This is a genomic window from Mesobacillus maritimus, assembly GCF_044803185.1.
Taxonomy (GTDB): domain Bacteria; phylum Bacillota; class Bacilli; order Bacillales; family Cytobacillaceae; genus Mesobacillus_B; species Mesobacillus_B maritimus_B.
Map to the genome: position 1 here is coordinate 1,499,459 of NZ_CP085225.1, position 57,671 is coordinate 1,557,129.

At 40.1% G+C, this 57,671-nt stretch carries 52 protein-coding genes and 1 other annotated feature (2 of these 53 running past the window's edge); of the genes, 30 read left to right on the forward strand and 22 right to left on the reverse strand.

Features of this window, described 5'->3' with window-relative positions; genetic code table 11:
* Positions 1 to 212 carry the 5' end (the start) of a spore germination protein gene (locus tag LG336_RS07220; protein WP_404331893.1) on the reverse strand. Its footprint begins 1,312 nt before the window's first position, so 212 of the gene's 1,524 nt are visible here — the first part of the coding sequence; the start codon lies at positions 210 to 212; its stop codon lies off the left edge, out of view.
* Positions 213 to 715: 503 nt separating this feature from the next.
* On the opposite strand from LG336_RS07220, the gene norA reads away from it, so the two are divergent.
* Together norA and LG336_RS07230 are read left to right on the forward strand one after the other, a co-directional pair.
* Positions 716 to 1,906, forward strand: coding sequence for a multidrug efflux MFS transporter NorA (gene norA, locus LG336_RS07225; protein ID WP_404331894.1), 1,191 nt, complete (start codon positions 716 to 718; stop codon positions 1,904 to 1,906).
* 521 nt (positions 1,907 to 2,427) lie between these two features.
* Positions 2,428 to 3,678, forward strand: a complete 1,251-nt coding sequence (locus LG336_RS07230; protein ID WP_404331895.1) for an MFS transporter — start codon at positions 2,428 to 2,430, stop codon at positions 3,676 to 3,678.
* Positions 3,679 to 4,074: 396 nt separating this feature from the next.
* Here LG336_RS07230 and LG336_RS07235 read toward each other — a convergent pair whose 3' ends face one another.
* On the reverse strand, positions 4,075 to 4,422 hold the full coding sequence (locus LG336_RS07235) for a winged helix-turn-helix transcriptional regulator (protein WP_404331897.1): 348 nt from the start codon (positions 4,420 to 4,422) through the stop codon (positions 4,075 to 4,077).
* Positions 4,423 to 4,593: 171 nt separating this feature from the next.
* On the opposite strand from LG336_RS07235, the gene LG336_RS07240 reads away from it, so the two are divergent.
* From LG336_RS07240 to LG336_RS07275, 8 genes are all read left to right on the forward strand, one after another.
* Positions 4,594 to 5,436 (forward strand): Sir2 silent information regulator family NAD-dependent deacetylase, encoded by an 843-nt coding sequence (locus tag LG336_RS07240; protein ID WP_404331898.1) that lies wholly within the window; start codon positions 4,594 to 4,596, stop codon positions 5,434 to 5,436.
* Between the two features lie 12 nt (positions 5,437 to 5,448).
* On the forward strand, positions 5,449 to 6,348 hold the full coding sequence (locus LG336_RS07245; protein ID WP_404331899.1) for a protein-ADP-ribose hydrolase: 900 nt from the start codon (positions 5,449 to 5,451) through the stop codon (positions 6,346 to 6,348).
* 28 nt (positions 6,349 to 6,376) lie between these two features.
* The gene (locus LG336_RS07250; RefSeq protein WP_404331900.1) at positions 6,377 to 7,345 is read left to right on the forward strand and encodes a zinc-binding alcohol dehydrogenase family protein; all 969 of its coding nucleotides are present in this window, start codon (positions 6,377 to 6,379) and stop codon (positions 7,343 to 7,345) included.
* A gap of 21 nt (positions 7,346 to 7,366) precedes the next feature.
* Positions 7,367 to 8,320 (forward strand): ABC transporter ATP-binding protein, encoded by a 954-nt coding sequence (locus LG336_RS07255; RefSeq protein WP_404331901.1) that lies wholly within the window; start codon positions 7,367 to 7,369, stop codon positions 8,318 to 8,320.
* On the forward strand, positions 8,313 to 9,839 hold the full coding sequence (locus LG336_RS07260) for an ABC transporter permease/substrate-binding protein (protein WP_404331902.1): 1,527 nt from the start codon (positions 8,313 to 8,315) through the stop codon (positions 9,837 to 9,839). The genes LG336_RS07255 and LG336_RS07260 overlap by 8 nt, the downstream gene beginning before the upstream one ends.
* Positions 9,840 to 9,912: 73 nt before the next feature.
* Complete coding sequence (locus LG336_RS07265) at positions 9,913 to 10,746, forward strand: SPL family radical SAM protein (protein ID WP_404331903.1); 834 nt, start codon at positions 9,913 to 9,915, stop codon at positions 10,744 to 10,746.
* Between the two features lie 126 nt (positions 10,747 to 10,872).
* Complete coding sequence (locus LG336_RS07270; protein ID WP_404331905.1) at positions 10,873 to 11,472, forward strand: cysteine hydrolase; 600 nt, start codon at positions 10,873 to 10,875, stop codon at positions 11,470 to 11,472.
* A gap of 403 nt (positions 11,473 to 11,875) precedes the next feature.
* The gene (locus tag LG336_RS07275) at positions 11,876 to 12,028 is read left to right on the forward strand and encodes a hypothetical protein (RefSeq protein ID WP_404331906.1); all 153 of its coding nucleotides are present in this window, start codon (positions 11,876 to 11,878) and stop codon (positions 12,026 to 12,028) included.
* 148 nt (positions 12,029 to 12,176) lie between these two features.
* On the opposite strand, the gene LG336_RS07280 is transcribed toward LG336_RS07275, so the two are convergent.
* Positions 12,177 to 13,190, reverse strand: a complete 1,014-nt coding sequence (locus tag LG336_RS07280; protein ID WP_404331907.1) for an acyltransferase family protein — start codon at positions 13,188 to 13,190, stop codon at positions 12,177 to 12,179.
* Between the two features lie 390 nt (positions 13,191 to 13,580).
* Between LG336_RS07280 and LG336_RS07285 the strand changes: the two genes are divergently transcribed.
* The 4 genes from LG336_RS07285 to LG336_RS07300 all read left to right on the forward strand — a co-directional run bounded on the left by LG336_RS07285 (position 13,581) and on the right by LG336_RS07300 (position 17,484).
* Entirely contained in the window at positions 13,581 to 13,781 is a 201-nt protein-coding gene (locus tag LG336_RS07285; protein WP_404331908.1) for a hypothetical protein, read from the forward strand.
* Positions 13,782 to 13,789: 8 nt separating this feature from the next.
* Positions 13,790 to 14,077, forward strand: coding sequence for a hypothetical protein (locus LG336_RS07290; protein WP_404331909.1), 288 nt, complete (start codon positions 13,790 to 13,792; stop codon positions 14,075 to 14,077).
* A gap of 278 nt (positions 14,078 to 14,355) precedes the next feature.
* Positions 14,356 to 14,556, forward strand: coding sequence for a cold-shock protein (locus LG336_RS07295; protein WP_404331910.1), 201 nt, complete (start codon positions 14,356 to 14,358; stop codon positions 14,554 to 14,556).
* A gap of 525 nt (positions 14,557 to 15,081) precedes the next feature.
* Positions 15,082 to 17,484 (forward strand): M14 family metallopeptidase, encoded by a 2,403-nt coding sequence (locus LG336_RS07300; protein ID WP_404331911.1) that lies wholly within the window; start codon positions 15,082 to 15,084, stop codon positions 17,482 to 17,484.
* Between the two features lie 238 nt (positions 17,485 to 17,722).
* Here LG336_RS07300 and LG336_RS07305 read toward each other — a convergent pair whose 3' ends face one another.
* A complete protein-coding gene (locus LG336_RS07305) occupies positions 17,723 to 19,186 on the reverse strand; it encodes an alanine/glycine:cation symporter family protein (protein ID WP_404331912.1) in 1,464 nt (487 codons plus the stop codon).
* A gap of 467 nt (positions 19,187 to 19,653) precedes the next feature.
* Between LG336_RS07305 and LG336_RS07310 the strand changes: the two genes are divergently transcribed.
* Positions 19,654 to 20,415, forward strand: a complete 762-nt coding sequence (locus LG336_RS07310; RefSeq protein ID WP_404331913.1) for an alpha/beta fold hydrolase — start codon at positions 19,654 to 19,656, stop codon at positions 20,413 to 20,415.
* 103 nt (positions 20,416 to 20,518) lie between these two features.
* A complete protein-coding gene (locus tag LG336_RS07315) occupies positions 20,519 to 23,050 on the forward strand; it encodes a putative bifunctional diguanylate cyclase/phosphodiesterase (protein ID WP_404331914.1) in 2,532 nt (843 codons plus the stop codon).
* Positions 23,051 to 23,246: 196 nt separating this feature from the next.
* Here LG336_RS07315 and LG336_RS07320 read toward each other — a convergent pair whose 3' ends face one another.
* Together LG336_RS07320 and LG336_RS07325 are read right to left on the reverse strand one after the other, a co-directional pair.
* Positions 23,247 to 24,458, reverse strand: a complete 1,212-nt coding sequence (locus LG336_RS07320) for an MFS transporter (protein WP_404331915.1) — start codon at positions 24,456 to 24,458, stop codon at positions 23,247 to 23,249.
* 238 nt (positions 24,459 to 24,696) lie between these two features.
* Complete coding sequence (locus LG336_RS07325; RefSeq protein ID WP_404331916.1) at positions 24,697 to 24,855, reverse strand: hypothetical protein; 159 nt, start codon at positions 24,853 to 24,855, stop codon at positions 24,697 to 24,699.
* A gap of 389 nt (positions 24,856 to 25,244) precedes the next feature.
* Between LG336_RS07325 and LG336_RS07330 the strand changes: the two genes are divergently transcribed.
* Positions 25,245 to 25,739 carry a cytochrome c-type biogenesis protein CcmH gene (locus LG336_RS07330; protein WP_404331917.1) on the forward strand — a complete coding sequence of 165 codons (495 nt, stop codon included), beginning with the start codon at positions 25,245 to 25,247 and terminating at the stop codon, positions 25,737 to 25,739.
* A gap of 193 nt (positions 25,740 to 25,932) precedes the next feature.
* On the opposite strand, the gene LG336_RS07335 is transcribed toward LG336_RS07330, so the two are convergent.
* Both LG336_RS07335 and LG336_RS07340 read right to left on the reverse strand, forming a co-directional pair.
* Positions 25,933 to 26,628, reverse strand: coding sequence for an ABC transporter ATP-binding protein (locus LG336_RS07335; protein WP_404331918.1), 696 nt, complete (start codon positions 26,626 to 26,628; stop codon positions 25,933 to 25,935).
* A 1-nt stretch (position 26,629) separates the two neighbouring features.
* On the reverse strand, positions 26,630 to 27,664 hold the full coding sequence (locus LG336_RS07340; RefSeq protein ID WP_404331919.1) for an ABC transporter permease: 1,035 nt from the start codon (positions 27,662 to 27,664) through the stop codon (positions 26,630 to 26,632).
* A 158-nt stretch (positions 27,665 to 27,822) separates the two neighbouring features.
* Here LG336_RS07340 and LG336_RS07345 point away from each other — a divergent pair, with 158 nt between their 5' ends.
* Positions 27,823 to 28,419, forward strand: a complete 597-nt coding sequence (locus LG336_RS07345; RefSeq protein WP_404331920.1) for a class I SAM-dependent methyltransferase — start codon at positions 27,823 to 27,825, stop codon at positions 28,417 to 28,419.
* 60 nt (positions 28,420 to 28,479) lie between these two features.
* On the opposite strand, the gene LG336_RS07350 is transcribed toward LG336_RS07345, so the two are convergent.
* The 5 genes from LG336_RS07350 to LG336_RS07370 all read right to left on the reverse strand — a co-directional run bounded on the left by LG336_RS07350 (position 28,480) and on the right by LG336_RS07370 (position 33,461).
* Positions 28,480 to 28,866, reverse strand: coding sequence for a hypothetical protein (locus tag LG336_RS07350; protein WP_404331921.1), 387 nt, complete (start codon positions 28,864 to 28,866; stop codon positions 28,480 to 28,482).
* A 179-nt stretch (positions 28,867 to 29,045) separates the two neighbouring features.
* Positions 29,046 to 30,425 (reverse strand): sensor histidine kinase, encoded by a 1,380-nt coding sequence (locus LG336_RS07355; protein ID WP_404331922.1) that lies wholly within the window; start codon positions 30,423 to 30,425, stop codon positions 29,046 to 29,048.
* Positions 30,422 to 31,102, reverse strand: a complete 681-nt coding sequence (locus LG336_RS07360; protein ID WP_404331923.1) for a response regulator transcription factor — start codon at positions 31,100 to 31,102, stop codon at positions 30,422 to 30,424. Before LG336_RS07360 ends, LG336_RS07355 begins: the two co-directional genes overlap by 4 nt.
* 88 nt (positions 31,103 to 31,190) lie before the next feature.
* The gene (gene brnQ / locus LG336_RS07365) at positions 31,191 to 32,477 is read right to left on the reverse strand and encodes a branched-chain amino acid transport system II carrier protein (RefSeq protein ID WP_404331924.1); all 1,287 of its coding nucleotides are present in this window, start codon (positions 32,475 to 32,477) and stop codon (positions 31,191 to 31,193) included.
* 149 nt (positions 32,478 to 32,626) lie between these two features.
* Positions 32,627 to 32,871: a binding site (T-box leader), on the reverse strand.
* A 209-nt stretch (positions 32,872 to 33,080) separates the two neighbouring features.
* Entirely contained in the window at positions 33,081 to 33,461 is a 381-nt protein-coding gene (locus tag LG336_RS07370; protein ID WP_404331925.1) for a VOC family protein, read from the reverse strand.
* Between the two features lie 238 nt (positions 33,462 to 33,699).
* Here LG336_RS07370 and LG336_RS07375 point away from each other — a divergent pair, with 238 nt between their 5' ends.
* Positions 33,700 to 33,969: a hypothetical protein gene (locus LG336_RS07375; RefSeq protein WP_404331926.1), complete on the forward strand. Its 270-nt coding sequence runs from the start codon at positions 33,700 to 33,702 to the stop codon at positions 33,967 to 33,969.
* Positions 33,970 to 34,169: 200 nt separating this feature from the next.
* Here LG336_RS07375 and LG336_RS07380 read toward each other — a convergent pair whose 3' ends face one another.
* From LG336_RS07380 to LG336_RS07400, 5 genes are all read right to left on the reverse strand, one after another.
* On the reverse strand, positions 34,170 to 34,661 hold the full coding sequence (locus tag LG336_RS07380; protein ID WP_404331927.1) for a flavodoxin domain-containing protein: 492 nt from the start codon (positions 34,659 to 34,661) through the stop codon (positions 34,170 to 34,172).
* 375 nt (positions 34,662 to 35,036) lie between these two features.
* Positions 35,037 to 37,208: a LysM peptidoglycan-binding domain-containing protein gene (locus LG336_RS07385; protein ID WP_404331928.1), complete on the reverse strand. Its 2,172-nt coding sequence runs from the start codon at positions 37,206 to 37,208 to the stop codon at positions 35,037 to 35,039.
* A 120-nt stretch (positions 37,209 to 37,328) separates the two neighbouring features.
* Positions 37,329 to 38,618, reverse strand: coding sequence for a LysM peptidoglycan-binding domain-containing protein (locus tag LG336_RS07390; protein ID WP_404331929.1), 1,290 nt, complete (start codon positions 38,616 to 38,618; stop codon positions 37,329 to 37,331).
* A gap of 325 nt (positions 38,619 to 38,943) precedes the next feature.
* Entirely contained in the window at positions 38,944 to 39,072 is a 129-nt protein-coding gene (locus LG336_RS07395; protein ID WP_404331930.1) for a DUF2639 domain-containing protein, read from the reverse strand.
* 214 nt (positions 39,073 to 39,286) lie between these two features.
* The gene (locus LG336_RS07400; RefSeq protein WP_404331931.1) at positions 39,287 to 40,246 is read right to left on the reverse strand and encodes a Gfo/Idh/MocA family protein; all 960 of its coding nucleotides are present in this window, start codon (positions 40,244 to 40,246) and stop codon (positions 39,287 to 39,289) included.
* A 392-nt stretch (positions 40,247 to 40,638) separates the two neighbouring features.
* Here LG336_RS07400 and LG336_RS07405 point away from each other — a divergent pair, with 392 nt between their 5' ends.
* Both LG336_RS07405 and LG336_RS07410 read left to right on the forward strand, forming a co-directional pair.
* Entirely contained in the window at positions 40,639 to 41,007 is a 369-nt protein-coding gene (locus tag LG336_RS07405) for a PH domain-containing protein (RefSeq protein WP_404331932.1), read from the forward strand.
* Between the two features lie 312 nt (positions 41,008 to 41,319).
* Positions 41,320 to 42,126 (forward strand): MOSC domain-containing protein, encoded by an 807-nt coding sequence (locus tag LG336_RS07410; protein WP_404331933.1) that lies wholly within the window; start codon positions 41,320 to 41,322, stop codon positions 42,124 to 42,126.
* A gap of 169 nt (positions 42,127 to 42,295) precedes the next feature.
* Here the strand turns inward: LG336_RS07410 and LG336_RS07415 are convergent, their stop codons facing one another.
* Both LG336_RS07415 and LG336_RS07420 read right to left on the reverse strand, forming a co-directional pair.
* Positions 42,296 to 43,138: an aldo/keto reductase gene (locus tag LG336_RS07415; RefSeq protein ID WP_404331934.1), complete on the reverse strand. Its 843-nt coding sequence runs from the start codon at positions 43,136 to 43,138 to the stop codon at positions 42,296 to 42,298.
* 50 nt (positions 43,139 to 43,188) lie between these two features.
* A complete protein-coding gene (locus LG336_RS07420) occupies positions 43,189 to 45,168 on the reverse strand; it encodes a sigma-54-dependent Fis family transcriptional regulator (RefSeq protein ID WP_404331935.1) in 1,980 nt (659 codons plus the stop codon).
* 481 nt (positions 45,169 to 45,649) lie between these two features.
* Between LG336_RS07420 and LG336_RS07425 the strand changes: the two genes are divergently transcribed.
* The 7 genes from LG336_RS07425 (at position 45,650) to LG336_RS07455 (ending at position 54,226) form a co-directional block, all read left to right on the forward strand.
* Positions 45,650 to 46,579: an alpha/beta hydrolase gene (locus LG336_RS07425; RefSeq protein ID WP_404331936.1), complete on the forward strand. Its 930-nt coding sequence runs from the start codon at positions 45,650 to 45,652 to the stop codon at positions 46,577 to 46,579.
* A 66-nt stretch (positions 46,580 to 46,645) separates the two neighbouring features.
* Positions 46,646 to 48,280 carry a flavin-containing monooxygenase gene (locus LG336_RS07430; protein ID WP_404331937.1) on the forward strand — a complete coding sequence of 545 codons (1,635 nt, stop codon included), beginning with the start codon at positions 46,646 to 46,648 and terminating at the stop codon, positions 48,278 to 48,280.
* A gap of 231 nt (positions 48,281 to 48,511) precedes the next feature.
* Positions 48,512 to 49,720: an iron-containing alcohol dehydrogenase family protein gene (locus LG336_RS07435; RefSeq protein WP_404331938.1), complete on the forward strand. Its 1,209-nt coding sequence runs from the start codon at positions 48,512 to 48,514 to the stop codon at positions 49,718 to 49,720.
* Positions 49,720 to 51,141 carry an NAD-dependent succinate-semialdehyde dehydrogenase gene (locus LG336_RS07440; protein ID WP_404331939.1) on the forward strand — a complete coding sequence of 474 codons (1,422 nt, stop codon included), beginning with the start codon at positions 49,720 to 49,722 and terminating at the stop codon, positions 51,139 to 51,141. The genes LG336_RS07435 and LG336_RS07440 overlap by 1 nt, the downstream gene beginning before the upstream one ends.
* Positions 51,142 to 51,244: 103 nt before the next feature.
* On the forward strand, positions 51,245 to 51,817 hold the full coding sequence (locus tag LG336_RS07445) for a carboxymuconolactone decarboxylase family protein (RefSeq protein ID WP_404331940.1): 573 nt from the start codon (positions 51,245 to 51,247) through the stop codon (positions 51,815 to 51,817).
* A gap of 31 nt (positions 51,818 to 51,848) precedes the next feature.
* Positions 51,849 to 52,685, forward strand: coding sequence for an NAD(P)-dependent oxidoreductase (locus LG336_RS07450; RefSeq protein WP_404331941.1), 837 nt, complete (start codon positions 51,849 to 51,851; stop codon positions 52,683 to 52,685).
* Positions 52,686 to 52,777: 92 nt separating this feature from the next.
* On the forward strand, positions 52,778 to 54,226 hold the full coding sequence (locus LG336_RS07455) for a GntP family permease (RefSeq protein ID WP_404331942.1): 1,449 nt from the start codon (positions 52,778 to 52,780) through the stop codon (positions 54,224 to 54,226).
* 87 nt (positions 54,227 to 54,313) lie between these two features.
* Here the strand turns inward: LG336_RS07455 and LG336_RS07460 are convergent, their stop codons facing one another.
* Complete coding sequence (locus LG336_RS07460; protein WP_404331943.1) at positions 54,314 to 55,303, reverse strand: DUF3231 family protein; 990 nt, start codon at positions 55,301 to 55,303, stop codon at positions 54,314 to 54,316.
* Positions 55,304 to 55,519: 216 nt separating this feature from the next.
* Here LG336_RS07460 and LG336_RS07465 point away from each other — a divergent pair, with 216 nt between their 5' ends.
* Positions 55,520 to 56,266, forward strand: a complete 747-nt coding sequence (locus tag LG336_RS07465) for a CBO0543 family protein (RefSeq protein WP_404331944.1) — start codon at positions 55,520 to 55,522, stop codon at positions 56,264 to 56,266.
* Here LG336_RS07465 and LG336_RS07470 read toward each other — a convergent pair.
* Positions 56,215 to 56,862 carry a phosphatase PAP2 family protein gene (locus LG336_RS07470; protein WP_404331945.1) on the reverse strand — a complete coding sequence of 216 codons (648 nt, stop codon included), beginning with the start codon at positions 56,860 to 56,862 and terminating at the stop codon, positions 56,215 to 56,217. The genes LG336_RS07465 and LG336_RS07470 overlap by 52 nt on opposite strands.
* A 519-nt stretch (positions 56,863 to 57,381) precedes the next feature.
* Here LG336_RS07470 and LG336_RS07475 point away from each other — a divergent pair.
* Positions 57,382 to 57,671: the 5' end (the start) of a hypothetical protein gene (locus tag LG336_RS07475; protein WP_404331946.1), read on the forward strand. The gene runs 517 nt beyond the window's last position; the window shows 290 of its 807 coding nt (coding positions 1–290); its start codon is at positions 57,382 to 57,384; its stop codon lies off the right edge, out of view.

The window sequence follows — 57,671 nt, forward strand, 5'->3', positions numbered from 1 at the left end:
TCCTTTAGAAAAGGCAAAATAGACTTTTGAAGGATGCTTGGATCAATTAGTGTTTTATAAAAACTGATCTGCAAAGGATGATCTTTTTCAAATGGTGAGAGGGTCGTAAAGTCACTTGATTTATTTGCCCTTTCAAACACGTCGCTAATTGTTTTATCTACTGTTTCATAGCTTCTTTTGGGTAATTGTTTCCCTCTCCGCTTTCTAAACATTTCTCCACCTAATCCCATACTAGAATACATTTAGTAAGGTTAGTATTTAACAACAGAATTGGAATTATGTTCAAAATAAGGAAAATACATAAATAAAATGACTTGATCCTGGTTTATACTTACCATTCACCAGGAGTCGGAGTTAATTCTTTAAAGAGCCTTCCAAAAGAGTCAGACTTGAGCTGTTTTTTGTATCTAAAAAAATCAATATAAACAAGATAGAAGTATTCACATTCCTGTTCTTTACTGTTTTCTTCCTTTATTTATGACTATGATAAAAATGAAATATCCTCTATAATCTAGAGAGGATTTAACCTATTAAATAAGAAGGAAAAGGATAAGAAAAAAGAAACAACAAATATAGAACTTCTCGGTTAAGCTTGTTATTGCCTGTTGTCAGCGTAAACAACGTGATAGTGGTTTGGTGGTATAATGAACTTTTTCATTTTAAGAGAGATCTTGTTTTTAATCGTTATTTTAGGATTAGTTAAGGGGATAGAAAAATGAGATCATATAAAGTTACGTTAAGCTTGTTGTTAATGAATTTGTTCATCGCCTTTTTGGGGATTGGCCTTGTGATTCCTGTTATGCCAACGTTGATGAATGAGCTAGGAATTACGGGGACGGTTGTTGGTTATTTAACCGCCACTTTTGCAATTGCTCAGTTGATATTATCACCTTTTGCGGGGAAAGCGGCAGACAAATTCGGCCGTAAAATCATGATTGTCATCGGGTTATTTCTTTTCGGCTTCTCTGAATTTTTGTTTGGATTAGGGAAAGAAATTGAAGTTTTATTTGTGTCGCGGATATTAGGGGGAATAAGCGCAGCCTTTATCATGCCAGCGGTCACGGCCTTTATTGCCGATATCACGACAAAAGAGACTCGTCCGAAAGCACTTGGATACATGTCTGCCGCAATTAGTACAGGATTTATTATTGGTCCTGGAATCGGTGGGTTTTTAGCTGACTTTGGTTCGCAGGTCCCTTTTTTCTTTGCAGGAGGGCTTGGGACCATTGCGGGGGTTTTATCCATTCTATTGCTAACCGAACCACAACGTTCAGAGGAAGAGTATGAAGGTGTATCCATTGAGAAAGCTGGGATGAAACGAATTTTTGCCCCGCTGTATTTCATTCCACTGGTGTTAATTTTCATTGCTTCATTTGGGTTAGCTGCGTTTGAGTCGTTTTTTAGTTTATTTGTCGATCATAAATTTCAATTTACTCCAACCGATATCGCCATTGTAATTACAGGTGGTGCTCTTTTTGGAGCCATTGCGCAGGTCCTTTTATTTGATCGGCTCACCCGAATTTGGGGAGAAATCAAACTGATTCGATATTGCTTGATTTTATCAGCAGTCCTCGTCTTTTTGATGACAGTGGTTCATTCCTATTTTGCGATTTTACTAGTTACGTTTATCGTGTTTGTCGGCTTCGATTTATTCCGACCAGCCGTTACGTCCTATTTGTCTAATATCGCTGGAAGAGAACAAGGATTTATCGGAGGAATGAACTCCATGTTTACGAGTTTAGCCAACATTTTTGGCCCAATTATCGGGGGAATGTTGTTCGACATCAATGTTAACTTTCCTTATTACTTTGCGACGGTTATTTTAATAGTAGGGATTGGGTTAACGCTCCTCTGGAAGAAGCCGGTTCCTGTAAAGCAGAGAGCGGTAGTGTTAGAAAAAGTTTGATAGATTAAGCGTGTTTCCTTTTCGGATTCACGCTTTTTTTATAGGCGTAAGTAGTGAAAAAGAAAATAAGAATTAGGGATGTATCAGTTATCTTAAGAAGTGGTTGATCCTGTTGTGTATCAAACATTCCTTTGACTTTTCCAAAGGTCGATTCTATAATTAAACTGTATTTTTACATAAAGGAGGATTATAAAACATGCATTCTGTCAGACTTCGTTTCGTCGCTTTGAACCAGTAATTGAATACGTTCAAAGACTCTGTTTGTGTAGCAGGGGAAACGGGATAGGTCTGTCCTTTTTATAATCTTCATTTCGTATACAGCTTGATTAGATGAAGAAAGGTGGATTGCTCTGCCTTTCTTTATTTTTTTGTGAAAAATTCTGATAAATAAAGTCGGGCTATGCTTTCTCGTTTGCTCATAATCACAGATTGATGTCTATGCTTATTAAATTAAATACGTATTTAGATTTACTGGGGAATTCAGGTAGTAAAAAAATATTTGTTAAAAGGTCGTGAAATAGATGAACTCAGTAAATGAAAAACGATTTGACCATTGGAAAAAGAACATTATTCTGTTTTTAAGTAGTCAAACCATCTCGCTTTTTGGATCGGCATTGGTTCAATATGCGATGATGTGGCATATCACGCTTAGTACAGAGTCAGGAATGATGATGACATTATTTATCATCTGCGGCTTCATTCCTACTTTTATTTTATCGCCATTTGCCGGAGTGTGGGCGGATCGTTATAACCGTAAAATCCTGATCATCTTAGCAGATAGTTTAATCGCGACAGCGACACTGATTCTAGCCATTGTATTTTTAATGGGATATGATGCAGTCTGGTTGCTCTTCCTAATGGCTGCTATTCGTGCTATTGGAGCTGGTATTCAAACTCCAGCAGTAGGGGCGATTCTACCCCAAATTGTACCAAAGGATAAACTGACGAAAGTGAATGGAATCAATGGAAGTCTTCAAGCAGTCATTATGTTTGTTGCTCCGATTGTAAGTGCAGGCCTGTTAACGATGGCTACACTCGAAGTCATTTTCTTTATCGATGTAATAACGGCGGCGATTGCAATCGTCACATTGCTTGGTTTTCTAAAAATTGCTGCTCATCAAAAAGCAGATGATCAACAACCACTAAGCTATTTTAATGATTTTATGCAAGGGGTAACGTATATAAAAAACCACCATTTTCTGAAACAGTTATTTTTATTCTTTGGTGTGTTTTTTGTCTTGATGGCACCAGCAGCCTTTCTGACTCCACTTCAAGTAGCAAGGAGTTTCGGCGACGGTGTTTGGCGATTGACAGCCATCGAAATCGCTTTTTCCGTTGGGATGATGGTTGGAGGAGGAATCATTGCCTCTTGGGGCGGTTTTAAAAATAAAATTCATACGATGACCCTCGCAAGTTTGTTAATGGGGGTATGTACGTTAGCACTAGGTGTTGTGCCGGTTTTTTGGATTTATTTACTTTTCATGGCTGTCTTCGGAGTTGCCATGCCTGTATTTAATACACCTACAACGGTTTTGCTTCAGGAGAAAGTAGATGAAAGCTATTTAGGAAGAATTTTCGGTGTGTTCGGGATGATTTCCACTTCGATGATGCCAATAGGTATGCTAATTTTCGGTCCATTGGCCGATGTGATCAAAGTCGAATGGCTACTGGTTGGAACAGGCGTATTGATCCTCATCCTTTCACTTTTCTTAGGTGGAAACAAAGTATTGCTGGAAACAGGGAAACCAGTAGTAGAGGAACCAGCTAAGTAGGGTAGACAGAACGAAAAAAGTCTCAGAGTTGATGTTCTGGGGCTTTTTGCATTTTTAGTGCCTGACCCCCAGCCTGCAATTGCGACAGGTTTTGGTCCTAGTATTTTCCAACAATTCGAATGTTTTGAACATGTCACATTCTGGTTTGTGAATTCTATATGAATTAGGAGCATTACAAAAAAACACACATAGGGTTTTTTGAAGCTTATTATTCTCCAGGTGCGATTGCCCAATAAAGGGTAGCTCGTTAAATGTACTGAAAAAAATGAACGGAGGCAATGCTTAGACAAGCATTGCCTCTATCTATCAATGGAAAGCCAACATCATAAACGTTTGACTTGGTGCTTCTTTGAATGGATTGTCCGCCCAAAAGGCAATATTGTCGGGAAACATCCATTATTCTGTTTCATTCGAATTCTTTTTAGCCAGTGCTTGATAACCTAATCCCCATTCTGCCATTACATCGATAAGGGGTCTAAGCGTATTCCCAAGATCACTAAGAAAATATTCTACTCTAGGTGGAACCTCGGCATAAACTTGGCGTTGGATGATGCCATCCTCCTCCATTGAACGTAAATTCTGTGTTAATACCTTCTGGCTTATTCCTGTGATACCGCTTCTCAATTCCCCAAACCTTTTTGTGCCACTCAACAATTCGCGAAGAATTAAAAGTTTCCATTTGTTCCCTATTAATCCAACGGTAGTTGCGACAGGACAAAGAGGTAATTCTTTATTTTTATCCATATGATCCCCCCAATAGTTACTAAAAGGTTACTATACAACCTTAAGGTGCCTACTTTTCAAAAGTAACTAAGACTTTTATCATGATTTTATGATTACATTAACGCGGTGTCAATTCTCTGCAGTGAAATTGAAGTTCCAACGTCAAGACAATCGTGAAAGGGAGAATCAACGATGAACAGTTATGAGACGCGAATAGGCATGGCTAAAAAGAAAATGGAAGAAGCTGAATACATTCTTTTAGGTGGTGGAGCAGGATTATCTGCTGCTGCGGGAATCACGTATAGCGGTAAACGATTCACGGATCATTTTGGTCCATTTATTGAGAAGTATGGGTTTTCCGACCTTTATACCTCCAGTTTTTACCCGTTTGAAACAGAAGAGGAGAAATGGGCCTATTGGGCAAAACACATCACTCTAAACCGTTATGAACTTGGGGCTACCAAGTTGTACATCGATTTATTTCAGCTAGTAAAGGATAAAAGTTATTTTGTAATCTCAACTAATGTTGAAAGCCAGTTTGTAAAAGCGGGTTTTCCATCGGATAAAGTATTTGAAATCCAGGGCGATTACAGTTACTTGCAATGTGAAAAAGGTTGTCATGACACATTATATGATAACGAACTATGGGTGAAAGAAATGATTGCGAATACCACTGATTGTAAAATCCCTTCGAAACTTGTTCCAACATGCCCTGTTTGTGGGGGCGAGATGGATGTGAATCTGCGGAAAAACCAATACTTTGTACAGGATGAGAAATGGGCTGAGTCAGATAAGCTGTACAAAAACTTCCTCCAGGAATCCGAGGGGAAGAAGGTTGTCTATCTGGAGTTGGGGGTTGGATTTAATACACCTGGAATTATTCGTTATCCATTTGAAAGAATGACGTATCACAATGAGAACGCAACGTTAATCCGATTAAATCGAGAACATCCAGAGGGCTTTGAGGAGACTGAAGGCAGAACCATTGCATTCACGGAAGACATGCAACAGGTTGTATCAGCCTTCATGCAGTAAAGGAGAAGGAACATGCCACAATTGAAATTAAAGGAATATTCATCTCTCATTCAATTAAGGGATCCATACACCCCATCATCATTTTACTTAAGCGAGAAAGAGGAATTGGTAAACGAGTTGGTAGGGACATTGTTAAAAGAAAAGGATGAACTAAAAAAGCTTGATATCCCTCGTGCTTATGCTGATAAACGAAACCTTTTAAGAGGTCTATTAAATCGAAGAGAACCCCATCCTCTTGATTCTAAGTTTCTACAAAAATTAAATTCCCTTTTACAAACGGAATCAAAAGAAAAAGGGGTGGTGGAAGGAGAACAACTCGAAACCGTTTCAGATGTCGTTCCAGATCCCCCTTTTACCCATTCAGATCAATTTATTTTGTGGCAAGGTGACATTACGCAATTAAAGGCAGATGCCATCGTAAATGCCGCAAATAAATATATGCTTGGGTGTTTTCAACCTTTACATGCCTGTATTGATAACGCCATCCACTCCGCCGCTGGCCCACAGCTAAGGGAGGACTGCGAGAGAATCATGTTGATGCAAAAGGAGTTAGAGGAAACGGGCGGAGCGAAAATCACCAGAGGATATAATTTGCCTGCAGAGTTTGTTCTGCATACAGTTGGTCCTATTGTTCCAAAAGGAACTCAACTAACTGAAGAGCAGAAGGAGGAATTAGCCTCTTGTTATCGATCCTGCTTGGAACTAGCGAATGAAATGGAGGAAATCAAAACAATCGCATTTTGTGCGATTTCAACTGGCGTGTTTGGCTTTCCAAAGCCAGAGGCTGCGAGCATTGCGGTGAGGACAGTGGATGAATGGTTAACTACCCATCCGAATTCTTTTGAACGTATCATTTTTAATGTATTTAGTAACGAGGATTACAACCAATACTTAAAAATTTTTCAAAGCTAAGATTCGTAGTAGAGGAGGACTATTTTATATGAAAGCGGTTGTATTGGAAAAACCCTGTACAGCACAGGAATTAGCTGTACGTGAAGTCCCAATGCCTAAAGTGAAGCCAGGTTGGGTGCTGGTGAAAGTCAAAGCCTTTGGCATTAATCGATCTGAGATTTTTACCAGACAAGGGGATTCTCCGTCCGTAAAACTGCCCCGAATCATTGGAATTGAATGTGTCGGGGAAATTGCGGACCCATCTGACAGTTCTTTTCAAAAAGGACAGCGGGTCGTCTCCTTGATGGGTGGGCTTGGACGTGAATTTGATGGGAGTTATGCGGAGTATGCGCTAATTCCTTCCTCTCAAGTTTATCCAATTAACAATGAGATGGACTGGATCAAGTTGGCGGCCATACCTGAAATGTATTATACAGCTTATGCGTCGTTATTCAATCATTTGATGGTGAAGAAGGAAGATGTCCTGCTCATCCGTGGGGGCACCAGTTCTGTAGGGTTAGCTGCTTTGCAATTGGCTAAAAGCATCGGTGCAACTGTAATTTCTACCACTCGCGATAAAACCAAACTTGAATCATTAAAACAACACGGTGCGGATTTTGTTTTAGTGGATAATGAAGAAATTCAATTACAGCTTTTCTCCCTTTTCCCACAAGGGGTAAACAAAATCTTAGAACTAGTGGGAACCGTCACCTTGAAAAATTCGCTGGGCATGCTTGCTGAAAAAGGGATCCTCTGCATGACGGGGATTTTAGGCGGCGAATGGGTAATCGATCATTTTGAGCCGATGATGGATCTTCCATCAGGTACGTATTTTACTCAGTTTGACAGTGGTGTTAACTTTAAAGAGAAAGTGCTAAGCGACTTATTTCAGCATATTGAACGTTTTCAGATAGAAGTACCGATTGCAAAGGTATTTACTATAGATGAAATTAGTAAGGCTCATATTTTAATGGAAAGCAATACAGCAAACGGGAAAATTGTCGTTGTGAATCCGTAATAAGTAGTAAGGAGCATAAAAATGATTGAATTTGAACAGGTTTCAAAGCAGTTTCCTGATGGTACAGCTGCCGTTAAGTCCTTTGACCTCACCATCAATCAAGGGGAATTCTTTGTTCTGATTGGACCGAGCGGCAGCGGGAAAACCACCACTCTTAAAATGATCAATCGGTTAATCGATTTATCGGATGGGACCATCTTTATTAATGGGAAAAAGATAAGTGACTATGATCTTCATGAGCTGCGGTGGAATATAGGATATGTCCTTCAGCAAATTGCCCTCTTTCCTCATATGACCATAGAAGAAAATATCGCAGTTGTTCCCGAGATGAAAAAGTGGAAGAAAGAGAAGATTGCTAGAAGAGTGGACGAGTTATTGGAAATGGTTGGATTAGACCCCAAAACCTATAAACACAGAAAGCCGAGTGAATTATCTGGCGGACAACAGCAAAGAATTGGGGTGGTAAGGGCCTTGGCCGCTGACCCAGAAATCATTCTTATGGATGAACCTTTTAGTGCTCTTGATCCAATCAGCAGAGAAAAGTTACAAGATGACATGGTAAACCTGCAAAAAGCAATCAAGAAAACCGTCGTTTTCGTGACACATGATATGCAAGAAGCACTTAAGGTAGGCGACCGCATTTGTATAATGAAAGATGGGGAAATAGTCCAAGTTGGGACGCCAAATGAATTAATTTATCATCCAATTAACGATTTTGTAAAAGAGTTTATTGGAAAGACGAACCAAAGGGAACGTCCATTTAACCTGGAAAATGTATTGTCTCCAACCCACTCTCAACCATTTGATGGGCTAAAGATTCCGGTAACAAGCTCATTGCAGGAAACCTTAGGAGCTTTGTCTGAACGAGACGAGATAGAGGTCGAAAAAGACGGGAAGATCATTGGTTTTGTCAATCGCCAAGCCATAATTCAGCATCTAGTAAATGACATGAATGAAGGTGAAAAGAGTGAATAGGTTATATGATGCCTTCTTAAATCGAAAAGACGATGTACTAGACGGTCTCATTCAGCATATCGAGATTTCCTTTATTGCTCTCTTTTTTGCGTTAGTTATTGCTGTTCCACTGGGAATTTATTTAACTAGAAAGAAGAAAGCGGCGGAGATTGCCATTGGAATCACAGCTGTGTTTCAAACGATTCCGTCATTGGCACTATTAGGTCTACTTATCCCACTTGTAGGGATCGGGACCGTCCCATCCATTATTGCCCTTGTGATCTATGCGTTACTGCCAATTTTAAGAAATATCTATACTGGCATAAAAGAAGTGGACCCGAACTTAATCGAAGCAGCAAAAGGTTTAGGAATGAATAATCGTAGACTGCTTTTAAAAGTAGAACTACCGCTTGCCATGCCAGTTATTATGGCAGGGATACGAACCGCTATGGTTCTCATCATCGGTACGGCCACGATTGCTTCTTTAATTGGGGCAGGAGGATTAGGGGATTTAATTACGGTTGGGATCAGTCGAAATGATATGGATCTCATTATATTAGGGGCTATTCCTGCGGCGCTCTTAGCTTTATTCTTTGATTTATTACTAAGACAGCTTGAAAAATTATCCTTTAAGAAAACATTGATTTCCATTGTTTCTGTGATCGTAGCAGCTTTTCTAGTAATCACCGTGTCTGCCTTTGTCCAGCCTAAACAAGCGGATGATCTAGTGATAGGCGGAAAAATGGGAGCAGAACCAGAAATCTTAATGAATATGTACAAACTCCTAATTGAAGAGCATTCTTCCCTTTCCGTGGAGCTGAAACCAAATATGGGTGGAACAACCTTTGTCTATAATGCCTTAACCTCTGGAAGTATTGATCTTTACCCCGAATTCACAGGGACAGTCATTGTTGACCTATTAAAAGAACAACCTAATAGCACGGATCGAAACGAAGTGTATGAACAAGCAAAAGAAGGATTATTAAACAAATTGAATTTAGTCTTGCTTGAGCCAATGAAATTTAATAATACCTATGCATTAGCGGTTCCTTCTTCACTAGCAAAGAAACATAACCTTAAAAACATTTCTGATTTAAAACCGCTTGAAGGAATCATGAATGCAGGCTTCACGCCAGAATTTCCAGAACGTGAAGACGGATACCTAGGGATTCAAAAACTTTATGGTATTCAATTCACGACGGTAACGATTATGCAGCCTGAACTAAGGTACGCAGCTGTTAATTCAGGAGAGATTAATGTAGTAGATGCCTATTCAACGGATAGTGAAATCCAACGATATGATCTTACGGTATTAGAAGATGACTTGCATTTATTTCCTCCTTATCAAGGAGCACCTTTATTAAAGAAAGAGACAGTAGAAAAGTATCCAGAGTTAGCAGGAATTTTAAATAAACTATCGGATAAAATTACCGATGATGAAATGAGAAAAATGAATTATGAAGTGGCTGTAGAGAAGGAAAAGGCGAACAGTGTTGCTAAAGAGTTTTTAGAACGAAAGCATTTACTTAACAATGATTAAGGCTTGCTAAACATGAAACTTCATAGGAGCTTTTCTCTTGATGTCATTCACTTGTAAGAGGGGAGCGACGGTTATGGGGATTGAAATAAAAGAAATACAAGCTAAGAAGATTCTTACGGAAGCAAAAGGATATTTGGATGTTGGGTTCACACATTCATTAAACCCGTACAGCGGTTGTTCGTTTTCATGTCGATACTGCTATGTGAGAGAAATGCCGATTCAAAAGTTTAAAGATCTTCCCTGGGGAGAATGGTTGGACATCAAGACAAATGCGGCAGAAAATTATCGGAAAGAAATCATAAAACTACGAGAAAAAAACAAACCGGTGAAAATATTTATGTCCTCGGCAACAGATCCATACCAACCGATGGAACGAAAAACTAACATCGTCCAGGGGATATTGGAAGAGATGATGGAGCATCCACCTGATTATCTGCAAATTCAAACACGAAGCCCATTAATCACCAGAGATATTGATTTGATCGTCAACCTAAAGGAAAAATGTAAAGTCCTAGTATCGATGACGATTGAAACAGACAGGGAAGACGTCAAGCAAGTTTTTGCTCCATATGCACCAGGAATCAACTTGCGATTAAAAGCTTTAAAAGAAGTTCATGAAGCGGGAATCATGACCCAAGCTTCAATCTCACCTGTTTTGCCTTTCACCCCTGGTTTTCCGAAAGTATTGGAGGGAATTGCGGACCATATTTGGATTGATACCTTATCGATTGGGGATGGGGCGATGGGCAAACGTTCTGCGAGATTAGGAATGCCAAAATTATTTGAGAAACATGGACATTTAAGATGGTATGAAAAGAATCTACATATAAAAGTGGAGAAATATTTTAAGAAATATTTTTCTAGTGATAGGGTACGAGTTTCTAAACAAGAGGCATTCCTAGAATAAGACGACCATTTAAAAATCTACTATTAAAAGAAGTTCCAAAAACTGGAATAGACCATCAAAGTTTATTATGAAGACAAACAACAGGTTTACAAATAATTCGTTAACATTGAAAGGGAAGATGAGAAAATGAAATTTGATACTACTAAAACAGCTTTATTAATTGTTGACTTACAGAATGACAATTTGTCAAAAGGCGGTAAGTTTGAAAATTCAGGATCTGTCGAGCATGCTGAAAAACAAAATGTTGTTGAAAATATCAAAGCTATTGCAGAAACAGCAAGAAAGGTAGGAATTCCTGTTTTCCATAATCACTTTGTCGTTGAAAAGGGTGCAAAAGGAATTGGGAATAGAGCTCCAATCTTTAGAGCCATTGCTGAAACAGGAAGTATCGTGAGAGGAACTTGGGGAGCTGCACCAGTTGACGGGGTAGAGCCAAAAGAAGGCGATTTTATCATCGAAAAGTCTCGTATGAGTTCGTTTAACGGCACTCCATTAGACACGTTATTACGAGGATTAGGCATTGAAACGATCATCGTTACAGGTGTTTGGACAAATATGGCCGTTGAGCATACATGTAGAGATGGCGCAGATCATGGATATCATGTTGTCATTGCAACAGACGGAACTTCAACCATTAGTGAAGAATGGCAAGAAGCGGCATTAAACTATGCAATGAACAACATTGCCACAAATATGACGACAGAAGAGATTGTAAGCAGTATGTAGTAGATTCATATTGATAGAAAGAGCTAAGACCGAAGAGGTGTTGAAATTCCATCAGTCTCAGCTCTTTTACTAGGTGTACGCTTGTATATAACCTAATCTAAAATATGGGCGCCCAAAACAGCTAATTTTAATTCAGCGGTTAAATATAGTTTTTCTCCCAAAGCGGAAATTCATTTTCAAACTGTTCATAAAATGACAAATGAAACGCGAGAACGTCCCTGTGTTTGTATTGAGATGACTCCTTCGAAATAATGGGGAAGCAAACATCGGTTTGAACATTGGAAAAGAAACATTATTCTGTTTTTCAGTAGCCAAACAATATCGATTTTAGGTTCCGCATTGGTTCAATATGCGATGATGTGGCATATCACGCTTAGTACAGAGTCAGATGATGCCAATAGGTATGCTAGTTTTCGGTCCATTGGCCGATGTGATCAAAGTCGAATGGCTACTGGTTGGAACAGGCGTATTGATCCTCATCCTTTCACTTTTCTTAGGTGGAAACAAAGTATTGCTGGAAACAGGGAAACCAGTAGTAGAGGAACCAGCTAAGTAGGAATAACTTACGTTTTATATTCATATAAGAAGAATACAAAAAGCCTCAGAGTATTTGCTCTGGGCTTTTTACTTTATGGCGAAAAGGTGCCTGGCCCCCAGCATGATAAAGCATTAACGCTTTAGTAAAGCGGGGGACGGCCCTTTTTTTATTTTTCCGCCCCAGAGCCTTTTGGGACAAGGAACTTGTGTCTTCTAAGCATGGTGCATTTAGCTTCAATTAATGGTTGGGTAATCATCCGAACGTATTTAGTACTCAAGACCCAAACAATTGCCAGACTAACGAATGCTAGCACGATTACATCGACTACTGTGCTAATTTTAAAAAGATCGTTTTGTCTAAAAAAGTGAATGAAAATCCCGTGTAACAGGTAAATATAAATGGTTTTTTGTCCAATATTCGTAAAGATTGTCTCTTTGGTCGGAATCCATGTAAAGAAACACATCGTCATAAGGAAGGACACAAGATAGATTCCTAATCGAATAACTCCCCCAATCTCCGGATGTCCAATTGATTGGTAAGATTTTGACGCAAGTAGCCAATCAACTGAAAAGGAGGGGGCAAATAGTAAACCGACAGCTACTAAGAACATGGCTGTAAAAGAAAAGATTTTCATCTTATTTGTCATTAGTTTTTCTAAATTTTCTTGCTTTATCCAATACCCAACTAGAAAAAATGGGAAGAAAACGATGGTTCTAGATAGGCTGAATGTATGTCCCACGGGGTCAATATATCCCACAATCACTCCAAGTGCAATCGTGACTGGCACACCTTGCAGTGGGGTAAGTTTTTTGAAGACAATTAACAGTAAATGCCAACAGAATAAACTAATGAGAAACCATAATGACCAGCGCGGGTTAAAAATAGTCAGTTGCCAACCAGTAACACCTATCAATAAATAGTACAACGTGTAGAATAAATGAAAGATCAGATAGGGTAATAATAACTTCTTCGATAAATTTTTAATATATGATTTTTTCAAAAATCCCTTGGCAAAAAATCCACTTAGCATAATGAAAGCCGGCATATGAAACAAGTAAATCCAGTGATAAAGGACTTCTACCGCTTTTACGTCCGAAGTAAATGGTTGAATGACATGCCCAAAGACGACTAAAAAAATCAGATAGAACTTCGCATTGTCAATTAAGGGGTCCCGATTCATATTGCTCACCTCATTTTTAACTTATTCCATTGTTCCACATTTGAGGTTGGAGTTAGTGCAGTGTTTATAAATTGTAATTTGAGCTTTAATATTTTGTTATATTATTCATTAGATTGTAAAAAATAGCTGTAAGAAATTGCTTCTGGACTTATGGAAGGAAGAGAGGTAATTCCAAAGACAAACCTTTTTGATGTTGTGGGGAAAAATCATTCATGGGGAATTAAACCGGTAAGCGTTGTAAGGTTTCCAATAGAAAATTCTTGATATCCCTATAACTAGAGTGATAAAATTTCTAAATCAGTGTGTAGAGATATTGGTCCTTTTGCAGACCAAAAATATATGTCGCATGATACGTCTGCCGTCTGAAATATATTTTTGGAGATGACGATTATGCAGGGCGAAACAAGATTACCTAGAAACGGAAGAGAATTTATTGTATTTTTAGCAATCGTTTCAATTCTTTCAGTCAATACGATTGCACCTCTTATTATGGGATTTGAATTTGGGTTTAGTAAAGAGGTGCATCTAAACACTTTGAAAGTGATTCCGTTTGTCTGGCTTTGTGTGATGTATTGGTTCCTTTCGTGGTGAACCCGATTGTGACGAAGTTGGTTGCGAAGTTCACGTCCCCAACGGATGGATTTAATGCGCGAGTACTCTTCACAATTTTGTTCAGTGTAACGATCCTATCCGTCCTTTTAACAATTATCGGCTCATGGATTGGGATGAAACAAATTAGTTTGGAGCCATTCCAAACATTCTTCTACGACTGGCCACGTAACTTTTTCATCGCCTTTTGGATTGAAATGCTGCTAGCACAGCCAATCGCTCGATTCGCCATGAAAAAAATGCATGCAGTCCAGGCACGTAGTACGGTCAATGCTTAAAAACGAATTACGGAAAAAGAAATCTGACTGGTTTATAAAAATCAGCCGGATTTTTTATGCCTACTTATGTTTAAGTTCGTTTGTAAAAACATATCCTAGAGGATAGGGGGATTAATTCCCTCAGGCAATTTGCATTCGAGAATTTTTTTTGTTATTATTTGGAAGAATTATTTTTGTTTGTTCGTAGGGCTTGATAAAGTGTTAAAACTTTTGCCTGAAGATCCAAACAAGGATAGTACAACACAATGCGTGCAATGCACCAAGGAGGAAATAGTTTAATGGAACAAGGTACAGTAAAATGGTTTAATGCAGAAAAAGGCTTCGGATTCATTGAGCGTGAAGGAGGAGACGATGTATTCGTTCACTTCTCAGCTATCCAAGGCGATGGCTTCAAGTCTCTCGACGAAGGCCAAAAGGTAACGTTTGAAGTAGAACAAGGTCAGCGTGGACCTCAAGCTACGAATGTTCAAAAGGCATAATAACCCAAATAGATAAAAAAGACTCTCATTGCAGAGTCTTTTTTTATGGAAAACGCACAAAAAACCCCGTTCAATAAAATGAACGGGGTTTTTGCAAACAATAAAGCAAATGGTAGACAAAGTATAGCATAAGTTGTTTGTTATTCCAAATTTTTCCTCGATATATATTTTAGAGAAGAATTCCTTTTATTTGAAACTTTTCATTCGCCATTTTCGACATTACTAGATGATAACCGACATTTTGGATGGCGCTCTTATTTTTTCTAAATGGTTCGTATGTTATAGAGGCTGCGCTTTCTGTAGATTTATTGCCACAATACTGTCATTTCTTCTGTGTCTTTATTAATGGTAATTTCTACCTATTTTTTAATCTCTCAGCATAATAATTCCTTTTTCGGCCTTTAGCCTTTTTTGTAGGACGATTTTTGTTATATCTTTTCCGTTTAGACAAAATATTTATAATATTTTGTCTATAATAACGTTGGTCTAATAGAATTTGGGGAAATTGGGAGGTGCAGTAACTTTATGAAAAAGAAAAAAAGCTGGATAAGGAATGTGATGGTGGCAACAGCGATGGCTGGCTTAGGATTCTCTGTTGTAGCACCGGGGTTTAGTACTCCAACTACAGCAGTTGGACAACCTGATCTGCCGTTACCTAAGGAGGAAAGTGTGTCTGTCGTTCAGTTGGAGATTCCAAATGAACAGGCCGTGGAAAAGCTGCTGGAATTGGGGGTTGACTTAACCCATAGAATTCATGAACATGACGGCAAGTTAGAGGTAGATGCAGTCGTGACTCCATCCGAGGTTGCGAAACTAAAGGCGCATGGAATTCATGTTAAAGACACTCTGATAACAGAACAGCAATGGAATGCGCGAGTAAAGGAAAGAGAATCGGTGTCTCAATTGCAATCTAGCTTAGCGGCTTCCGAGGATACCATTAAGATTCTTCGGGCAAGCCATTATACAAATCAGTCAGACACATTCCTTTATGTGGAGGCGAAAACTAGTGCTGGAGATTCAGCTAGTACAGCGCTAACAGCAACATGGACTGAGAATGGCGAAGAAAAAAGTGCTACGCTTAGAAGATTTGTAGATTACGGAGAGTATATCTATCACCATTTCGAGGTACCTGTAAGTGCCATTCCTTCTTCGGTGAAAATTGAAAGTAATCTTGGGGGGACTGCAACTAGTTCGGTAACAGAGTGGTTAGGTGCGGACAAGCCGGGAAACCCAAACAAACACTATGTAACCGATTTTATTGATCATTATATGGACCCTGCAGAGCTATATGAAAGAGCCGAGAAACTGGCTGAAGAGTTTCCAGATTTGGTTGAAATTATTGAAATGCCAAATCAGACAAATGGATACAGACGATTGGCTCAAGCAACAATTGGAAGCACCACCAATACTGCTGTTGTTGTCTCTTCACAGGCATGGGGACATGAGGGTGGAAATGATATAACTATAGAATTTGAAAATCCAGGAACGGAAAACGCTGATCTTGAGGTGAGTGTAGAAGGCAAGAATGTGTTAGTGGAACTCGCTACCGACGGGGAAGGAAAAGTTACTAGTACAGCTGGGCAGGTGGTTAATGCACTAAATAGCGGTGCAAGTGGCCTCATTACTGCGACTACATATCGTGGGAATGCAGGCGCTGGAGTAGTACAAGAAAATTCGGCCCAATTAACAGATAATTTAAATGCTCCGGAAAACATTTCACGTGAACCGATGACAGTCAAAGCCATCCGTATCGGTAAACACCGTGATGGTTCTAAGCCTGGTGTTCTAGGTTACGCACAGGAGCATGCTCGTGAGTGGGTTACTCCACTAGTTACAATTGAGACAGCAGAGCGCTTGCTTCGGAACTATGCACATGATGGTGAAACGAAGCAGTTGGTTAATAACCTAGATATCTTCCTTGTGCCTTCGGTGAATCCTGATGGAGCGAACTACAGTTTTTATGATTTCAATATGCAACGTAAAAATATGACCAATCACTGTGGGCCAACACTATCAGATTCAGGAGTCCGTAATAATTGGGGCGTCGACCTTAACCGTAACCACTCTGTAGGCTCAGCGTTTGATGGCTTTGTAGGAGCTTCAACAACAAACTGTACAAGTGGAACGTATGCTGGTCCTGAAGAAAACTCAGAGCCAGAGGCAAGAAATCTAGTTTGGCTTGCTGACCAAAATCCAAATATAAAATTTGCCATGAACATCCATAGCTATGGTGGATATTTTATGTGGTCTCCTGGCGCTTATGATCCAAACCGTACAACATTGCCACGTCCATCAGCGGGGGAAGAGGCATTTTACTGGGCTGCTTCAGATTTAATTTTAAATGACATTCAAGACCATCGAGGAACGGTAATTCTGCCAAGTCGCACAGGTCCAATTCCAGATGTTCTCTATTCGGCTGCGGGAAATTCTGCTGATTACCTCTGGTATGAAAAAGGCATTTACGCATGGAACTTTGAGGTGGGTGCTGATTTATGGGATAAAGAAGCAAAGAGATGGAGACCAGTTGGATTCCAACCTTCATTTGAAGAAGGTCATGAGGAAGCAATGGAATTCGCCAATGGGTTAATCGGACTAATGAAAGTAGCTTATAATAATTCAAAAGACAAACAGCCGCCATCCACAAAGGCTAATCCAGGTACAGGTAAATTCTCGGGACCTGTAGAGGTTGCGTTTGAAACAAGTGAAGCCGCTACCATCTACTATACACTGGATGGAAGCCGTCCAACCTTTGAATCAACAAAGCTACAATTGGCCGGAACCCGTGAACCATCAGAAACTTTAAAAGTCGATACGACCACGACGATTAATTGGTTCGCAGTGGATGCTGCCGGTAACATTGAGAAAAACTACAATCCAATAGGCAAGTCGTCGCAGAACTTTAACTCAGCAACGATAACGATTAAGTGAATATGAAAAAGGGAGGCACCCAAAAATTTGCTGGGTGCCTTTCCTTTTTATCCTCTTAACCTCATACCCAACCACAAGGGAATCTTCCTAAATTCTTAGGAAGCTTGTAAGATATCAATCAAACGTTTAATTAAACCTATATCCCCATCTGCCAATGCTTTAGGCACTTCAATTACACGTTTAATTTCTATTCAATACAACTAATCTTAAACAAGAAATATCAAGTGGCCTGCTTGTCTTAAGAAGCGAGTGAACTATCCTCTTTCTTCCGGGCTTTTTCTTCCCAAAAGTCGGCACCTTCTATTCCGAGTTTGGCGGGTTTAAAAACAGGGTCTTTGTTGGCTTTTTTCTGTCTAGCATAGTCTTTTAACACTTGGAGAGCGGGTTTGGTAAGAAATAAGATGGCGGTTAGGTTGATCCATGCCATCGTTCCCATTCCTAGGTCGCCCAATGCCCAGACAACATCTGCTGTCCGAATACAACCATAAAATGTCGCAACCAATAAGGTGATTTTTAGGATATAGCTTGGCCAGCTTGATTTTTTGAGTTTGTTACCGATTAGATAAGCAAGATTTGTCTCTGCCTTATAGTAATACGATAAAAGAGTGGTAAAGCAGAAGAAAAATAAAGAAATCGCCATAAAGCCTAATCCGAAGGTCGGTAAAGCAGATTCTACGGCGAGCTGAGTGTAAATAGAAGGCTCAGTATCTCCTAGCCTCTCGGTAATTGGAGCCATCCCTTCAGGCTTCACATCATACATTCCAGTAATCAGAATCATGAAAGCGGTTGCTGGACAGATGATCAAGGTATCGATATAAACAGAAAAGGACTGGACTAAACCTTGTTTTGCAGGGTGGGATACTTCCGCTGCACCCGCTTCAAAGGTTTCACTGCCGATACCGGCTCCGTTTGAATAGACTCCTCTTTGTACTCCCCAGGCAACAGCTGAACCCATTAACCCACCAAAAGTCGAATTTAAGTTAAAGGCACTGGTAAAAATTAACGAAAGAATTTCAGGGATTAGGGTGAAATTCATGCTGAGGATAAGAACACAAACTAGTATGTAACCAATCGCCATAAAAGGAACGATAATTTCGGCCGTTTTCGCAATCCTCTTGACACCGCCAAAAATAATAAACCCAAGCAGTGTAATGATGACGATACCTGTTACTTCTGGCGACAGCCCAAAGGCGTTCTCCATGGTTAAAGCCACTGTATTTGCCTGAACCCCCGGCCATAAATAACTCATAACAACTAATGTTAAAACAGCGGACACAACAGCAAACCCTTTTAGTTTTAAACCTTTTTCGATGTAAAAAGGGGTGCCTCCTCGGTACTTCCCGTTTATTTTCCTTTTGTAGACCTGAGAAAGAGTCGTTTCAACAAAAGAGGTCGCACTTCCTAAAAGGGCTGCAATCCACATCCAGAAGACAGCACCAGGACCCCCGAAAGCGATGGCCGTCGCAACACCTGCTATATTTCCGGTCCCAATCCTACTTCCCAATGACATCGCAAGTGCTTGAAAGGAACTAACACCGGCTTTAGATCCACCTCGTTTAAAGGTTAGTGATAACATGTCCTTCATGTATCTGACTTGGACAAACCTTGTGAGAAGGGTGTATAGCAATCCCAATCCTAAAAAAGCATAAACTAATGCAGAACTCCAAACATATCCATTCAGCCAATTTACTAAATCTCCCATAAAAACTCCTTTCATGGTAAATTTATTTATTTCGTTCTTGTCATTGTTTTTTTTCTTTACTCCCTCCTTATAGCCTTTCGAAGCTTTCCAACACAGTTCGGGAAACTTCGAATTTTCAGTTATCTACTTTTCTAGCATAACAAACAAAAATCAAAGTTTCCAATCAGTCACCTTCAGGCAAACGGTTTGTAAATCAATAGAATAGGAGATTTTCGCAACAGGGTGGGGGTGATTCTGCTCTTTTATTTTTCAGGAAATCGGTAAAATGAGGGGATATTTGACAAGTTTTGCGTTTTTTTGTTGGTGCTTTTTGGGATGAAAAGGAAGTGGCCTTCAACTAGAAAGTGACTGGCACCTTCAAGACAAGTGGGACAATGTACCTGTCCCCTTGTCCCAAAAAAAGCTACCTATACATTGTAAATTTGTGATAAAATTTTTTGATAGGTATGTCGAAAGGTGTCGAAAATATGGATAAAGAAACAATCATTTTTTTGCATGGGATTGTTGGGAATAAGAATGCTTTTAAAATGGAAATGGAAACGTTAAAGAGTCGGTATAACTGTTTTGCCTATGATTTTTACAATCCCGATGATTTAGCGGATAGTGACTTTTCTTTAGAGTTTTTATTGGATCAGCTTTATGCGCATTTTATAAACGAAAATATAGAAAAAGCTCATTTATGTACCTTAAGCTTTGGGTGTATTGTTGCTAGTGCTTTTGCGAAAAGGTACCCTAGTATGGTGATGAGTATGACGTTTGTGGGCGGCTATTTATGCAAGGTTCCGGCGCAATATCATCGGAATGTGGCACATGTGTTGGAAGTGAAAGAGCGATGGGAATATGACAAGTGGATTCAATATTGTGCAAGCCTGCTCAATCCCAATTCAGTATTTCTTGCGGAAGACTCGGAAAAAATTTACCAAACCTATGCTTTGCAATTGGAATCAGGTATCTTTGAGCAAGCTTTGCGCATCCAGCTTGAGTTTGATTCACAATCTGCGTTAGCTGGAATTAATCTTCCTATTTTATGGGTGATGGGGGAATATGATGAACTGTTTAAAAGCACCCTGACATCGTTACATCAGTTGATCCCGCATGTTGAATATCGGGAACTGAAGAATGCAGGACATGCGGCCCATGCTCACCAGCATGATCAGTTTATGAGTGTCTTTCAATCCTTTCTGAAAAGAAATAGGTCTACGCAGACCGTGTTGGTGCATAGGCAATGACCTGTTTTCAAGATAATTTCTGACCCGTTAGTATTTCTAATTTATTGGACTATAACATTTCTAAAAATAGCTACTTAGATTTTTATAATAGGAGGGATCGACGATGTCAATAAAAAAGAAACTTCCCTTGATTTTCACAACGATGGTTCTGTGTATTGTAATCGCGAATAGTACCTTACACTACTTTCGCTCAAAAGAGAAGTTAGTAGAATACAATGAACGTGAAACAGAATTGATTATCCAGGAAATTTCTTATCAAATTGAAAACTCACGAGAAGGCGCCCTCTATGTGGAAGACATTTTAGGCAGGGAATTGAGAACCGCTTCGATTGCCATCCAAAATGCATTGGCACCTGATTATCAGGATGTCACTAATGAACAGCTGGTAGAACTGGCTGACCAACTAATGGTCTCTCATATTACCTTATTGGCGCAAACGGAAGATGACATCATTGGGGTTCGTTCCTCAGACCCGAATGAAATCAATATGTCTACAAAAGAGTGGCTTTACTGGTACGATGCTTTCCAACAGTTATTTGCCTTAGAGCCGGTAACTGTTGAAGAAGGGTTAGCACTGGAAGGCTATTGGACAGGCCCCATTGAAAAAGCGGCTAGTAATCCGGACCATACCGATAAATGGGGCTATTATTATGACGGGACGACCAATTATATGATCAATCCCTATTTCCGTGATAATCAGGTACTAGAGTACGAGGAGCAATTTGGACCTGGAAATGTCATTGAACGCTTTGAGAAAAATCTAGAAGGCGTTCTTGAACTAACGGTGTTTAATCCGAAGAATTTTGGCCAAGAAACGGAAATGGTTCATAAAAATGGCAATAGTTTTATTCGGATTTCCGATCAACCGATTTGGTATGGCTCTTATGGTTATGAGAATCAAGCCCAAGATGCAAAAATGGTCCAAACGGTTATGAAAGCTGGGGAAACTCGGTCTTATACAGAGCAAGTGAATGGGAAAATGGTGACGAAAACCTTCGTTCCGATTTTTTCGGAACAAGAAGATCCATATGTCATCGGCTTAACGTATGACTATAGCATCATTCAAAATGAACTAGATAATGAATTGCTGCACCACGTGCTTTTAGCCATTCCGTTTATATTATTGGTATTACTGACAAGTCTCGTTTTTTCACGGTCCATTACCAATCCCATTGGCCATATTGTCGAAAGAGTAAATGATATTGCCCGTGGCAATTTTGGAGGCGGTATTGAATTAAACCGGAAAGATGAATTGGGGGACCTCTCAAACAATGTAAATGCTCTATCTAAATCACTACAAAACTATGTGAATGACTTGGAAAAAAGCCAGGAAGTCATTCGCTTCCAAGCTTACCATGACCCGCTCACAGGTTTACTAAACAGAAGGTTTTTCCAAGAGGAGTTGCAGAATCGAATCAATCGTGCACAAGAGACGGGTGAGACCATCGCTGTCCTGTTTATCGATATCGATCGCTTTAAAGATATTAATGATACATTGGGTCATGCGAAAGGCGACCAATTAATCATTTTAATCGCTGAAAGGCTTGAGAACTGTTTATCGAAAGAAAATACTGTTGTAACACGACAAGGTGGGGATGAGTTCATTATTTTAATGAACGAACAAGAGGAAGAGAAAATAATGTCTGTTGCGCGTTCAATTATTACAACGATCAGTCAGCCGTATGTAATCGGTGAAAATGAGGTCAATGTGAATGCGAGCTGTGGCATCGCTTTGTACCCGAAGCATACAGACAATTTAGAGACGCTGATGATTTATGCCGACGGCGCGATGTATGCAGCGAAGAAAGAGAACGGCAATAAAGTAGTTCTTTATAATGAAGAAATTACGAAAGAGAAGAATTATCGGTACCAGGTCGAGGCCCGCTTGAGAAAAGCAATCACGAATGAAAAGATTGAAGTGTATTACCAGCCGAAAATTGATGCTCGTGGAGATGTCCTAACAGGGGTTGAAGCCTTGTTACGCTGGACGGATGAGGAGCTTGGGTTTGTTCAACCAGATGTCTTTATTTCCGTTGCGGAGGAAACTGGGTTGATTCATCGCTTATGGGAAGTTGCCATGAAACAAGCGTGTTGCCAAGTTCGTATTTGGAATGGCAATCGAGAAGTTCCGCTCAACTTAGCTGTCAACTTTTCAGCGAAACAATTCCAGGACCCTGCGGCACTAGTTCGACAGGTAAAAGACTTTCTTAGCGAGTGTCAGCTTGATCCTACCCACTTTGAAGTGGAAATTACCGAAAGCACACTGCTTTATAATATGAATGAAACGATTAAAGCGTTAAAAGAATTACAGGATTATGGCATTTCGGTTTCGATTGACGACTTTGGGACAGGGTATTCCTCAATGAGCTATTTAAAGAATCTGCCGATTAATTGTCTGAAAATTGACCGTTCCTTTATTCAGGATATAAAAGAAAACTATGACAACGCTCAGATTCCAGAGGCGATTATTAATCTCGCCCGAAGCCTCCGTTTGCAAGTGATCGCTGAAGGCGTTGAAGAAGAATATCAAAAAGAATTCCTGATTAAAAATAAATGTTACCAAATGCAAGGCTATCTATTTAGCAAACCATTAAACAGAATTGATTTCGAACAGCAATGGCTATTAAGAGAATAGGGACGGGAAAAAGGCGCATGAATTTTCATGCGCCTTGTATTGATTATAAAGAATAAATGAATGATAAGTAGTGAAATAAAAGGGGTGGGCAGCTCCAGAATAAGGTTGCTTTCTGCCTCGTTTCTTACTGGAGAAACGGGGAACACACGCCCTTTGTGTTGAAAGGACATGGCCAATATGAACCTATGTCCCGTATTCATTCGTTAGCGGGACAATGAACCTGTCCCCTTGTCCCAATCGTTTCTTTTCGGCCATATGCGAAATAATAGAATACGGACATGAATATTGCGAAAAAGGCTAAGGCTAGGTACATGTGTTGGAAGCCGAGGAACGGGATAATGAGTCCTAATACAGCTGGACTTAATCCGTTTGCGGCATCCATCCCGATATAATAGGTCGATGTCGCTAACCCAATCTGCCCAGGTGGTACCATTTTAATGGCTACTGCTTGCGCGGTTGACTGAATATTTCCGTACCCCAGGCCAATGAGGCCAGCTGCTAATAATAGTAGGAAGCTTGTGCTGGCAATACTCAAGACGAACATGCCGGCTGCCAGTATAAAGATACAAGGATACATCACATAATTAGCGCCTTTTGAATCGACTAATTTGCCTGTAATCGGCCGGGAGAACAGAATAGCAAGGGCATAAACGAGGAAAAAGAAACTAGCTGCTTCGACCAGATCGACTTCGGAAGCATAAAGATTAATAAAAGATAAAACACTTCCATAACAAAAGGAGATACCCATAATCACAATGGCAATAGGAATCGCTTTTGGTTCCAAAAATTGCGTCCAGTGTAGTTTTTGATGTCCAGGCTTGTTCTTTACCCTTAGAGTTGGAATGTTTGAAAGTAAAATGAATACAAGCGAGATGAGACCAAGAATGAGACATAGTAAGAAAATCCCAAAGTGATTGGCGTTTTTGGACATCAAGACCCCGATAAACGGACCAATCGCTGCAGCTAAGGTCATGCTCATTGTAAAATAGCCGATTCCTTCCCCTTTGCGAGAATGGGGCAGGACTACAGCAATAATGGTGGCCAATGTGTTTGCGGCGATACCAAAGGTGAATCCGTGAATCAACCGGGTGAGGAATAAAAAGGGAATATTCCATTGAATAAAATAAAGAAAGATACTGGCTATTATGGCGATCAAGCTCATAACCAAAATGAGCTTCGTATTAAAATCATTATATTTACGCCCAATATACAATCGGCCAAAAAGGAGACCAACAATAAAAATCCCTGAAGCAATGCCTGCTTGACCTGTTGAAGCATTAAAGGTTTCCACTGAATAGACCGCAATCGTGACCATTAACAAATAAAAAACCATCGAGATGAAGAAGCTTGCAGATGAAAGCATGATAAAATCTTTCGTCCAAAGCTTTTCTTTTGACTCACTCTTCACGGTAAAAACTCCAATCCATTCATAGTTAATTGCGAAATGATTCACAAAGTACATTCATAACTATACGTTTCTCTTTGACTATTTATTCCAATTACATTAGTCGGAAATTACATGCTATTCTCATAGTATCGATTGCCTGATTACCTTGTCAAACCTTTAGGAGGGAATTTTCCAATTATTTGGTTAGGGAATGTTTTTAAAATATAAAAAAACCAATCTTCTATGTAAAAAAGATCAGTTAATTGATTTCATATAAATTTTTTGTTCTAGAAACTTTCTTTTCATTGCTTTCTACTAAGCTTGCTTCATATCTTTTCGCTTGCCAGTTAACATCTCCGTATTGAGAGTTTGAGTACATTAGAAAGCCTTCTTTAAACAATTCAACTAATTTTTTCATCAGCATAATCTCCCTTCCAACTTATATTATTATTATGGCAGGGTAGTCATATTTTAACAATGTTGGTGAAAACGGGAACATTCGCCAGGAAAACGGAAACATTCCCAATGAAAACGCAAGCAACTCTATTTTTCTCATGATTTCGGCTTTTCTTGTATACAAGAGGGCGATTTATTTGATGCAGGATGAAAGTTGTTTAAAAGTCCTTACAAAGAAACTATAGGAATGAAGAATGCGGGACGAAATTCATATCGTATCATTTGCGACATGCTGTCAGCAATCCAATGTCATTAAATTGTCACTCCTAAAAGATAATATAGGATAATTTTACAATTATACTATAAGGGGTATTCGAGTGGTGTCAGAGTAACTATAGAGGTGATCTAGGGATGAAGCGAATGTTTGGTTTTCTTGGTTTTCTTATTCTTTTATTAGGTGCTCCCCAAGTGGGTTGGGCAGAACAGCCAGTAAAGGAAGAATTCGATTTTACAAACCCTGAGTTTGTGGCAACGGTAGAAATGCTAAATATGGAGGGACATAGCAACGATAATATTGCGAATTGTAATGTGAAACAGTTGTATTATGATGAAGTCGGTGAAATGTTATTTAATAAAGGAATGTCTAAAAATGAAATCATTGATTATTATGTAAAAGAACAAGGGATACAAGCTTTAAATTCACCACCAGCATCGGGCTTTAACCTTAGTCTATGGATTACTCCATTTCTGTTAATAACGTTAGTACTTATATTGTTATATTTTCTCATTAATAGGTGGAAGAAGCATCATTCGACTGCTCCTGTTGTGGAAGCTCTTAACCAATCGGGTGTGGAAGAAGAATTTTACGCTTCTTTAATTGAAGAAGAGCGAAAGAAATATATTTAAATATCAGTTTTACATAAAATAGCGGCCATAATTATTTTAAAAAGCAAAAAGCCCAATTTCTCAGCTATAAAATTGAGAAACTAGGCTTTTTTCATAAAAGGGTCAGGAAGCATGGGGAGCCACCTGTTCCATGCTTTACCTTTATTCATCGGGGCGTGCCTCGTACCGAATACCTCGGCTTCACGATTCAGTCCTAGGCGGGACAATGAACCTGTCCCCTTGTCCGACCGTCGCTCATTTTAATGATGTGATCAGTGTAAGAGAGCATTTCTTCGTCATGGGTAACTAGTAGGGTAGTAATATTTAGTGTTTTCGTTAAATCTCTAATCAACGTCATAACATCATGAGACTTTCTTGAATCTAAACTTGCCGTTGGTTCATCGGCGAAGAGAACTTTAGGTTGATGGATGATGGCGCGGGCAATCGCGACCCGTTGTTTTTCTCCGCCCGACAATGATGAAGGATAAGCATCTTTCCGATGTTCCATTCCGACCAAATTTAAAATTTTATCTACTTCTTGTTTTTGTTCAGTCTTCTTTAGCGTAGATTCAGCAACATCGAGCATGAGCATCAATTGTTCTGCTACGGTTAGAAAAGGAACTAGATGTGCAAATTGAAAGACGAAACCGAATTTGCTTGCACGGATTTTCCGCACTTGTTCTGAACTCATGGTAAGTATATTTTTGCCTTCGAATAGGACGGTTCCATCGGTTGCGGGTTGAAGCCCAGCTGCTATCGTTAGCAGTGTACTTTTACCAGAGCCTGAAGCGCCAACTAATGCTGTGATCTCACCTTCTCTGAGAGAGAGGTTTATTCCTTTTAAAATTTCTTCCTTTACTTGACCATTCGTAATCGTTTTTCTAACTTGATCAACTGTAAAGACGGCCATATTACATCTCTCCTTGTTGAATCGCTTGTAATGGTGCGACTTTTTTTATTTGAATCCCTGACAGGGTTGCTCCAATAAATCCTATCATGAGGAAGACCACCGACAATTGCAGAGTGGTTTCAGTGCTTAAACTAAACGGCATTCCCTTAGGGGCAATCACATGAAAGACTTGGCTTAATGTGACCGATAGAACCAGGGCCAATGATGTAATAACCAACATTTGTGCCCAAATCATGTTAAACAACACACTTGTTTTTACACCTATCGCTTTTAGAATCCCGTAAAGACCCATTTTTTGAACGTTAATCATGTAGAAAAAGATGGCAAACAGCATGCCACTAATCACTATTAAAAACCAGACAATCATATTTAAAGACATTTGCTCGGCGCTGTAACTCGGAATGGTATTGAGAAACTCCTTATTTGAGAAAGATTGTAATCCAGTGAAGGCTTGTGCTGAATCTCCTCCTGGAATGAAAACCAACTGCATTTCTTCGACTCGGTACATCTCTTGGTAATTTTCTAATCTGATAAAGGCAACAGGTGCATGGCTATATTTCTTTTGGTCCACAAACCCTTTTACCACAAACTCGCTGCTGTATTGAGGATTGGTTAAGCTATCCCCAACCTTAATTCCTGCTTGCTCTAGAGAGCGGTCAAGTACAATTTCCCCAGCCTTCACATCCGCAAATAGCTCTGATTCGGTAGCGGTAACAAAGGCAACGCTTCGTTGCTTTCCAGCCTCATCATTGATGAATCCCATTTGTATGGAAAGGGCAACAGCATCTTTTTGTTCTGTGAACATTTTATCTTGAATACTTTTGTCAATTCTCGATAGATTATAAGTTTCCTCAGCCTCTTTATTCATATAAAATTGTCCGGTTGGCAAGTCTTTAATCAATGAAGCATTATCTTGAGATAAGCCATTAGCCAAACCAGAAATCATAAAAGTTAACAAACTAATGAGAAACACGATTGAACCAAGGATTAAAAACCGTACTTTATTTCTTATCATTTCCTTCCATGCCATGTTCATAGAATCTCCTCCAATCTCTTTTGACCTCTTTAGTCTAAAGTTTTAATATGAACGGAGGATGAATAACAAGTTACAATATGTGTGTTGTACGATGCTTTTAAGGGTTTTAACTTTGCTATAATGGCAATTATGTAGCTTATTTTATAGGAGAGTGGAATATGGAAAATAACGTTTTTGAAGAGATGGCCAATAGATATGATACAGAAGAAAGAATGGAATTAGCGAAAGTGATCGTGAGGGAAATAAGACCAGAATTACGCGATTGTAAATTCAAGTCTTTAATTGATTATGGGAGTGGTACAGGTCTAGTTAGTTTAGAATTAACAGATCGAGTCGAATCGGTGTTGTTGGTGGATTCATCAAAGCAAATGCTAGAGGTTGCGGAAGCGAAAATTTCTCACAGGGAAATCACCAACTCAACAGTACTTTATGCAGATTTCACTCAAGGAACGCCTGAACTAAAGGCAGACATCGTTTTACTGTCATTAGTTCTTCTTCATATTCCAGATACGAATAAAATTTTACAAGAATTGTTCAACATCCTAAATGATGGGGGCAAGCTATTGATTGTTGATTTTGACAAAAATGATCAAATCAATCATCCGAAAGTACATAACGGATTTTCGCATGAAGATCTGAAACAAAAATTATCACAAGTTGGATTTAAATCGATTGAAATGAAGACATTCTATCATGGGGAACGGATTTTTATGAATCAAGATGCCTCAATGTTTATAGCTAGTGGTATAAAATAATTTCTTTTCTTATGTATAGACAGTTTTTTTAATAAGACTGTCTACACATAAAATGGTGAATTATTTTTCTTTGTAAAACATGGTGATGAAGAAAAAACACACAAAACTGACAAGCAATGCGACCCCGCCACCTATATATATGACCAGTGTCAATCCTTCTGGAAGGTTAAAAGGTTTCACCATGTATAACCACATGCCTACGGTTAAACCCACAGATCCAATAATAGCGCTCCACACATGGATTTTCGTAAGAATGGTTTGGGAGGTTTGAAAAACCTTGTAGAAAACGGCCCAAGCAAAAAGGCTTAACCACCCAACTACTAAAATATGGGCGTGAACAGCACGGAATGCATAGGAACCAGCACCAGCCATATGTGCTCCAAGTACGGCCCCAATCACCCCAAAGACACCAGCAAATCGTAACAATAGTTGATTATGTCTATTCATATCTAAACTCTCCTCCGAATGGTAATTGAACATCTTTCTAAAATGTACACCTTGAATATGAACGGAGGATGAATAAAAGTTTACAGATATAACTGATGGCCTATAGGTGGGGGGAATAAAAAAAGTGCCAGACAATGCTAATGGGTCATTCCATTAGGCAATATCTGACACCGATAAAGTTAACGACGAGGAAATTTCACAACAAAAGTGGTTCCTTCGTTTTCCTTGCTAGTCACGTTAATTTGACCATCATGCAGGGTAACAATCGTAGCAACGATGGATAAACCAAGTCCCGTTCCTTCAACGTATCGTGTGCGGGCGATATCTGCTCGGTAAAAGCGATCAAATATCCTTTCTTGTTCCTGATGACTCAACCCGATTCCTGTATCCTTAAACGTTACAGTAATCCATTCCTCATTTTTATTAATCGAAATCTCAATGCTGCCATCAGGTTTATTATATTTAATGGCATTCGTTAAAAGATTGTCCCAGACTGTATTCAATAAAGAAGGGTCACCGATGATTTCCGTATCAGGGAGGGAATAACTCAGCATGATCCCTTTTTCATTTATCAACCATTGATGATTTCGAATCAATTCCTTTAATTGCTGGGCAACATTGAATGTTTTTTTCTTTAAAATATCTTCATTACGATCTAGGGAGGCAAGCAGCAATAATTGTTTCGTTAAAGAAGATAGCCGACTTATTTCATCATTGATGACTGAAATGTAGTGTGATTTTTCTATAGAACTCAGTGATTCTTTCTCCAATAGGTTGGTATACCCTTTTATATTAGATAGGGGGGATTGGATATCATGCGAAATGTTGGAGATGAATTCCTTTCGCATCTCATCCGATTGCTCTAATTTACGCGCCATTTGGAAAAAACTTTGCGAGAGTTCGCCTAATTCATCCCGACGATTGCTATCAAGGTCAACATGAAAGTTTCCGGTTGCTAGCGATTTTGTCGCAAGTGTTAATTTAGAGATTGGCTTCACTAAATATTTCGTACTAATCAGTACCAACACGATGCTAATGAAAGTCATTAAAGCTAGTAGCCAGGCAAATAATATCTGCATCTCGTTAAAAAGAAGCTTAATATCAGGTCTGATAAAAAGGGCATAGTTGCTGCCGTTATGCGTCAAGGGGACACCAATCGTATTTTTTAATTCATTGGCAAAAAAGCCTGTCACAAAGGTTTCCTGTGGAAAATGAAGTATTCCATGATAAATTTCACCATTTAGTACTTGCTCTTTGGTGGAAGCCGAGAGCGTTTTATCCCGGAAGGGTGCGCCGAAATAGGATTCATTTCCTGAGCGATCGACCAAGTAAATTTGATAGCCGATGGTTGAAAGATTTTCCAAGTACTCCTTGAAATTGATGTTGTGATGGTCCTCAACAAACGCAGCGATATCTAGTGCGATTTTTGTGTTTTTTTGGTCGTTTTCAGGTTTTAATTTTTGCTGGTAATAGGTATTGGAGATTAAAAAAGCTAAGATTCCACTGGAAACCATGATTCCAATTGAGAACACCACAAATTTTACATAAAGTGACTTCATTGCCGGTTTGTCTCCAATAAATAGCCGACTCTCCTTACAGTCTTAATTTGAAAATCGGTAGTCAATTTTGAAAAACGCTCCCTTAATCTTTTTACATGAACATCTACCGTTCGTTCATCGCCCTCATAATCCAGTCCCCAGACTTGTTCAATTAATTGCTCACGGGAAAATACTTGCATAGGATTAGAAATGAAAAAATACAAGAGCTCGAATTCCTTTAATGGTAAAAGAATCGTGCAATCACCAATTTGAACTTCGTAGCTCTTCTTGTTTACAGTCGTATTGCCTACTCTAACAATCGATTCATCTGGTTGTTTATCGTATCGACGCAGCAAGGCTTTGATTCGAAATAGCAGTTCTTTTGGTTCAAAAGGCTTGACCAGATAGTCATCGGTTCCAGACTGAAAGCCTTGTTCCTTGTCTTCAATTTGATTTTTAGCCGTTAACAAGATGATTGGAATGTCATACTCACGTCGAATCTCCTTCGTTAACGCATAGCCATCCATATAAGGCATCATCACATCGACAACAGCTAAATCACAGGGACTCTTTTTTAAGAGGGTTAACGCCTGTATCCCATCCTTCGCTTGGAATACATTATAGCCTGCTTCAGATAAATGAACCTCTACAAGCTTTAAAATATTTATATCATCATCCACAATTAAAATATTCGTCATTTTTATCCTCCTAAAGGGACAAGGGGACAGGTTCACTGTCCCAATTATTATCAGGTAGTAGTGGGACGAGGGACCTGTCCCTGTGTCTCTACCGGGTGAAATCAATAGCATAGCCGATTGAAGCCGCCAAGAGGGTCGGGACCGTCCAGCCCAGGCCATTTTCATACAAAGGGAGGAAAGAAAGAAAAGTATTTAGTCCGTCAATCTGAAGATTAAAAGAATTTACCACCTCGTAAAACGCAAAAAAGGTTGCGACTGAAACGGAGAAGATATACATCCTTTTACTTTCTCCAAAGAAGTGCTGAAATAGCGATAAGATAACGAGCACAATTGAGATTGGATAGATAAAAACGAGCAATGGTGTGGCAATTTGTAGAATCAAATCAAGGCCAAAGTTCGTAAATAGCAACCCTATTGCAATGAAAATGAATACATACTTTTTATAAGATAAGTTCGGGTGAATCTCATTGAAAAACCGTGCACAGGCGTTAGTAAGGCCAACGGTAGTGGTTAAGCAGGCTAGGATGACAATCATTCCGAATAACACATTCCCGCCATAGCCAAATAACTGCTGAGAGGCTAAAACCAATATTTCTGCTCCATTTTCAAGTGGTCCGTCATGTGGGAGTACGCGACCAATCCAGCTAAGAGATAGATAAACAACGGTCAATCCTACTGCGGCAATAAGGCCAGCATAGACGGTTCCCTGTATTAAGTCCTTTTTCTGTGTGACCCCTTTATCTTTTAATCCATTGATGATGACAATCCCAAAGGCAAGGGCAGCGACAGCATCCATGGTGAAATAGCCTTCTAAAAACCCTTTAAGAAAAGGGGTCGATTGGAACTTCTCAGAGGGTGGTACATCGTTATAAGTATAGGTGAAAAAAGCGCGTACAAATAAGATTGCCAGAACGCCAAGCAAGGCAGGTGTAAGAATCCGGCCAACAAGGTCAATAATTTTTTTTGGGTTGATACTAATTAAATAGGTTAAGCCGAAGAACACGACTGAGAACAATAATAAAGGTAACCGCCCTTCAACATTATACACTTGCATAAAGCCTAACTCGTACGCAACATTCGACGCTCGTGGGATGCCATAAAAGGCCCCAATCGACAGATAAATAACGATGGCAAAAGCCAGACCAAAGACAGGGTGAACGCGTTCACCAATGGATAAAAGTCCATTATTGGATAAGGAAACAGAAATAATGGTCAAAAAAGGCAAGAAGACTGCCGTTAAAATAAATCCAGCAATCGCGGCAACAAAATGGGTGCCTGATTCCATCCCTAGATAAGGCGGAAAAATTAAATTACCTGCTCCAAAAAATAAAGAAAAGAGCATAAATCCTGAAAACAATACTTTCTTTCTACTCACTTTTAACACTCCCTAATTCTTAGCGAAGACATCTATTACAATCGTCTTAAATATAAATAAAACCCTAAACCTTCATATCAACTACTATGGTGTCTATTATTTCATGATCACCCTTTCCTTATTTTGTTACATAAAAAAACTCGCCCCTAAACAGGGACGAGTTTGTACTCGCGATACCACCCATATTCCGGATGTTTCATAAAAACAATCCGGCGCTCAGTCAACGTACTATCATACGTGCTCCATGTAACGGTGGAAATCCGTCAAAGCTTACTAATTTCAGCTTTGCATCTCGGAGATGATTTTCGGATAAGGTTTGCTCATCGACTTTCACCAAACGTCGACTCTCTGTCGAACAGGGTCTTATCTTACTCTTTCTCGTCATTGACGTTAAATGATTCACTATTAATCTAGTAGAATTCAATAGGCCTGTCAATAAAATGCGCGAATTAAAAATATTAAAAGAATTCAGGATAATCGTTTGGGTTTTGACTTGTTTACCATTTATGAAACAGGACAAGGGGTTCACTGTTCCAATTCGAATCGGACAGTGGGACGATGAACCTGTCCCTGTGTCCCGCATCCCTGTGTCCCGCAAGGAATTTACTTTGTTTCCATTACGGCAAAATAATTTTCTTCATTATCTGCAAAATTAAATACTCTACCAGATGGCATTGTTATGATTTCTCCGACGGTGATGTTTTTATTTGAAAGGTCTTGGTGCAATTGTTCGAGATTTTCTGTGAAAAACATTAAAGAAGGCGTATCAAGATTTAATTCAGGTGACATTTTAGCCACGAGTTCCTTATTGTGCAGAATAATGCTTGTTTCTGCGTCTTTTTGCGGCGCAATTTCGATCCATCTAAATCCCTGGTCGAGCTTTTCTTCAGATACTATCACAAAGCCTAATTTTTCAGTCCAAAAACGCACTGCCTCATCTTGATTATCAACATACAACATAATTTGTCCTATTTTACTAAACATATTTTCAACTCCCTTTTATGACGCCTGTTTTCTTTCTCCATAACTATTCATCGTTGAGAGTAAAACTCCTCCTATAATCCATGTGAATTGCACTAGATTCCTAAAAAACAGGAAATCGATCTCTTGATACAGTGAAATACTTCTACTGAGTAACTGAGATTTAGGATACTTTAAAGATAAGGTTACCTTTTGATAATCTTTTAACTTTTTAAGTATTCCTATACAAGGGGGATTAGCCATGACTGAGAGAACGATCCATAATTTTAATTTTAGTCTTGAAAATGAAAAAGGACAGATTGTTGTAAAAGGAGAAATTAGCGGAAATTCAGAAGTTCCTTCATTAGATGATTTAAAGTTTAATGCGGTAATTGCCCTGTTAAATTCAATCGATAAAAAGAACTTCGGCGAAGTAGAAAAAGCCCACCTTTTTGAAGAGTACATAAAAGAAATAGAAGAAACAATGAAAGAAATAACAATACATGACGAATTCCAGGGTGAAATTAGATGAATGAAAAGGACAAGGGGGTTCACTGTCTCAAGGATTGCCACATAGTTCGTAACCTTTATACGGAGTCCCCCAGTAGAAATAAATAATCGCAGCTCAGATAATGAACTGCGATTATTTATTTAAGGCACAAACGAGGACATGGTATGTCGTCCTAGTTAGTTGCAGACTGTGGGACAATGAACCTGTCCCTGTGTCCCTGTTTAAACTAAAGCAATGGTTTGATTCGATTTCTTCGCAAAACTCATGATGGCGGTTAAATCTAAATGGGATGTATCTGTGGTAACTCCTGAAATGTACTCTGCAATTTGTTTTTCGATGAAGCCCATTTTGCTGATGGGTAATTCTCCACCGAAAATTCCGTTCGCGATTGATTTCTCTCTAAATTCTTCAGGGAAGGCGGCATTAAACTGATCCAATGCTGTAAAACCATCATGCCAGCAGCAGAGAAATAGCCCAATTTTTTTTGTTAAGAGAATGTCTCGGTGTTTTTTCATCCAGATTGTGACTCTCGGCTGGATGGTCCCACTATGGATGGAGCCTCCAATGATGATAGAATCATAATCTCTTAGTTCGAAATCTGGATTCTCTTTTAAGTCAACAATCTCAACCTCTCCTTCAAGCCAATCAGCTAATAAATGGGAGGCTTTTTCCGTTGTGCCATACATGGAGCAGTAAACAATTACAGTTTTCATTATTAAATCCACTCCTTTTACATCATTATAGCACCTCGTTTAAATATTTAGAATAGATGGACAAGTTTGAACGCTTCTCAAATAAAACCCGTCAAATCTCATTTATGAACCGAAATAGAGGGGCAAAACCCTGTATTCATCAGAATATCCCCTCTATTTTCTGGTTAGCGACACCTACTACCTAGGAAAATCGTTCACAGATCTTTCAAATGTTTCCCCTTTCAAGGAGTAGGATCTTCTTAGGAAGCAGGGGACGTACCTATTGCTTCTTCCCTAGAAATTTTCATAGAACAACTTGTAATAGAAGCAGCTAATGTGATTGCATTTAAAGTTGAGGAGACGGTTCAGAACCGTCCCCTCGAATCATTTTTTATATCAGCGGATCCCTGCGGCTTTTTCAACTTGTGCTTGGTGAGATGCGTCTGCTTTCCCATCAACATGTCTTGTACTGTTTCCAAAGTAAACATCAAAGTGTCCTGTAATTCCGTTATTCTTAATATACTCTCTTTCATGCGGGTAAAAGCTCATACTTGCGGCTAGCTTCCTTCCGTCCACTTCCACGTTGACTGCTCGAGGGGTCCAAGAAAATCCTCCCCAAATGGATTTAGCAATATTCGAATCAGTCGTTGTTACGGTTTCAGAATCAGCATGGTTCGCTCCGATGGTTCGTTTAATGTTAAAGCTTTTTCCTGTTGAAACATCTGTTACTTTAGCTGTTTTCCCAATGGCAAAGACATATTGTGCCTCGGTCGCCCAGTCCAAATATTCCCCGTGCTTTGCACTTACAACAGGTTTGACTGCAATATTGTGAACTGGAATCTTCAGAGTTTGCCCAACGGATAATCTGCTTTTTGTGGTTAGGTTATTTGTGCGCAATAATTCCTGCTGCGGAATCCCATAACGTACGCTTAAATCCCAAATATTGTCGCCAGATTTGACGGTATGGGTTCTATACGTTACCGTGTTCGCTCCTGTTTTAGCTGGTTCATTTATGCCATTTGGAATGGTCAATGCTTGGCCGACTTGTAAGGCATCACTTTTTAACTGATTAGCTGTACGGATAGCATCAGTTGTAACCCCAAACCTATTCGCAATCACAGACAAGCTATCTCCAGATTGAACAGAATAGACAAAGGTAGCTCTTTCTTCCTTGACTGGTTCTGGTGAGGGGGAAGAATGGGTATTCGGCGTGTTATTAGTAGGAATCTTCAACACTTGTCCAACTTGTAAAAAGTCAGACGATAGATTGTTCGCACTTCGCAATGCCTCAACTGTAGTCCCAAACCGTTTAGCAATAACGGATAGGCTATCCCCCGAAACAACGGTATACGTGCTATTTTCCGTACCAGTGTTAAGAGGTGCCTGATCTGTATCTGCATTACCTGATGTAGGAATTTTAAGGGTTTGTCCTACTTTTAAAAAGTCAGAAGATAGATTGTTCGCACTTCGCAATAGCTCAACTGTAGTCCCAAACCGTTTAGCAATAACGGATAGGCTATCCCCCGAAACAACGGTATAGGTGCTATTTCCCGTAGCAGTGTTATTAGGAGGTGCCTGATCTGTAACGGCACTGCCTGATGTAGGAATTTTCAACGTTTGCCCTACTTGTAAAAAGTCAGAAGATAAATGGTTCGCACTACGCAATGCCTCAACTGTAGCCCCAAACCGCTTGGCGATAACGGATAGGCTATCCCCAGAAACAACGGTATACGTGCTATTTCCCGTAGCAGTGTTAATAGGAGGTGCCTGATTTGTACCTGCATTACCCGATGTAGGAATTTTAAGTGTTTGCCCTACTTTTAAAAAGTCAGACGATAGATTGTTCGAACTTCGCAATGCCTCAACTGTAGTCCCGAACCGCTTACCAATAACGGATAAACTATCGCCAGAAACAACGGTGTAAGTACTTGATTTTACTTCTGATTGAGAATTAATTGGTTTTGATTGGGCAGATGAAATAAGAATAGGAATAATCAACGTTTGCCCAAGATCTGTTGAATCTGCGACTAACCCGTTTGCCTCTTTAATTGCATCGACCGATACATGATAGTCTCTAGCCAGCACGGTTAAATAATCCCCAACTCCTACCGTGTGAATGGCTTTAGGAATGATTAAGGGTTGATTTACTTGTAACGTTTCTGTTTTAAGGTTATTCGCTCGTTTTATTAGCTCAACCGATGTATTAAATTTCCTAGAAATAGTCCATAACGAATCCCCGAATGCCACATGGTAGTGAATGGAGGAATCGGGGACCTGATCCGTTGGACCATTTGAATCTGCTGCATGAACAGTTGACAGATTTTCACTTATTGGAATAGTTGTAATGACCGCTCCACTTATCATGACTTTGACCATTGTGATTTTAATGGTAGGAAAGCGAACGGCTATTATCTGTTTTATGGTTGTCGTTAAGTTTTCTTTTGCTTTCGGAACGGTACCGGATTCATCTGCAAATTCTGTTAAGTGATTGTCTAAATAAACCACCAGGGTATATTCGTCGGTAGCGGGATTTATTTTTCTTAGCTCATAGTTGTTAATATAATCCATTATCAACCAGTTCCTCTCATGAAAATAATATTTGGTAGTGTGCTACAAATCTGATGAAAAATTATCTTTTGAATGAAAAAGGACACCATCTTTTAAATAGAATAGTGTCCAACCGTTACATTAACGTTTTATAACATCAAAATTCTCAGCAATTAATAACCAATTTTGTGGGAAGGCTAAACCTAATTTCCAGTAGCTGACTCCGCGCAATCCTAACCGTTTTACAAGATCAAACTTTGCTTGAATAGAACGAGCATCTTCAAACCAAACTTTATGAGACCTACCTTGTTCATCTACATAATCAAAGTGTGGAGCTTGTGCTTGGTTGTCATACTGGATTGAAACACGATATTGATTCGCAAGTTCAATGGCTCTTTGTGGACTAACCGCACGGGCATAAGGGCCACCTTGGACATAAGGTAGGGTCCAGTCATATCCATATAAATTTTGCCCCATCATAATTTTAGAAGCGGGCATTTCTGTTAAGGCATACCGTAGGACACTCTCGACAGGGCCAATAGGGGAGACTGCCATTGGTGGGCCACCAGAATAACCCCATTCATAGGTCATCAGGACAACGAAATCGACAATCTCACCATGTGCTCGATAATCATGAGCTTCATACCACTGACCAGGCTGATCGGCTCTCGTTTTTGGCGCTAGCGCACTAGAGATTAACAATCCTTCACTCCGTAACCTTGATGCTGCTCTTCTTAAGAAATTATTGTAGGCTTCCCGTTGATCTCCTGGTAAAAATTCAAAATCAAAGTGTACATCGGTATATCTGCCAACACGCCTAGTTTCTGCAATGATATTATCTAGCAATAAATCTTGAACACCACGGCTTTGTAAAATATCTCTCCCAAGTTCTCCACTGAATTGGCCACCCTCTAAATTGGTCACCACCATCATCAATGAAGCGCCTGTTTCTTGTGCAATCTCAGGTATTCCTTGTAAGGGCATAGCCTGCAGAGTACCGTCTCTTCTAGCCTCATAACTAAAAGGAGCAAGGTAAGTGAGATAAGGACCACTTGATCTAGCATCACTAAGTAAAGCCGGGCTCACCGAAGATCCCCTCGGTTCTATATAGGCATTGATTTCTGCTCTTCTTTTAGGAGTGGGTGGGATAAAAAGGCGAAGTCCGATTGCTAAAGGGGATTCAGGGTTAATCCGGTTCATTTGAGCGATTGTAGTATAAGGAATTCCGAACCTTCGCCCAATGGCCCATAGCGTATCCCCCGGTTGAATCCAATAAAAACTTCCCCATATCGGAATGACCAACGACTGTCCAACGACAAGTTGATTCGGATCAGCTATTTGATTAGCTTGAACAACGGAAGGAATAGATGAATTATAAGTCTGAGCAATCCTCCAAAGACTCTCACCACGTTGTACAACATGAATCTGCATACTTATCCTCCCTTCATAACTAAAGACTATGAAGAAAGGCCAGTACACTTAACCAGAAAATAAATAGGAAATACATAGGGCAGGGACACAGGGACAGGTTCACTGTCCCACAGCAACACAGGGGGGCAGGTTTACTGTCCCAAAGTTCCCATGTTAGTTGGTAGATTTTGTCTCTATAATATCTGTATCTTCTTACGAAGACGGTCCCAAAAATAAATAGAAAGTAATAAACTAACAGACAACTTGACGGACAATCTGCCTGTTCCTATATCCTAAGCCTGAAATTAAAAATCGCAGCTCAGAAAATGAGCTGCGACTGTTCATGTTATTTAGTTTTTTCTAATAACTTAGCGAGAACGTGTTTTTTGTACCTTTCAATTTTACGTTCTTCGTAGGTGCGTACGCCAGCCTGTTTAAGCTGTTCAACATACCAGCCTTTGCTTCCATAATGCATTGAAAAACACCCTTTCTTTGCGTGAAGATTTAGGAATCTAGACTAATTTGTGAAATTAAATCTGTGTACACATATTTCACAAGTAAAATTGTAACATCTATGAAACTGATAATGAAAGGGGAAAAGAGAAAAAAGTTGAATATACAGAATAAAAATTAAGTGGGGAGGACAGAGGGACAGGTTCCTTTTCTCAAGACAAGGAACCTTCGTCCCACTACATCGTAGCAAACAGCATATCAATAACTTGCATGTGGCGATAGCTTTCTTCTAATGTGACTAAAGGCTTCCGGTTATGCAAGATTGCTTCAGCAAAATCGGTTACTTCCAGCGCGTACTGACCGGTATTTCTGACTGAGATTTCACGGGAGCCTTCATTGGTAACTACTGTTATGAAACCGTCATGGCCACCGAACGTGTCGGGAATTTCGATTCGCCCCTTTGTACCAATGATCTCCGAATGTGTTGCTTTGAATGCATTGAAGCCGCAATGGACAGAGGCAATCATGCCGCTTTCGTACTTCATCAGACCGGAGAACTGAATATCTACGCCATTGTCTATTATACTTTGAGAGGTGCATGCGATTGGGAGTTGCTCGGTGATCATATTGATAAAGCTGACAGGATAGCAGCCGACATCGTACAATGATCCTCCACCTAGCTCCGGCTTGACTTTAATCGTATTCGGACGATCCAACAGGAAACGGAATGTGGAATCAATGAATTTCACTTCCCCGATTTCCCCGCTATCGACGATGTTCTTTACCTTTGTCGCCAAATCAGTAAAGCGGAACATAAACGCTTCCATTAATAGCATCCCTGTTTCTCGTGACGCTTCAATCATTTCCATACATTCCTCAGCGTTTAGGGCAATCGGCTTTTCGCACATAACATGCTTGCCTTTGCGCATGGCTTTGATGGACCATTCTTTATGCATGGAATTTGGAAGCGGGATATAAACCGCTTGAATGTCAGGATCGTCCAAAAGCTCCTCATAATGATTATATAGTTTCGAAACTGATGGAAATTCAGACTGGCATTCCTCGAGTTTACTCTCGTCACGTGAAGCAATTGCATAAAATTCTGAGTTATCCGAGGCTTCTATCGCTGGTATAAGTGAATTTTGGGCGATTCGGGCAAATCCTAACACCCCCCATTTGATGGGACTATTTGTCATAATTTCCCTCCTTTTTGTTAATCTGATTATGTATACGCTTTATATTATAGCAAAAGATGACGTTGTTAGAGGCAAAAGCGTTCATTGGACTTCTTAACAAAACAGCTTCTGTTAAGGAAAATCTGCCTCAAATACCACAAATCTCAATGTTCCTTCCTAACGGTTTGATGAATAGGTAGGGACACAGGGGACAGGTCCCTTGTCCCAGATGGTTCTAGGTAGTTAGTAACCTTTGTCCTATTGGAGCTTTCTTCCGTTACGAAGACCATAAAAAAAATTGCAAGCGAATATTTGTCTAGTAGAGAAAAGGTGCCTGTGTCTATATTTCTACTTTCTATCTAGATGTAATATAATGGAATTATGTTTAGAGAAACTTAAAGGAGGTAAAATGTATGGCTGCTACTCAAGGGATATTAGAGTGGACACTTGTTTCTGAATGTCCGATTCCAAATGATGTTCATGATTTGTTGGTAGAAGGGGAAGAGGCAATCGCTGCGTACAAGACCTTCCGTGATAGTGCGGTCTTCACAAATAAGCGACTGATTGTAAGAGATGCGCAGGGGTTTACAGGGAAGAAGGTCGAAATTTATTCACTACCATACTCATCCATCAATATGTGGTCAACAGAGAATGCGGGAAGTTTTCTTGATGTTAATGCAGAGGTTGAACTTTGGACCAGGGCAGGGCATATTAAAATTCACCTGAAAAAAGGTGTGGATATTCGAAAGTTTGATAAGTTAATTGCAGAAGCAATATTATAATTTCTTTTCTCTAAAAATTTGGGTGAAGATACACACTAGATGGGGAAGTTCGAACTCAACATTGCGAATAGAGACTGGCACTGTTCGCGATGTCTTTGAAAAAAGCGCTTTTCTCACACTTTGTTGCTTTTAGGATACAAATACAATCGATTAAGCTTTGTGCGCTGCAAATAGCTTTTTAACCATTAGAAAAGAGCTTGCAAACTTACTATAACGTACAAAATCGCTTATCTTGCGTTAAAATCGGCTTTAGGATTTTAACAACAATCTTTATGAAAAAGGCCTTGATTAAATACGGGAAGGGTGATAGGTATGGCGTCCTCCAAGGTTGCTTCAATTTGGCGATACCCTGTTAAATCGATGATGGGAGAGGAATTAAATGCATGCGAGATTACGGAACAAGGGTTATTAGGGGACAGAGCTTATGGAATAATCGATAACCAAACTGGTAAACTAGCAAATGCTAAAAATCCACAAAAATGGCCAAACATGTTTCAATATCGGGCTAATTTTATTGATCCGCCTCAAAAGGATGATGCTATTCCGCAGGTGCGAATTACTTTTCCGGATGGTCGTTCGATTAGTAGCACAGACGAAGATAAAAATGAATTGCTTTCAAACAGCTTTAATCGAGACGTTCATTTATCAACGGCATCCTCAAAAGATGTACAGTTTGAGGGATATATTCCTGAAGAAATCGAGGAACTCGATAACAAGGGGACGATTTTTACAAGAACCTCGCCTAAAGACACATTTTTTGATATTGATATGGTTCATATTCTTACAACCTCAACGATTAATTACTTAAAGAGACTGGCACCGGAAAGTAGAATTGAGGCACGGAGGTTCAGGCCTAATATAATTATTGAAGTTCCGGATACGGAAGCTTTTATAGAAAATGATTGGGTGGGGAAAACCTTAACAATTGGCAGTGTACAACTCAAAATTTCTCAGGAAACGAAGAGATGTGTAATGACAACCTTGGCCCAAGGCGTCCTTCCAAAAGATCCAAACGTATTAAGAACCATTGTGAGAAAAAATGCTGGGAGCTTTGGAGTTTATGCTTCGGTAGTAAAACCTGGAACGGTAAGTATCGGGGATAGAATTGATATTCATTAAAGGGACACAGGGGACAGGTTCCCTGTCCCAAATGTCGGCACGTAGTTAGCAAACTTTGCCACTAGTATATTTCTGTTATAAGTATATTGCTAAGGTGTCTCAATAAATATATCATTCTATTCTTTTAGGGTCCCATTGGGACAAGGTGCCTGTCCCTGTGTCCCACCTTTTAAAATTCTTCATAAACAGCTGGGTTTTGGTTGTTTATTCTTCCGTCAGGTCTTGTTAGACTTGCCAATGTCTCCATGTCTTCGTTGTCTAAAGTAAAGTCGAAAAGGGATAGGTTCTCGACCTGACGAACTGGTGAGGCGGATTTCGGAATGGCTACTGCACCGATTTGATAGTGCCAACGTAAAACAACTTGGGAAATGCTCTTTCCATGCTTTGTGGCAATCTCTTTAAGCGTTTCATTCTTAAAAACTTCAGCTGCGCGGTATAATGGGCTCCATGATTCGGTTACAATCCCGTGTTCTTCATGCCAATTTCTCTGTTCCTCTTGATTAAAGAACGGATGCAGTTCAATTTGATTAATACTTGGCATCACACCGGTCTCTTTCTCTAATCGTTCCAGATGTTCCGGTAAGAAATTACTAACCCCAATGGAGCGAATTAACCCCCATTTTCTTGCATCAATTAAGGCTTGCCACGCCTCTACATATTGATCCTGTATTGGATTTGGCCAATGAATGATGTATAAATCATAATAGTCCAGATTGGCTCTGTATAACGATTCTTGAACAGTCGTTACTGCATCGTTGTATGAGTGATAACGTCCAGGAAGCTTTGAAGTAATCCGTAATTGTTCGCGGGGAACCGAGGTCCGACGGATTGCTTCTCCGACAGTTCCTTCATTTTCATAGTTATAAGCAGAATCTATTAACCGATACCCATTATTAATCGCATTTTCGATTGCAGTTGCTCCTTCATTCCCTTTAAGCTGGTATGTACCAAATCCAATTACCGGGATACGATTCCCGTCATTTAATGTAACTTCTGGAATTTGAATGGCCATTCTATCACTCCTATGAATTATTAAAATATAAAATGTTGAAGACGGTGGGGTTATTTCAAATCTTTAATATTATAACCCATATTTTTCAACTTCCGATAAATGGTGCTTCGGCTCATATTTAATTCTTTTGTCGCCTTTGAGACATTCATCTGTACACGTTTTAACACGGATACAATCCATTCGACCTCAACCTGATTGACTGGGTTTGCTTTTGTTGTTTCAATAGCTAAGGTTGGTTTTGTATGAAGATGTTTTGGCAGGTCTTCAGGTGTAATGATCCCATTGGTCGAAAAATTGACGGCATATTCAATCACATTTTCCAACTCGCGAATATTGCCTGGCCAAGCATATTTTCTTAAAATCTCCATGGCTTCCGCAGTGACATCATTTGGACCATGATGTTTTTTTAATGACAGCTTTTGAATAAAGTTGTTAACCAGTAACGGAATATCTTCAGCACGATTACGCAAGGATGGTAACTCAATTTGAATGACATTGAGACGGTAATAAAGATCCTTACGAAAATTCGCCTTTTGAATTTCTTCGATAAGATTTTTATTCGTTGCGGCAATCACTCTCACATCAATTGGTATACGTGCTTTATCCCCGATACGGGTGATTTCTTGCTCCTGAATCACCCGCAGCAATTGAACCTGTAACTCCAGAGGCATATCCCCTAATTCATCTAGAAAAAGGGTTCCTTTATTCGCCAATTCGAATTTTCCAATGCTGCCTTTCGGATTCGCGCCTGTAAAGGCACCACCCACATACCCAAAAAGCTCACTAGGCAGCAAATCCTTTGGAATCGCCGCGCAATTCAGCGCGATAAACGGATGTTCCGACCGATTGCTGGCTTTATGTATCGCGCTTGCCACTAACTCTTTCCCTGTGCCACTTTCGCCAGTAATCAGAACGTTCGAATCACTTGAAGCAGCGACTCGAGCTAAATGAATGCTACTTTTAAACGAATCTGATTGCCCGAATAGACTTTGAAAAGAGTATTTTGCATAGTGGTTATGGCTAGTGGGTGAGGGACTGTTTCTACTTTTTTTCTCTAAAATAGAGATAAAACCGATGAATCGATCGTACCAATATATCTTTTTGTATCGTGCCCGATATGGACTGTTATGAAGGGTTACTTCCTCTTCCCATTCCTTTTTCATAGGTAGTTCATTGTTTTTTACGGTAAGTCTCATTAACGCTGTGAGCTCATCGGCATGAGCGTCATCGTTTACTCTAATCATTTCCCCTGTGGAGTTACATAAAATCACAATCTGGTTTTTCCATTTACTAATATTTTCAATATAAATGTTTTGCATGATTTCGCGCGCCTGGTAGTAATTGTGAAAGAGGATTCTTTCAATTTGATTCGCAAGTCCAATCGTTTTCATCATCGTAAGCGAATGGAAACTGTCAGAAGTTGTCGAGAGATTGATAATTCCTAACAGTTCTTTTGTAAGCGGGTCCAAAATAGGGGCAGAAGAACACGCCCATTCATGACAATTATAAGCAAAATGCTCAGAAGAAAAAATTTGCACAGGCTGTTTCAAAATCATGCTGGTCCCAATGGCATTCGTACCAGCCCAACGCTCTGACCACTGGGCCCCATTATTGGCATTTACAGAGCTTCCTATATTACGAGCTACACGCGAATCTCCAGAACTCTCTAAGATGGTCCCATCACGATCACAATACAAGAGGACATGGTTCTCATTAGATAGTTCTTGTCCAGCCTGTTTTAGTACGGGTTGTATTAATTGAAAAACTTCATTCTCTTTCCTTATTTTAAGCTCTTCATCTGAGATATTTTTTACTGAACCTTGTATCATCGGATTCAAATCTTCATATTCCTTGCTCCGATTCCAAGATTGTAAGATAACCTCTCTCACTTCAGTGATTTCCGCAGGCTGCTGCTCCATTTCAAATGAATGAAAGAAGAAATTCTCCCATTTTTCAAAGTGTTTTTTTCTTAGTAGAGTAGCGTCATTTTTGGATAACGGCTTATAGATTGAAAAAGGAACCTGGAACAAATTCTACTCACCTCTACAATAGTCCGAATATTATTAACTTACCTATTATTCAGATGGAAGTCAACTACCATTTTAGTAGGTGAATCCCGTCTTTTTTGTCGTGAAACCACAGCAATATCAGGTTTTGAAGAGCCCTTTTAACGAGAAATTTCAGCTTCGAGATTATTTTTAAAAACGACCAGTGGATTAAAAGGAATCGGCTGTTTGGCGAAAAAATGGCGATATTTTTTTCATTATTAAAAACTGTATCAAAAATGAGAAAAACTGTAGCAAAAATAGGAATTGTTGAGCAGGACAGGGCTGGTTACTCCTATTACAAAGGTGTTTATCTTAAAAATGAGACAATCTTCGAAATTAAAATAAAAAAACCGTGATAACACCTGGGAAAACAACTTGGCACGTTTCTTGCATTTAATTTAAGCGAGACATCAAAGAATACAAAAAAATGAAATCGCATTCAATTTTAGGGAGGAAAACAAAGATGAAATCAATCGAAAACAAAACAACAACTCTATCAAAGGAAGCAGATTATCTACGAGCACTATACCAAGGTTGGGGCGAGCGCATGACGGCCAATCCAAATATGACAATCGAAGACTTGCGCAGTCTTTTTGACGAATGGGAAAAACCGACGTTAGAGCCTGAAGATGTCACATATAAAACAGATACAGTAGGTGGGGTCGATGTGCTCTGGGCATTTCCAATTGGCTGTGACAAATCAAAAGTATTGATCTACACCCACGGCGGAGGGTTTGCTGTAGGATCATCATCAAGCCATCGTAAATTGGCTGGGCATATGGCTAAGGCACTTGGTGTATCCACTGTGGTATTGGATTATCGCCGCGCTCCAGAAAATCCTTTCCCAGCTCAATTAGAGGATGCAGCTTCCGTGTATCAGGCACTGCTTGCGTCCGGCATTAAAGCAAAGGATATCGGAACAATTGGTGACTCTGCAGGAGGAAATCTTGCTGTTGCATCCGTGCTTAAATTCCGCGAATTAGGTCTTGAACTACCGGGATTTGTGATTGCCTTCTCGCCATGGCTGGATATGGAGTTAACAGGTAGCACGCTTGAGACAAACGCAGACACTGATGTGTTTATCAATGCTCCATTGCTTCAAGGCATGATTAATATGTTTATCGGGGAAGACGGCTCGAAGGTTCGCAATCCTTTAGCCAACCCACTACACGCCGATTTCAAAGATTTCCCACCACTTTACATCAACGCAGGTGGAGCGGAAGTGTTATTGGATGATGCACGCCGCCTGCAAGCACGCGCGACTAAGGCGGGAGTTCAAGCAACCCTATCCGTTGTCGATGGCATGCAGCATGTTTTCCCATTCTTAGCTGGACGCGCTCCTGAAGCAGATGAGGAAATCCGTAGAATTGCAGATTGGTATAAAGCACTATAAAAAAATCTAGGGAATGATCCTTTTAGCAATATAAAAATTCAGAAGAAGAAAAAGGGGGCAAACAAGATGAACCAATCCAATCAGAATAAAAATAAGGAAAAAGAAGTGGACTTCGATGCGGTTGTTGTTGGAGCGGGGTTCGGAGGCCTTTACGCTGTACATAAGCTCAGCAATGAACTAGGTCTAACCGTACGTGCCTATGATAATGGCTCTGATGTTGGCGGCACTTGGTACTGGAACCGCTACCCGGGAGCCCTTTCCGATACTGAAAGCTATATCTATCGTTATTCTTTTGACAAGGATTTACTGAAAGAGTGGAAGTGGAAGGCAAATTATCTAACACAGCCTGAAATCCTTGAATACTTAGGTCATGTTGCGGACCGTTTCGACCTGCGTCGCAGTTACCAGTTCAATACAAAGGTGACAAGAACCGTATTTAATGAAGAAACAAACTATTGGGAGGTCACCACTGACAAGGGGGAAACTGTAACTGCGAAGTTTATTGTTACCGGCCTTGGCCTTCTTTCAGCAACGAATGTCCCTAACTTTAAGGGGAGAGAGACCTTCCAAGGTGAACAATACCATACGGCAAGATGGCCTAGGGCAGGTGTTGATTTGAAGGGGAAGCGCGTCGGTGTGATCGGTACCGGGTCAACAGGCGTACAGGTCATTATCTCGATTGCCCCTGAGGTTGAGCATTTAACCGTCTTCCAACGTACGCCGCAATACAGTGTGCCAGTTGGAAAACATCCTCAATGCGAAGCTGAACTTGCTGAGATTAAAGACCATTATGATGAGATTTGGAAACAAGTCAAATCTTCCTCTGTTGCTTTCGGATTTGAAGAAAGCACAGTACCAGCGGTTTCGGTTTCGAAAGAGGAACAAGAGCGCGTTTTTGAGGAGGCATGGAATAAAGGGGGAGGCTTCCGCTATATGTTCGGAACCTTCAGTGATATTGCCACAAATCCTGAAGCCAACGAAGCGGCCGCTGAATTTATTCGTAAGAAAATTAGTCAGATTGTCAAGGACCCTGAAACAGCACGCAAACTGACTCCAACTGGTTTATATGCCAAACGTCCGCTTTGTGACAACGGGTATTACGAAACATTCAATAGAGACAACGTCTCACTTGTCTCTGTAAAAGAAAACCCGATCATTGAGATTACCCCAAAAGGAGTGCGCACCACCGATGGCGAGCACGAATTGGATGTGTTGATCTATGCGACCGGATTTGATGCAGTAGATGGGAACTATACGAAGATTGATATTCGCGGACGAGATGGAATCACAATGAGGGAAAAATGGGCAGATGGACCAACTGGGTACCTCGGCATGATGAATACCAATTTCCCAAATCTTTTCATGATTCTTGGTCCAAACGGTCCTTTTACCAACTTACCGCCTAGCATTGAAACGCAGGTCGAATGGATTTCGGATACTGTGAAGCATATGGTTGAAAACGACGTTTCCACCATTGAACCAAAACAGGAGGCAGAGGAAGAGTGGGTCACGATCTGCCAAACGATTTCCGACCAAACGCTGTTTTCAAAGGGGGAATCATGGATTTTCGGAGCGAATATCCCAGGTAAAAAGAACAGTGTCATGTTCTATCTGGGAGGCTTAGGGAACTACAGAAAGGCCTTGGATGAATTAGGGTTTAAAGGATTTATTTTCAACCGCGTCGGCGCTAGCGTGGAATAAATAGATTAGTAGCAGTAACAGAGCTGGGATTCGTTCCTTCCCAGCTCTAAACATTGAGCCGGTACAGTGATTTGGGAAATGAATAAATACATCCAACGAATGATTGTATTAAACCTGCATGGTAGTTTGAGTGGATGAACCTTAACGGCGTCACAGTCATGGCAAGAAAATAGAATTCAACCTAATCCCCCTTAACGATTAAACAATAACCGAGTGGAACAGGAGGATATTATGTATTTAAGTCAGCAAACCTTTCAATCTGCTGTACCTACAAATGTGATTTTCGGAGTAAACAGTGTCGAGGAAAGCCTACCAATAAAAATGAAAGAATATAATCGATCAAACGTTTTTATTGCCACTGATCCAGGGCTTGTTCAAGCTGGAATTCCTGGGAAAATACAAAATCTTTTAAAAGAAAACGGGATACATTCCATACTATTTTCAGAGATTGAGCCAAATCCCCATGCTGAAACAGTCATGAAAGGGGCGGAAGCGTATAAAGGTCAATCATGTGACATGATTCTTGCCGTTGGTGGCGGGAGTGCAATGGATTTCGCAAAAGCCGTTGGAGTCGTTGTCAATCATCCAGGTCATATCCTTGACTATCGTCGTGGCAAAAAACGAGTTATGAACGAAATTCCAATCCTGTTTGCGATTCCGACAACTGTTGGGACCGGCTCTGAAGTAACGAACGTATCAGTGGTGACGGATCATGAGGCAGGTAGGAAATATGTTGTAGCTTCACCTGTACTAGCTCCTAAGATTGCATTTGTAGATCCAGTCTTAACCCATTCACTTCCACGCCATGTCGTGGCGGCTACAGGAATGGATGCTTTAGTTCATGCGATAGAAGCTTTTACATCGGTACATTCCACTCCCATCACGGATGGCTTAGCTTTACAAGCAATTAAAATGATCAAGGAGCATTTACCAGCAAGTTATGCACACCCTGATAACCTTGAGGCAAGAGCACAAGTGCATCTAGCAAGTACCATTGCTGGGATGGCTTTTGGTCTTGGCGGAGTTGGGCTTGTTCACTCTTGTTCCCATCCGATGTCCGCTATCTATCATGTCCCACATGGGCTAGCGAATGCGATTTTATTGCCTTATGTGATGGAACACAATCTAATCGCAAATGATCAAAAATTTGCAGAGATTGCGAAAATCTTTGACCCTTCTTTAGCATTTGAGACGGACCGCGTGGCTGCGGAACACCTAATAGACTTACTCAAAGAGTTTAATCAATCCTTAAATATCCCAAAAGATTTTAGCTATTTAGGAAGGCAGTTTACCGAGGAAATGATTGATCGCTTAGCGCATGATGCGATGGAGGATAGGGGGACCATTCCAAATAATCCCCGAAAGGTATTCAAAGAAGATGTGATCGATATTTTTAATAAGGTGTTACCACGCGACCAAGAAGGGGGATCAGCAGAATAATGTATATTAACGGAACCTGGTTGGAAACGGATAAGGTCTTAGAAGTTAGAAATCCTGCAAACGGTCTGTTTGTTGATCAAGTATTTTTAGTAGGAAAAGAAGAAACAAACCAGGCAATTACCGCTGCAAAGAAAGCGTTCCCATTGTGGTCTGGCTTGACTGGTGAACAGCGAGGGGCCTATTTGCATAAAGTTGTTGACCTATTGGAAGAAAAAAAGGAACACTTTGCCCAGACGATTACAAAGGAGATGGGCAAATCCATCCATAATGCCCGCTATGAAATCGGGAGCACGATTGACTTTTTTAGATGGTATGCCGAAGAAGCTCGTCGTGTTTATGGGGATATCGTTCCTGCTTCGGCAGCAAATAAAAGAATTTCAGTGATTAAGCAGCCAATTGGGGTGGTTGGAGCGATTACCCCTTGGAATTTTCCATTATCCATGGCTGCAAGAAAATTGGGACCGGCATTAGCGGTAGGGTGTACAGTGATATTAAGGCCATCCCGTGAGGCCCCTTTATCTTCGCTAGAGCTTTTCAAAGTGTTTGATGAAGCTGGTCTTCCAGAAGGGGTTGTGAACCTTGTCATTGGGAACTCTTCTGACATTGTGGGAGAACTAATGGCGAGTGACGTTGTTCGGAAAATTTCTTTTACAGGATCAACGGAAGTTGGAAAGAAGCTCATCCGTCAATCGGCTGACACCGTCAAACGTGTTTCCATGGAGCTTGGTGGGCATGCTCCGTTTATCGTTTTTGAGGATGCCGATATTGACCTTGCCATCAAAGGGGCGATTGGAAGTAAGTTTGCTTCCACTGGTCAACAATGCGTCTGTGCCAATCGTATTTATGTTCATGATTCAATTTATGACACCTTTGCCCAACGTTTTGCGGATAAAGTAGCATCTATGGTAGTTGGCGATGGATTAAGTGAAGAAACTCAAGTAGGTCCAATGGTGAACCAAGAGGCAGTTGAGAAAGCACATGACCATGTGACCGATGCAGCAGGGAAAGGGGCAAGAATTCTTTGCGGTGGGAGAGTGCCAACAGAAAACGAATATGAAAATGGCTATTTCTATTTGCCAACGGTCCTAGCAGATGTGAACGAAGAGATGAAAATCACCTCTGAAGAAACATTTGGTCCAGTCGCACCCTTGATTCGTTTTAGTACCGAAGAGGAAGTAGTTGAAAAAGCGAACGATATCGAATATGGCCTAGCTTCTTATTTTTATTCAAATGATCTTTCAAGAGCACATCGAGTTTCCGAAAAGCTAGACTATGGAATGGTAGGAGTAAACGACCCCGCCCCATTCGTCGTTCAAGCCCCATTCGGAGGTGTGAAACAAAGCGGACTAGGAAGAGAAGGTGGCCGCTACGGGTTAGAAGACTATCTTGAAACCAAATTGGTCTCAGTCGCAATCCGATAGAGGGTTCCTTGTCGGGGCAGGGGGTTCCTATGTCCCCAAAAAACACTGGGACAAGGAACCTGTCCCTTTGTCCCTTATAAAAGATTAGAAGAGGTGGTACAAATTGTCTAGTAATGAAAGAATTAGTTCAAAGATTGATATTGAGTATCCTAATTTCGAAGAATTGCCTGAGCGAGTGAAGCAAAAGTATGAAGGTTTATCTACAAAAGTGAATTTTTTCCGGATGCTGGGGTATAGCCCAGGTACATACGAGGAAGTCATTGATTTAACCAACGCCATTTTCAAGAAGCTTACACTATCCGATTACCACAAAGAGCTTCTTGTTCTGCAGGTGGCCGCTACTGAGGGGAGCAATTATGAATGGGAACAACATGTTTCCATTGCCCAATCAGCAGGCGTACGCGAAGATCAATTTATTGCCATCGCTGAACAACGCATTGATGATGGTGAAGTATTCGTGGAACGTGAGCGGGTCCTGTTGCGTTTTGGAAAGTTTATCCACGAACAAGGCAAAGCGCCGGGCGTTGTATTTAAACACACGCTTGAACACTTCTCCGCTGAAGAATTGGCAGATGCCATGATTGTCATTGGTTTTTATAAAATGTTATCCATCTTCATCCAAACCTTTAACCTTCCGATTGATGCGCAAGAGGATGGAAACTGGGTCAAGAAGTAAGAGAAAAAAAAAGAGCTAGTCGGAGGAATGAATGATGAGTAAAAAAATTGGATTTGTAGGATTAGGAACAATGGGCTTTCCAATGGCTGTTAATTTAATGAAAGCTGGTTTTGAAGTAATCGGTTATGATGCCTTTAGAGGTGTTTATGAGAAGGCAGAAGCTGAAGGAATTACCATGGTCGATACTTTAAAAGAAGTGGCTGGACAAGCTGACGAAGCGATTATCTCAATGGTTCGGGACTATGCCCAAAATGTTGACATTATCTTTGGAGAGGGCGGACTATTATCGGCCCAACCTATAGATAAAACGATTATTGTTATGAGTACACTTGACCCTGATGCAATGAATCAATTAAGCAAAAAGGTTGAAGAAGAAAGTGATTTGAGATTAATAGACGCTGCAGTGAGTGGAGGTGCTTCAGGGGCCGAAGCTGGAACATTATCGATTATGACATCTGGTGCAGAGACAATCGTGAAATCGTTCCAACCATACTTTGATGCGATTGGATCTCATACATTCTACTACGGTAGCGAAGCAGGGAACAGCCAAGCGGCGAAATTAATTAATAATCTAATTTTAGGCATTAACATGAATGCTGTGGCAGAAGGACTTACATTAGCGAAACATTATAACGTGTCTCAAGAAGAGCTATTAAACTTATTACAAGTGAGTACAGGTGATAGTTGGGTGGTGCGAAATTGGAGTGATGTCTCTCAATGGACCGCGGACACTGCATTGGCCGTTCTCCTCAAAGACTTAATAGCGGCGTACAACCAAGGAGTTAAACACAATGTATCCTTACCGTTTAATGCCTTATCATCCACACAATTATTTGACGCTATGGGGAAAGAGAAACCACAAGCCTAGCGAAAGAAGTGAAAAAAAGTTTTTTTATATAGGGGTGTAGTGTTTTATAAAAAAATGGTTGTAGAAATCATTCGTCGTCAAAGGGGAGTAGTATGGACATTCTCGTGATTCTTTTGTCTTTAGGATTATTAATATATGCGGCTTATAAGGGATTTTCCGTGATTTTGTTTGCACCAATATGTGCTTTACTTGCTGTCTTTTTAACAGAACCAGGACATGTATTGCCTTTCTTTTCTAATATATTTATGGTGAAAATGGTTGATTTCATTAAAAACTATTTTCCTGTCTTCCTATTAGGGGCCATCTTTGGAAAAGTGATTGAAATTTCGGGAGTAGCGAATAAAATTGCAAAGCTCGTGATACGGATGGTAGGGGCACAACGGGCGATTCTAGCCATTGTCCTCATGTGCGCGATTCTTACCTATAGTGGCGTTAGTGTTTTTGTTGTTGTGTTTGCAGTGTATCCATTTGCAAAGCAGTTGTTCCAAAAGACAAATATTCCTAAGCGTCTTATTCCTGGTACGATTGCACTTGGAGGCTTCAGCTTTACCATGGATGCATTACCAGGTACACCGCAAATTCAAAATGTCATTCCAACCACTTTCTTTCAAACAGATATCTATGCCGCGCCTACTTTAGGGATCATCGGGGCCGTTTTTATGATTGTCGTCGGGATGTTTTATCTTGAGAGATGTCGTCGTAAAGCGGCTACTATTGGAGAAGGTTACTCTGGTAAAATACAAGCCGGAGAAGCAGAAATGGCAGCAAGTCTCGCTGTTGAAATAAATGAGGTTGAACCGAACAAAGAGAAGTCGTTTGACGCTGTTCGTGCAAAAGATTGGCTTGCCTTTCTACCACTTGTATTAATCGGGGTCATGAATAAATATTTCTCTGTCTCCATTCCAAAATGGTACGCAGATGGTTTTGATTTTTCAAAGATTGGGTTAGAAGCTTTTGGCTCAGTGAATATGTCCTCTGTTGTGGGGATTTGGTCCGTGGAATTGGCCCTGATCATCGGAATTGTATCGACCATTGCCCTTAACTTCAAAGAAGTGAAGGCGAATTTCCAAGAAAACCTGAATGTCGGAATCGGTGGATCTTTATTAGCAACCATGAATACCGCATCAGAATATGGTTTTGGGTCCGTCATTGCAGCTTTGCCAGGTTTTGCTGCTGTTCAACATGGAATCTCTGGTGCCTTCACCAATCCTCTAGTCAATAGTGCTGTGACGACATCCACCTTAGCGGGTGTTACGGGATCTGCATCAGGAGGAATGAGTATTGCTCTAGGTGTAATGGCTGAAAAGTATATGGCTGCAGCTGCTCAATTCAATATTCCACCAGAAGTTCTGCATCGCGTTGTTTCGATGGCATCCGGTGGTATGGACACTCTTCCACACAATGGTGGCGTTATCACCCTGCTTGCTGTAACGGGACTAACGCATAAGGAAGCCTACAAAGATATTTTTGCCATCACCATTATAAAAACACTTGCGGTAGCGTTCATCATCTTAGTATATACTTTAACCGGTATTGTATAGCAAAGGGAAGCAAAGGGACCAGACCTCCTTTGCTTCTTTTGTTTTTGTGAAATCATCGTCATGACAAAGGAACCTGTCCCTTTGTCTCTATTTGTGTTTCAAGGTTTGGGGAGGTTCTTCCATCCACCCATTATTAATCATAATTTTCGCACCCTCATGGGCGTATTCAAATATATCTTTCATGAAAATCGAAAGTTTAGCTGGTAAATCATTTCGGAGGCTAAAAGCTGTGCCAACAGAGTTTCCACCCATTGAAAAACCACAAAACAGACTCACACAATACATCATGATTTTATCAGAAAATGGCGCAAGCTTAGAGTCGGTAATATTCCCCCCAGCGGTGTTAGGAACTTGGATATTATTTTGTAAAATGACCTCAGTCATTTCCTTAATGATTCCTTTTGCCAACTCTCCGCCTTTTGAAAAATATTTACTAGCTTCCTTTTTATCCGCACATTGAGCAAACCCCAAAATCATGGTCATACCAACAGCATTTGATTCAATCGCATGATAAATGTTCGCGAGTTCTACCGTGGTTAAAGGTCTTTTACCGCCAAAGGGGTTTAAACCACTTAAATAGTTTGTATCTTTGACAAATTCTACTTCCTTCTCTACTGAAACATAAGGTGACCTAGGCATTAACCCTTTTTCTAGCAAGTAAGTCGTACACCGATGATAATATTTTTGTGTGATCATCGTAAGTTCTCTCATCATCATCACAATATCATCCCGATAGGACACAGTAATATGTAAAGTGTGCATGGCCATACTAATTTCCTTTATCATCCGGATGAGCATAATATCGAATCCATTGTCGTACAACTTAGGGACCTCGATATTTACATCATTGGAAGTAAATCCGATGGGGATTGGAACACCCTCATTTTTAAAAATAGTGACGATTTTTTCTGTATAAGGATCGACCTCCTCATACAAATTCTTCATGATGTCCTTTGCTTCTTGGTCGTCTGCTTTTTCAATAAAGTATTCTAACATACGCAAAACCATTGTCTTTTCTTGGTATGTCATCCATAATGCCCCAATTTCAGACGAGGTGATAGATGGTGTTTCTGGCATATGTTTTTCCCTCCACTTTTATCCATTAAATTCTTCGTACAGGAACAATTAGTAAATAGTTTGAACAAAAGCCAATTTATTCATTCAGGGCGAAGGGATAAGTTCCTTGTCCCTTTGTCCTTTTTGTAAAAAATATGGAAAATTCCCTAAAGGAAGGGGCAACCTACAAATACCTATCATAAATGAATGAAAGTAAAGAAAAATGGAGGAGACATAGTGAAGAATGGTCAACTGGAACGGATAGATCAGATTATAAAAGCAGAAGTGGAACAGAATAACAGAATACTTGAATATTGGCAGGGATTCTCTAATTTCTCCCATTGGCAGGTTTGGGTGGTCCTTGCTATGTTTGTTATTCCACTTATTATCCTAATTCTCTTTATTGACCGGAAAAAAGTTTTCCTTCTTGGATTCTATGGGTATAGTGTGCACGTGTTTTTTGCCTACACCGATATCGTTGGGATTGAAAGAGGAATATGGTTTTATCCCTATAAACTACTCCCGCTCCTTCCTTCTAGTGTTACGCTGGATGCCTCATTGGTACCGGTCATTTATATGCTTTATTACCAATACATCCTGAACAGAGGCAAGAATTATTATTTGTGGATGCTCCCTTTATGTTTTCTGCTAGCTTTTATCATGAAACCGCTTATGGTTGGGCTCGGATTATTTCATTTTTCGGGAAAGGAAAATTTCTGGTTGCTTTTTGCGGGGTATGTGTTCGTCGCCTTAATTTCTAAATGGGTAACCGACTTTTTTATTTTTTTAAGCAAATCAACAAAATGGAGTTTAAATGAGCAGCAAGGGACTAGGGGACAGGTTCCTTGTCCCAAGGGGCTACGTAGAGAAATAATGATTGAGACCAATCGTATAAGTGAAAATGATTACGCTAGGAACATAGGGACAGTGCACTATGTCCCAGCTTCTAGCGTTTTAAATCTTCTTTCTTGGAGCCATTGGTAGAACCAAATGACGGTAAATAACCAAAATCCACTTGCTGCATAGGCTGCGATGACATCTGATGGGTAATGAACGCCTAGATAGATTCGACTATAACCAATCAATACGATCATCAAACAATTGACAGTTAGTACTGTTCCACGGCCACCCCTTGTTTTGATATGTCGCCAAAGAAGGAAAGTCAACATTCCATATAAGGAAAAAGCGGCCATTGAATGTCCACTTGGAAAACTAAATCCTTCTTCGAAAACGATTTGATTTATACCTGGACGGGTTCTTTGGAAGATAAACTTAAGCAATAGATTTAAAAGCGTTGAGCCTACCATTGTACTAATCAGAAGAAGAACTTCTCTACGATGGTGGAGGACGCGATATAAGAAAAATGCTGATAATACGGTGATGACAATGACAGGAATGGTAGCGCCGATAAAACTAAAGAATTTCATCATTGCTGTTAGAATTTCTGATTCAAAACCCTGTACATAAGTAATAATTTGATGATCAAAAACAATGAGATTTTCCGTTTCAACTAAATAGGCAATCGAGCTAAAACTCCCAATGAAAAAAATAAATACAACGACCAACAATGTTCGAATCATCTATCCCCCCTAACAGAATCTCATTTCTAGTTTTTACAGTTGGGCTAGAAAAAAGACTATATTCAAGAAAAAATTCAGTGGGACACAGGGTTTGCTGTCCCAGTGACCTTGCCCCTAATATAAATAGTTAATCCACTAGTAAGACTATCTCAAATTTAATTATAAGGATAATCCATGTCCCATCCGGACGAGGTGTCATTCCCTGTGTCCTTACCCTGTAACCTATTTCCAACAAATAACTGGGACAAGGAACCTGTCCCTTTGTCCCACTGGGACTTGTCTCTTTATGTGAGAATTAGAGGGGCTGAGCTTGAAATTTTGTTAAAATTAAGAAGTGAATGTTTTTGATGGTTGATTGACTATGAGGATAGTTGATAGTAAATACATAAGTGGAAAAGGAATTAATCATAGCCTTCGTAAGGGGACCGGTGCGTTTGTCTCCGCAAAACGAGGTTTTCCTTTCCTTAGAATGGTCACGAACTTTGTAAAATAGAAAACGAAGGAAGGAAATGGTGGAAAATGAAAGCTAGAACCAATAAAGGGTATGAGAAATTAAGGGTTATATATGAAAAAAACTTAAGTGTGGACTTGCTTGCGGAGGATCTTTATCAATGTAATCTCCATGACTCTTCACTCACAATAAAACAAGAAATGACTGAAAAGGACTTTGATATCTTTGGAGTACAGGATCATGGGAAGGTAATCGGTTACGTTTTGCGAGAAAAGCTGACAGATGGGAAAATCGAGGACAATTATCAGCCTTTTTACTCGGGGGATCTGGTCACTGATTCCACTTCTTTGATCGAATT

Bases quoted from the DNA above. Each gene is read 5' to 3' on its own strand.
- LG336_RS07295 (WP_404331910.1), top strand. From the start codon at position 14,356: ATGGAACAAGGTACAGTAAAATGGTTTAATGCAGAAAAAGGCTTCGGA.
- LG336_RS07440 (WP_404331939.1), top strand. From the start codon at position 49,720: ATGTATATTAACGGAACCTGGTTGGAAACGGATAAGGTCTTAGAAGTT.
- LG336_RS07330 (WP_404331917.1), top strand. From the start codon at position 25,245: ATGAAGCGAATGTTTGGTTTTCTTGGTTTTCTTATTCTTTTATTAGGT.
- LG336_RS07245 (WP_404331899.1), top strand. From the start codon at position 5,449: ATGCCACAATTGAAATTAAAGGAATATTCATCTCTCATTCAATTAAGG.
- LG336_RS07280 (WP_404331907.1), bottom strand. From the start codon at position 13,190: ATGAATCGGGACCCCTTAATTGACAATGCGAAGTTCTATCTGATTTTT.
- LG336_RS07265 (WP_404331903.1), top strand. From the start codon at position 9,913: ATGGGGATTGAAATAAAAGAAATACAAGCTAAGAAGATTCTTACGGAA.
- LG336_RS07335 (WP_404331918.1), bottom strand. From the start codon at position 26,628: ATGGCCGTCTTTACAGTTGATCAAGTTAGAAAAACGATTACGAATGGT.
- LG336_RS07250 (WP_404331900.1), top strand. From the start codon at position 6,377: ATGAAAGCGGTTGTATTGGAAAAACCCTGTACAGCACAGGAATTAGCT.
- LG336_RS07380 (WP_404331927.1), bottom strand. From the start codon at position 34,661: ATGAAAACTGTAATTGTTTACTGCTCCATGTATGGCACAACGGAAAAA.
- LG336_RS07355 (WP_404331922.1), bottom strand. From the start codon at position 30,425: ATGAAGTCACTTTATGTAAAATTTGTGGTGTTCTCAATTGGAATCATG.
- LG336_RS07390 (WP_404331929.1), bottom strand. From the start codon at position 38,618: ATGCAGATTCATGTTGTACAACGTGGTGAGAGTCTTTGGAGGATTGCT.
- LG336_RS07315 (WP_404331914.1), top strand. From the start codon at position 20,519: ATGTCAATAAAAAAGAAACTTCCCTTGATTTTCACAACGATGGTTCTG.
- LG336_RS07435 (WP_404331938.1), top strand. From the start codon at position 48,512: ATGTATTTAAGTCAGCAAACCTTTCAATCTGCTGTACCTACAAATGTG.
- LG336_RS07415 (WP_404331934.1), bottom strand. From the start codon at position 43,138: ATGGCCATTCAAATTCCAGAAGTTACATTAAATGACGGGAATCGTATC.
- LG336_RS07350 (WP_404331921.1), bottom strand. From the start codon at position 28,866: ATGAATAGACATAATCAACTATTGTTACGATTTGCTGGTGTCTTTGGG.
- LG336_RS07310 (WP_404331913.1), top strand. From the start codon at position 19,654: ATGGATAAAGAAACAATCATTTTTTTGCATGGGATTGTTGGGAATAAG.
- LG336_RS07470 (WP_404331945.1), bottom strand. From the start codon at position 56,862: ATGATTCGAACATTGTTGGTCGTTGTATTTATTTTTTTCATTGGGAGT.
- LG336_RS07340 (WP_404331919.1), bottom strand. From the start codon at position 27,664: ATGAACATGGCATGGAAGGAAATGATAAGAAATAAAGTACGGTTTTTA.
- LG336_RS07400 (WP_404331931.1), bottom strand. From the start codon at position 40,246: ATGACAAATAGTCCCATCAAATGGGGGGTGTTAGGATTTGCCCGAATC.
- LG336_RS07360 (WP_404331923.1), bottom strand. From the start codon at position 31,102: ATGACGAATATTTTAATTGTGGATGATGATATAAATATTTTAAAGCTT.
- LG336_RS07410 (WP_404331933.1), top strand. From the start codon at position 41,320: ATGGCGTCCTCCAAGGTTGCTTCAATTTGGCGATACCCTGTTAAATCG.
- LG336_RS07235 (WP_404331897.1), bottom strand. From the start codon at position 4,422: ATGGATAAAAATAAAGAATTACCTCTTTGTCCTGTCGCAACTACCGTT.
- norA (WP_404331894.1), top strand. From the start codon at position 716: ATGAGATCATATAAAGTTACGTTAAGCTTGTTGTTAATGAATTTGTTC.
- LG336_RS07450 (WP_404331941.1), top strand. From the start codon at position 51,849: ATGATGAGTAAAAAAATTGGATTTGTAGGATTAGGAACAATGGGCTTT.
- LG336_RS07425 (WP_404331936.1), top strand. From the start codon at position 45,650: ATGAAATCAATCGAAAACAAAACAACAACTCTATCAAAGGAAGCAGAT.
- LG336_RS07395 (WP_404331930.1), bottom strand. From the start codon at position 39,072: ATGCATTATGGAAGCAAAGGCTGGTATGTTGAACAGCTTAAACAGGCT.
- LG336_RS07385 (WP_404331928.1), bottom strand. From the start codon at position 37,208: ATGGATTATATTAACAACTATGAGCTAAGAAAAATAAATCCCGCTACC.
- LG336_RS07455 (WP_404331942.1), top strand. From the start codon at position 52,778: ATGGACATTCTCGTGATTCTTTTGTCTTTAGGATTATTAATATATGCG.
- LG336_RS07345 (WP_404331920.1), top strand. From the start codon at position 27,823: ATGGAAAATAACGTTTTTGAAGAGATGGCCAATAGATATGATACAGAA.
- LG336_RS07325 (WP_404331916.1), bottom strand. From the start codon at position 24,855: ATGAAAAAATTAGTTGAATTGTTTAAAGAAGGCTTTCTAATGTACTCA.
- LG336_RS07370 (WP_404331925.1), bottom strand. From the start codon at position 33,461: ATGTTTAGTAAAATAGGACAAATTATGTTGTATGTTGATAATCAAGAT.
- LG336_RS07270 (WP_404331905.1), top strand. From the start codon at position 10,873: ATGAAATTTGATACTACTAAAACAGCTTTATTAATTGTTGACTTACAG.
- LG336_RS07460 (WP_404331943.1), bottom strand. From the start codon at position 55,303: ATGCCAGAAACACCATCTATCACCTCGTCTGAAATTGGGGCATTATGG.
- LG336_RS07300 (WP_404331911.1), top strand. From the start codon at position 15,082: ATGAAAAAGAAAAAAAGCTGGATAAGGAATGTGATGGTGGCAACAGCG.
- LG336_RS07405 (WP_404331932.1), top strand. From the start codon at position 40,639: ATGGCTGCTACTCAAGGGATATTAGAGTGGACACTTGTTTCTGAATGT.
- LG336_RS07230 (WP_404331895.1), top strand. From the start codon at position 2,428: ATGAACTCAGTAAATGAAAAACGATTTGACCATTGGAAAAAGAACATT.
- LG336_RS07305 (WP_404331912.1), bottom strand. From the start codon at position 19,186: ATGGGAGATTTAGTAAATTGGCTGAATGGATATGTTTGGAGTTCTGCA.
- LG336_RS07275 (WP_404331906.1), top strand. From the start codon at position 11,876: ATGCTAGTTTTCGGTCCATTGGCCGATGTGATCAAAGTCGAATGGCTA.
- LG336_RS07240 (WP_404331898.1), top strand. From the start codon at position 4,594: ATGAACAGTTATGAGACGCGAATAGGCATGGCTAAAAAGAAAATGGAA.
- LG336_RS07285 (WP_404331908.1), top strand. From the start codon at position 13,581: ATGCAGGGCGAAACAAGATTACCTAGAAACGGAAGAGAATTTATTGTA.
- LG336_RS07255 (WP_404331901.1), top strand. From the start codon at position 7,367: ATGATTGAATTTGAACAGGTTTCAAAGCAGTTTCCTGATGGTACAGCT.
- LG336_RS07375 (WP_404331926.1), top strand. From the start codon at position 33,700: ATGACTGAGAGAACGATCCATAATTTTAATTTTAGTCTTGAAAATGAA.
- LG336_RS07430 (WP_404331937.1), top strand. From the start codon at position 46,646: ATGAACCAATCCAATCAGAATAAAAATAAGGAAAAAGAAGTGGACTTC.